Origin of the sequence: Pseudoflavonifractor gallinarum (genome assembly GCF_014982855.1) — a bacterium.
In the GTDB taxonomy this organism is placed as follows: domain Bacteria; phylum Bacillota; class Clostridia; order Oscillospirales; family Oscillospiraceae; genus Pseudoflavonifractor_A; species Pseudoflavonifractor_A gallinarum.
Genome location: NZ_JADCKF010000007.1, coordinates 113,803 through 169,588 on the forward strand (window position 1 = coordinate 113,803; position 55,786 = coordinate 169,588).

A 55,786-nucleotide genomic window follows, 5' to 3' on the forward strand; every position below is an offset into this window, starting at 1 on the left:
CCCGGGAGGCCTCGGTCTATACCGGCATGACCATTGCCGAGTACTACCGGGATATGGGCTACCACGTGGCCCTCATGGCCGACTCCACCTCCCGCTGGGCTGAGGCCCTGCGGGAGATCTCCGGCCGGCTGGAGGAGATGCCCGCGGAGGAGGGCTTCCCCGCCTATCTCGCCTCCCGCCTGGCCGAATTTTATGAGCGGGCGGGCTATGTCCGCACGCTGGAGGGCAAGGAGGGCAGCGTCACGGTCATCGGCGCTGTCTCCCCTCAGGGCGGCGACTTCTCCGAGCCCGTCACCCAGAATACCAAGCGGTATGTGCGCACCTTCTGGGGATTGGACCGGGCCCTGGCCTACGGGCGGCACTTCCCCTCCATCAACTGGCTCACCTCCTACTCCGAGTACATCGCCGATCTGAAGCCCTGGTATGACCAGCAGGTCAGTCCCCGCTTCATGGCCGACCGGCAGCGGATCTTCACCCTGCTCCAGGAGGAGGACCAGCTTCTGGAGATCGTCAAGCTCATCGGCGCCGACGTCCTCCCGGAGGAGCAGAAGCTGACCCTGGAGACCGCCCGGCTCATCCGGGTGGGCTTCCTGCAGCAAAACGCCTACAACCAGATCGACACTTACGTGCCGCTGGAAAAGCAGTTTCAGATGATGGAGGTCATTTTGGCCCTCTACGACGGGGCAAAGCCCCTGCTGGAGCGGGCCATCCCCCTCTCTCAGATCAAGGCCACCGGGATCTTTGCATCCCTGAGCAAGATCAAATACGAGGTCCCCAACGACACGCCCCAGCGCTTTGAGGGCTATCATGAGGCCATCCGCGCCGCCCTGCGCCAGGTGGATGAGGCCAACCGGTGACCCACCGAATCATGTCAGGAGCTGATACACCATGAGACTGGAATATATGGGGCTCTCGGAGCTCTCCGGTTCCCTCATCGCACTGGAGGGCGTGTCAGGCGTGGCCTACGACGAGACCGCCGAGATCACCCTGCCCGACGGGAAGCGCCGGGCGGGCCGTGTCATCCGCCTGGAGGGGGATAAGGCCATCCTCCAGGTCTTCGAGGGCACCCGTGGGCTCTCCCTGGACAATGCCCGCACCCACTTCACCGGGGAGCCTGTAAAGCTCCCCCTCTCCACCGAGATGCTGGGCCGGATCTTTGACGGCGCGGGCCGGCCCATCGACGGCCTGGGGGAGCTCTACCCGGAAGAGCGCCGGGACATCAACGGCTCGGCTATCAACCCGGTCTCCCGGCACTATCCCCGGGACTGCATCGAGACCGGCATCTCGGCCATCGACTGCAACATGACCCTGATCCGGGGGCAGAAGCTGCCCATCTTCTCCGGCTCAGGCATGAAGCACAACGAGCTGGCCGCCCAGATCGTGCGCCAGGCCCGAGTGGGCGAGGAGCGCAACTTCGCCATCGTCTTTGCCGCCATGGGCGTGAAGAACGATACCGCCGAATTTTTCCGCCGCAGCTTTGAGGAGGCCGGCGCCCTCCAGCGGGTGGTCATGTTCCGCAACCTGGCCTCCGACCCCATTATCGAGCGGATCCTCACCCCCCGCTGTGCCCTCACGGCGGCGGAATATCTGGCCTTCGACAAGGGATACCATGTGCTGGTCATCCTCACGGACATGACCTCCTACTGCGAGGCGGTGCGCGAGTTCTCCTCCTCCAAGGGAGAGATCCCCTCCCGAAAGGGCTTTCCCGCCTACCTCTACTCGGATCTGGCCTCCCTCTATGAGCGGGCCGGCATGATCCGGGGCCGTCCCGGCTCGGTGACCCAGGTCCCCATCCTCACCATGCCCAACGACGACATCACCCACCCCATCCCCGATCTGACCGGATACATCACCGAGGGGCAGATCGTGCTGGACCGGGATCTGGACCAGAAGGGCCTCTATCCGCCGGTCTCCATCCTCCCCTCCCTCTCCCGCCTGATGAAGGACGGCATCGGCGAGGGCTTTACCCGGGCCGACCACCCCGCCCTCTCCAACCAGCTCTTCGCCTCCTATTCCAAGGTGCAGGACGCCCGGAGTCTGGCCAGCGTCATTGGCGAGGACGAGCTCTCCGAGACCGACCGGCAGTACCTGACCTTCGGCCGGGCGCTCGAGCAGCTCTTCATCCGGCAGGACCCCCTCCAGCGCCGCACCATCCCGGAGACCCTGGATCTGGGCTGGAAGCTCCTCACCATTCTGCCCCGGAGCGAGCTGGACCGGGTGGACGACGCCACCCTCCAGGCCCACTATGTGGAGGGGGCCTATCAGAGCCTCCTCTCCGATCTCCCACAGTAATTCTCTCTGGAACGGAAGTGACCTCCTATGTCCGCCATTCTCCCCACCAAGGGTGCCCTGATGGCCGCCAAGCGCTCCCGGGCGCTGGCCGCCACCGGGTATGAGCTCATGGACCGCAAGCGCAACATCCTGATCCGGGAGATGATGTCTCTCATGGATACCGCCAAAGAGGTCCAGACCCAGATTGACACGGTCTTTGCCGGAGCCTATGCCGCCTTACAGCACGCCAATGTAAAGCTGGGCATCTGTGATAAGATCGCCGAGGCCGTGGAGGTGGACCAGACACTGGAGATCCAGTACCGCTCCATCATGGGGGTGGAACTTCCCCACCTGCCCGACCGCTCCCCGCCCCCCAAGCCGGACTACGGCTTCGCCTCCACCAGCTCGGCGCTGGACAACGCCTTTATCCAGTTTCACCAGGTCAAGGACCTCATCCGGCAGCTGGCCGAGGTGGAGACCTCCATCTACCGTCTGGCGGTGGCCATCCGCAAGACCCAGAAGCGGGCCAACGCTCTGGAGCACATCGTGATCCCGGACTTTGACCGCACCATCCGCACCATCACCGACGCCCTGGAAGAAAAGGAGCGGGAGGAGTTTGTCCGCCTGAAGGTCATCAAGCGAAACAAAACGTCTCCAAAATAACAAGAGCGGACCTGTTGCAAAAAGCCCTCGGCAGAGTTTTGCCGCCCGCAGACGGCAAAAGAAAGTCCAAATCTGTTTTTTCCGAGGACATGCGCCTCGGAAAAAACACTGCTCAGCCCACAAGCGTGCGCGCTTTGCGCGTGCGACGCCGGGGGCTGCATCCCCTCTCAAAAATGCCTGCATTTTTGAGAAGCGTGTCGAAGTGGTTCGACACGCGAAATGCCGCCCGGTCCCGCATGGGACCGGGCGGCATTTTTTTAATAGGTATGGTCACAGATCTCACGGATCTTGGCCTGAAGGGCTTTGAGATCGGCAAAGGTCTCGGGCCGCTTGCGGGGGTCCCGCAGCAGCGCCGCCGGGTGGTACAGGGCGGTCATCTGCACGCCCGCCTTCTCAAACCACTGCCCATGCTCCCGGGTGATCTTGAAATCCTCCTTGATGAGCTTCATGGCCGCAATCCGCCCCAGACAGACGATGATCTTGGGCCGAATCAAGGCCACCTGGTTGCGGAGATAGCCGATACAGGCCTCCTGCTCCGCTGCCAGCGGGTCCCGGTTTCCCGGGGGACGGCATTTTACCATATTGCCAATGAAGATCTTGGAGCGGTCCAGCTCGATCATGGCCAGCATCTCGTCCAGAAATTTTCCGCCACGCCCCACAAAGGGACGGCCGGTGAGGTCCTCCTGTTCGCCGGGCCCCTCGCCGATGAACATGACTTCCGCATTCTGAGCGCCCTCGCCAAACACCACATTGTGCCGGGTCTCGCACAGGGGGCAGTTCCGGCAGGACATACAGGCCTCATACAGTTCATTCCACGACTTCATTTTTTCCCTCCTCTCGGTATTCTTCCGGGAAGGAAAACGCAGCTTCTCCTTCCGTTGACGGCTTTCATTGTACCATATCTCCCCGCGCTTGCATACATCCCAGATGCAGAAAGGTCCGCACCCGTGGATGGGTACGGACCTTCCCGCAAGAAGAAAGAGGAATGGGGATGTTCTCACTGGTTTCAACACTCTGCCGCGGCGTTTCCGCAGGCTTTTGTTCCAAATTCATTGTAGAAGCTTTCAAGGAGGAAGTCAAGCCTCCCCCGACGCTTGCCATACAAAACCGTCCGGATGGTTTTCTGTATTTCATTTTTCCCATTTTGGTGCTAATCGTTTGGTTCCTTCTCTTTCTCTGCCATGGTCTGCACGTCTTGTTTTGCATCTAGGTTTCGATTGGACCCATCGCAATTATAAATGCCGAAATCTCCTCATATCTCCCGTGTCAGGGCAATTTTCCCGCCCTAACCTTAAACTTTTATCTGTTCTAAGCGCTTCGTCACCCTGCTGAATCTGATTTCCGCTCCCTGCCGGAAAGGTGCTTTCCTCCGTCACCCGCCCGGCAGATTCCAGCTACCACATGTCCCAGCAGCAGCAAAGCGATCAGGTTGGGCAGAGCCATCAGCCCGTTGAACAGGTCCGCCAGGTTCCAGACCAGGTCTACCCGCAGCCCGGAACCTGCCACCAGGGCGGCCAGCACCACCCAGGTATAAATCAGCACGCCGCGCCGTCCAAAGAGGGATTCCACATTCTGCTCCCCAAAGAAATACCACCCCACCACCGTGGAAAATCCAAAGAGCAGCATACAGATGGCTACAAATCCTTTTCCGGCCTGGCCAAAGGCCCGCTGGAAGGCCAACTGGGCCAGTGCAGTCCCCTCCAGTCCGCTCCCCAGGACGCCGGTCGTGAGCAGGACCAGTGCGGTCAAGGTCAAAATCACAAAGGTGGATACGAATACGCCCAGCATGGCCACGATTCCCTGTTCCTCCGGGCGCTTTACTTTTGCCTGCGCGTGGGCGTGGGGTGTGGAACCGAGTCCCGCCTCATTGGAAAAGAGTCCCCGCGCCACGCCATAGCGGATGGTCTCCCGCAGGGTCAGTCCCGCCGCGCCCCCTGCCACCGCCTGGGGCCGGAAGGCCCCCACAAAGATCGAGCGCACGGCCTCCGGGAGTTCTGTACGGTTGAGCACCAGAATGGCCGCACACCCGGCCACATAGATCCCTGCCATCAGAGGCACCAGTTTTTCGGTCACAGAGGCCACCCGGCCTACTCCGCCCAGAAAGACAAAGGCAGAGACCGCCGCCACACCAATCCCCACCGCCAGTGTTGGAATGTGGAAGGCATGCTGAAAGGCGCCCGCAATGGAGTTGGACTGCACCATATTTCCCATAATTCCCAGTGCCAAAATCAGGAGGACAGAGAAGATCCCCGCCAGGATACGCCCCACCCTGCCCCGCACGGCTGCGCGAATGTAGTAGGCCGGTCCCCCCAATACCGATCCGTCCGGACGGACAGAGCGGTAGGTCTGCGCCAGTACGGCTTCGGCATAGATGGTCGCCATGCCAAAAAAGCCGGAGACCCACATCCAGAAGATTGCCCCTGGTCCTCCGGCCGCCAGAGCCGTAGCACAGCCGGTGATGTTCCCCGTCCCCACCTGGGCCGCAATGGCAGTGGTCAGCGCCTGAAAGGGACTCATGCCTCGGGAACGTTCTGTCCCGCTTTTCCGGCGCAGTCCGGCCGTCAGTGTTCGAACCCCCATGCCCAGTTTCCGCACCTGTACCAGACGCAGCCGCAGGGTAAAATAGATTCCCACGGCCAACAACACATACAACAGCACATGATTCCAGAGCCACTGGCTCACTGTCCCCAGTATGGTCGCTACATCCACACCCATCCGCTCCTTTATCCGTCGACTCGTATGGACCAGTTTCCCCGTTTGTCCACGGGTTTATCCACCCGGAAAAGGAGCTCTGTGGAAAAACATACGGCGCGGGATAATTCCCGCGCCGTACAAAAGAGCGATGCATCAGCAATTACTTTTTCAGAACATGCTCCTCTTCCATGCCCTTGGTGATCCGTACCACAACGCCGGACAGGCAGATCAGAGCAATCAGGTTGGGCAGAGCCATCACCGCGTTGAAGAAGTCGGCCAGGTTCCACACCAGGTCCACCTTCAGCAGAGAGCCAACAAAGACACACAGGATCACGATGATGGAGTAGACATTGACCGCCTTCTGACCAAAGAGGTACTTGATGTTCTGCTCGCCGAAGAAGTACCAACCAATGATGGTGGAGAAGGCAAAGAACAGCAGGCAGATGGCCACAAATATGTTGCCGAAGCTGCCAAAGACCGTGGAGAACGCGGACTGAGCCAGAGAGGCCGCAGTGCTGTCGTCGCCGATCATGTTGGGGGTAACCACACCGCTGGTGAGGATAACCAGCGCGGTGAGGGTCAGAACGATAAAGGTATCGATGAAGACACAGACGATCGCGATATGGCCCTGATCGCGGGGATCCTTCACCTTGGCCATCGCATGGGCATGGGGAGTGGAGCCGAGGCCGGCCTCATTGGAGAACAGACCGCGGGCTACGCCGTAGCGCATAGCAGTCATCATACCAACGCCGACGCCGCCGCCCAGAACTGCCTGGGGATCAAAGGCGCCCACAAAGATCTGACGGAACACCTCGGGCACAGCCGTGATATGAGCACCGATCACGATCAGGCTGCCCACCAGGTAGAAGATAGCCATAATGGGGACCAGCTTCTCGGTCACAGAGGCGATGCGCTTCACGCCGCCCATAAAGATAAAGCCAGCCAGCACGGCCACGACGACGCCAACCACAGGCTTGGGAACGCCGAAAGCAGTCTCAAAGGAGCTGCTGATGGAGTTGGACTGCACCATGTTGCCCATCAGGCCAAGGGCCAGGATGATGGCAATCGCGAAGAAGCCAGCCAGGAACTTTCCAAAGCCGCCCTGGAAACGGGCGCGGATGTAATACACAGGACCGCCGATGACCTGTCCGTCGGGGCCACGGGTCTTATACTTCTGGGCCAGCACAGCCTCTGCATAGATCGTGGACATACCGAGGAAAGCCGCGACCCAAACCCAGAACACTGCGCCGGGACCGCCCAGCAGGATGGCCGTAGCACAGCCCACCACGTTACCGGTGCCGACCTGAGCCGCCACGGAAGTAGCTGCCGCCTGGAAGGAGCTCATGCCGTCCTTATCGGCCTTTTTACCGGAAAGACTGAATCCTCCGAACATCTCGCGCCAGCCGGCGCCGAATTTGCGGATCTGAATAAAACCGAGCCGAACGGTGAACAGGATGCCGGTAAATACCAGTACATAGAGCAGTACGCTGTTCCAGACAAAATTACTGGCCGCACTTACGATAGCCGCTAATTGATCCATAGATATTCATCCTTTCTCTCCACACGGAATCGTTCCTGATGTCCCCCGGCCACACACCTGCCGGGGTGCCTTGCATCGCGCGCCCTTTCACCCCCTGTTTTTATGGGTTCTCGTCAACATATGCACAGCCGGAACCATGCATACCGCACTCCGAACCATGCTGTCATCAAAAAAGCCGGCCCCTGTGACGGGTCCGGCTTTGCAGAGCGCATTCCAACCAATGACATACTGCCGATGCACTCTACTCTGTCCTTTTGCCTGAGAGATCAGTGCTTACGCACCTTACACCTTCGGCCCCCGTCGCTGAGATTCTCCAGAGTTTGTGCCGCCACTTTGTCCATACACCACGAACACTTCCATTTTTCTGTCTTGTGAAAAATTGAATAAAAGGCGGACAAAAGAAGCGGCCATCTCTATGCACTTTTTTGATGTGCCCCTATCATAGCCCTTTTTTTCGCTTTCGTCAAGCCATAATCTGGAATAGCTAGGATGAAATTCTCATTTCTATGGCTTTTTCCCAAAAAAATACTTGGCAGTTTAGTCATTTCCAACACTCTTCATATGTCTTCGATGTAAAAACATATATAGAATTTCTTCTCCCGGAACAACACAGCAGGGGCGCCGTCTCCAATAGACGGCGCCCCTGCCTTCCGGTTGTGATATTCTTATGCGTTTACCTTGGCCAACGCCGCTTCCAGATCGGCCAGGATATCGTTGATATCCTCAATGCCCACCGAGAAGCGGACCAGATCCGGGGACACCCCGGCCGCATAGAGCTCCTGATCGTTCATCTGCCGGTGGGTGGTGGAGGCCGGATGCAGTACGCAGGTCTTGGCATCGGCCACATGGGTGGCGATGGAGGCCAGATTCAGCCTTGCCATAAAGGTCTCGGCCGCCTCGCGTCCGCCCTTGACGCCAAAGGAGACCACGCCGCACACCCCGTTGGGGAGATACTTCTGGGCCAGCCCGTGATACGGATCGCCCTCCAGGCCGGGATAGCGGACCCACGCCACCTTTTCGTGCTTCTGCAGATACTGGGCCACGGCCAGGGCATTGGCGCAGTGGCGGGGAACCCGCAGGTGGAGCGTCTCCAGTCCCACATTCAGGAGATAGGAGTTCATGGGCGCCGGAACGGAGCCGAAGTCGCGCATGAGCTGAACGGTGGCCTTCGTGATATAGGCCCCTGCCACTCCAAACCGCTCCGTGTAGGTCACGCCGTGGTAGCTCTCGTCCGGCGTGCACAGTCCGGGGAATTTGTCGGGATACCGGGTCCAGTCAAAGGCGCCGGAGTCCACGATGGCTCCGCCCACCGCGTTGGCATGGCCGTCCATATACTTGGTGGTGGAGTGGGTGACAATATCGGCCCCATATTCGAAAGGCCGGCAGTTGATAGGCGTGGCAAAGGTGTTGTCCACGATGAGGGGCACGCCGTGGGCGTGTGCTGCCGCGGCAAACTTCTCAAAATCCAGCACGGCCAGGGCGGGGTTGGCAATCGTCTCGCCGAATACCGCCTTGGTGTTGGGCCGGAAAGCGGCCTCCAGCTCCTCGGGCGTGCAGTCTGGCTCCACAAAGGTAAACTCAATGCCCATGCGCTTCATGGTCACTGCAAACAGATTGTATGTTCCGCCATAGATGGCCGTAGAGGAGACCACATGGTCTCCGCAGGAACAGATGTTGAAGATCGCGTAGAAGTTGGCGGCCTGTCCCGAAGAAGTGAGCATCGCGGCGCTCCCCCCTTCCAGTGCACAGATCTTTGCTGCCACACTGTCATTGGTGGGATTTTGAAGCCGGGTATAGAAGTACCCGCTGGCCTCCAGATCAAACAGCTTTCCCATAGCCTCGCCCGTCTCATATCGGAAGGTAGTGGACTGAATGATGGGAATATTGCGGGGTTCTCCGTTTCCGGGGCGGTATCCCGCATGGATGCACTGGGTATTGGGACGCTGCTGGCTCATATTGGGTCTTCCTTTCTATGGCGCGGTTGGCTGGCGCAAAGTTGTTTTATATAGTACGCTAGCGTATTGAATTTGTCAACTATTTTTCCAGAGACAGATCCGGCTTAAGAGCCTGATTAAGTCCGTTGGGCAACTGGGCCGGCTGTCCGTCTGCCCGCAGCTGGACGGTACGCACCGTATCCACATTGCCCGCCATGGTGTTCACAATGGCGTATACCGTCAGGCGCAGCTGCTCCTCATCCTGTGCCAGCGCCTCCAGCACATCGGCGGGGAGGTTCACATAGCAGACCCCATCCTCTACGATCACGCCCAGCAGCTCTGTCTCAGCCGGAAGTACGGGGGTCATCGTGTCATAGCTGGGGCCCTGGATCAGCGCCTCCATCACCACCGCGCTCAGCGTGTCCTCCTCGGTGAGCAGCAGCCGCCGGTATTCCACGCCCAATCCGGTCCCATCGGCCCGGGGGAACCAGAGGGTGGCCGTCATTTCCATGGGCTCTCCCTCCGTCCCCAGAAGGATGACATCCTCAGGGCGCAGATTCTCCCCGGTGGTCAGCGGATTCTGCTCTCCCTCAATGGTCACATGGATGGAATCCACCCCCTCCACCTGACAGAGGGTCAGCGCCAGGCAGTAATTGGCCAGGGTCAGATCAATGCCGGAGAGCCCCTCATAGGCCTCGGAGAAATCCAGATCCAGCTTCCCATCGTTCAGCTCCCAGCTCCGTACCTCCAGTCCCTTGGGGAAGGGGGAGGTCAGCTCCATGGTCTCAGGTCCCGCCAGAAGACGGGCCAGCAATTCCTGGATCAGCGGCTCCTTGCCCTGGGCGTGCCAAAACTCGCCCCCTACTGCCGCCCCGCTCTCGTCATTCTCGGCCACAAAATAGATCTCATATGGATGCTCTGTGTCTTTGCCCTGGCTCTTGCCCATGCCGCAGCCGGCCAGAGTCAGAAGTGCCAGCACGAGAGGCAGCATTCGTTTTCTCATTCCGCTCCCTCCTCTTCTCCGTGCCAGCGAGGAAAGCACACCTCAAAGCAGGTGCCCTCCGGCTCCCGCCGGCGGGCCTCCACCGTGCCGCCGTTCTGAAGCACGGTATCCCGCACGATGGACAGCCCCAGACCGGTTCCGCCGGCCGCCCGGGAGCGCGCCTTATCCACTCGGTAAAAGCGATCAAAAATCTTGGGCAGGTCTTCCTCTGGGATGCCCACTCCCGTGTCCTCCACCCGCAGGACCACCCAGTCACCGTCCCCCGGGCGCTTTCCCCGGCGCAGCTGCAAACAGACAAAGACGCTTCCGCCCGGCAGGTTATACTTGACGGCGTTTTCCATGAGGTTAAAGGCGATCTGATAGAGGTCGTCCTCTGTGGCCAGGACGGTACAGCCCTCGATCAGATCCATATGCAGCGATACATTCACCGCCCCGGCCAGGGGCAGGAGCATATGCTCCACCCGGAGCAGCACCTGTTTCACATCCACCGGCCCCACCGCTCTGGGGGGCGCGGTATCCATTCGGGTCAGCGTGAGCAGCTTTTCCGTGATACGGGTCAGCCGCTCGGCCTCATTTCCAATGTCGGTGACAAATTCCCGCACTGTCTCCTCATCCATCCCATCGTTCTGAAGGATGGAGTCGGTCAGCAGACGGATGGAGGCCAGGGGGGTCTTGAGCTCGTGGGAGGCATCCGAGACAAAGCGCCGGCGGACCTCCTCCGTGGTCTGAAGCCGCCCGGTCAGCTCATTGAATTCATCGGCCAGCCGCGTGAGCTCATCCCCACCGCCAATGGTGACCCGATGGCTGTACTCGCCCTCCCGCACGGTGTGGATACCGCTCAGAAGCGCGGCGATCCGCCGGGTCACCGCAGTGGAGAACAGAATGCTGAATCCCAGGCCGGCGGCGCATACCACCAGGGAGATATTGCGCAGATTGCTCTGAAAGTCCAGCAGCATCTCGGCCTGCTCTTTATCGTACTCGTAGAGATAGACGGCCCCCTGGGTCATCCCCCGGTAGAGGATGGGGGCGGCCGCCCGGGTGCGGAAAGCCCCGTCCCGATATTCCGACCGGAACACATCGTTTCCCTTTAAGGCGCTGACCACTTCCCATAAAAGGGCATAGTGGTCCATGGCATTGTCCACCTCACTGGTGTCGTAGAGCACCTTGCCCGCCGGGTCAGTCACCATCACCCGGTCTACGCCGGTGACGCCCAGCTTCGTGAGGTTGGCCTCCACGCCCTCAGCGGTCAGTCCCTCGCCGCCCGCCAGCGTGGAGGTGATGATATCCGCCTGCCGCCAGAGGGAGTCCTGCTTGGACTGAAAAACCAGATTTTGCGAGATCAAAATGGGATAAATATTCAAAAAGATCAGCAGCGCGGCAATGATGGCCCCGTAGCTGAGAATAAATTTACTTTGGAGGGAGCGCCAGAAGGGCACTCGTCTTCCGCTCTGCCAGGACCGCTCCATCTGCGCCTGCCTCCTTTCCCAAACGCCGCATTCTCTCTGCCGGGCCGGATCAGCTGTTCTTCAGGTAGTAGCCCACGCCCCACTTGGTGAGGATATAGGCCGGGTGCGCCGGGTCCATCTCCAGCTTTTCCCGCAAGCGCCGGACATGGACATCCACGGTACGGTAGTCCCCGGCATACTCATAGCCCCAGACCACATTGAGCAGACTCTCCCGGCTGTATACCCGGCCCGGGTTGCGCATCAGCAGCTCCATCAGATCAAACTCTTTCGCCGTGAGCTCCACAGACTCTTTTCCCTTCCAGACCGAACGCTCGTCGGGGTCCAGGGTGATGTGCCCGACAAAGAGACGGCTTCCCCGCTCCTTCTGGGCCGTCATGCCCGCCCGGCGCAGCAGGGCCCGCACCCGGGCCTTCAGCTCCAGGATATTGAAGGGCTTGGTGATGTAGTCGTCCGCTCCGCACTCAAACCCCATGATCTTGTCGGCATCCTCGCTGCGGGCTGTCAGCATAATGATGGGGACATTGGAAAACTCCCGAATCCGCATACAGGCCTGAAGCCCGTCAATCTTGGGCATCATCAGGTCCAAAATAATCAGGTCAAAGGCCCCTCCCCGGGCCAGCTCTACCGCACTCTCGCCGTCATAGGCGGTCTCAACCTGATAACCCTCGCTCTGGAGGTTGAATTTCATTCCTTTGACCAGTACCTTTTCGTCATCGACTACCAGTATTTTCAAGTCGTTTCCCTCCTTCATACCGTAATCCCATCGATCAGCCCCGCCAGAATCCCCTCGCCGATCCCCTTGACCCGGGTCAGCTCCTCAACGGTGCGAAAGGGTCCGTTGTTCTGGCGGTCCTCCACAATGGCCTGGGCCCGTTTCTCCCCAATGCCCGGAAGGGTCTCCAGTTCCTCTGCGGTGGCGGTATTGATGTTGATCTTCCCGGACGCCGCTTCCGGCCCCTCTTCTTCCGGCTCCGCCGTTGGAGCGGCACTTGGCGCCTCTGTCCCGACTGTCGGAGCCGTGCTGGGCACTTCCTGCTCCTGCGCAGCGGTTGGAATGGTTACCACCGCCGCGCTGCTCCGTTCCACCTCGACCCGTACCGGCGGCGCGTCGAGCGCGCCCCTTGCCAGCCACCCCGCAGAAAAGGCCAGAAAGGCGGCGGTCAGAAACAGCGCCGCCCCCTCCAGACGCGAAATCCGCATGGTTCTTTTGGCTCCTTTCCGTTGCGTGTGCGACACTTTTTTGCTATAATGATGGTTACATAATCTCATTTCGTTCGGCCCCATCTCTGGTGCCGGATGTTCTTATATACATTTATTGAGTATATCACAATTGCAAGGAGTTTCCTATGAAAAAAAATCGTCTCGCATCCTTCCTCCTGCTGGCCGGTCTGTTAGCCGGTCTGGTATTTCCGCTCTCCGCCGGGGCCACGGAGACCCAGCCGGTCCAGACACCCGCCCCTTCCGCCGCCCCATCCTCCGTTCCCCAGCAGCAGAGTGCACTCCTCGCCTCCATGCACATCGAAGGCACCGCCGCACTGCTGGTGGACGATGACACAGGTGAGGTGCTCTATGAGCAGAACGCCCACGGCAAGGTTTACCCCGCTTCCATCACCAAAGTGATGACCTGTCTGCTCACCCTGGAGTCCATCGCTCGGGGCGAACATCAGCTGGATGAGGTGGTCACTGTCGGTGACCAGGTCAATTACGGCATTGGCGCCGACGGCTCCACCGCCGGCATCAAGGCGGGAGAGCAGCTCACCATCCACGATCTGCTGGGCGCCGCCCTCATCCCCTCCGCCAATGAGGCCTGCAATGCCATGGCACAGCTGGTGGCCGGGGATGTGGAGAAGTTTGTGGATCTGATGAACCAGCGCGCACAGGAACTGGGCATGAACGACACCCATTTTGCCAACCCCCACGGCTATCATGATCCCGACCATTACACCTCTGCCTACGACATCTACCTCATGGCCCATGAGGCCATGAAGGACCCCACCTTCCGGGAACTGGTCAGCTCGGTAGACTACAAGATCCCCGCCACCAACCTCAGCGAAGCCCGTACCCTCCACTCCACCAACGGCCTGGTCTCCACCTGGCGGGTGCGGGATTACTGGTATGAGTATGCCACCGGCATCAAGACCGGCTCTACCCCGGAGGCTGGACACTGTCTGGTCTCCTCCGCCACTAAAAATGACCGCAACCTCATCGCTGTGGTGATGGGTGCGGCCAACTATACCGAGAACAAGGACGTCAACTATTTTACCGAGAGCAAGCGTCTGCTGGAGTTCGGTTTCAACAACTTCTCCCGCCAGACCATTCTGGATGGCAGCAGTCTGGACTTTCCCGAGGTGTCGGTCACTCTCTCCAAGACTGATTATGTGACCGTCCGGCCTGCCGGTTCCCTGTCGGCCACTCTGCCCAACGACATTGATCCCGCCGCCTTCCAGCGTGAGCTGGACCTGCCCGAGAGTGTGGAAGCCCCCGTTGAGGAAGGTCAGGTCCTGGGTACCGTGACCCTCACCTACAACGGTCAGGAGTACGGTAAAGTGGATCTGGTGGCCAACAGCTCTGTGGAGCGCTCCGAGCTCCTCTACCGGCTGGATCGGATCCAGAAATTCTTTGACCAGCTCTGGGTCCGCATCGTCCTGGTCGTGCTGGCTGTACTGCTGGTCTTCCTCTTCCTCCGTCATCTGATTACCGGCCGCAAGCGTTCCCGTTACGGCGGAAGCCGTGCCCGGGGCGGCCGTGGTTCTTCCCGTTATTCCGGCCGCAGACGGCGCTGAGCAAAGGCCCGTCCCCACTTAAATCCGTGGGGACGGGCCTTTTTATTTTGATATCCGTCCTCTGCTAGACAGGGGACGTCCTCTCTTTTGCGTGCGTGGTCCGCAACTCGTTGACGATGAGCGCAATTGCCTCGATCTGTGTATCCGTCAATCCATCCACATTGATCGTGCGCTTTCCGGATGCCCCCAAAAGGTAATCCGTGCTGACTCCGAAGATCCGCGCCATGCGGATCAACACGTCATACGGAGGTAAATGCACACTGTTTTCATAAGAACTCACGACAGATTTGGAAACACCCAGCTGTTTTGCCAGTGCAATCTGTGACATTCCACGCTGTCCGCGCAGATGTTTGATCTTGGCTCCTATTTCAGGCAGGTACACATCCATCCCCCCTTATTCCTGTTATCTTTGACCATTGTATCGAATTCATGGACACGATAGCTGGAATAAATCCTGAAATACTTGACTCCACTTTTCAGACTGGGTATAATGGCTTCATCCTGCACCACTCTGGACTGTCCGCCGTCCACAGACGGACTTCATTTCAGCTCTGGCCGTCTGTCATCGCCCGCCGCAGCTGTTCCACCGCTCTCTTTTCGATCCGGGAGACCTGGACCTGGGACACCCCGAGCACCTGGGCGGTACGGTCCTGGGTGAAGGAGCGAAAATAGCGCAGAAGGATCACCTTCCGTTCCCGCTCGGGCAGGCAGCGGATGGCTTCCCGCAGCGTCTCGCGCTCCACCACCTCCTCTTCAAATCCCGCGCCCCCCACCAGGCTCTCCAGCGTCAGGCCGTCTCCCGTCTCCATCTGGAGGGAGGCCACCGGCTGATTGGCCTCTTCTGCGGCGGCGATCTCTTCCGGCTCCAGTCCGGTCTCCTCCGCCAGCTCAGAGAGGGTGGGCTCCCGCCCCAGGGCAGCCGAGAGCCTGTCCCGGGCCTGGCGGACGCTTCCTCCCCGCTCCTTGAGGCCACGGCTGACCTTGAGGGTGCCGTCATCCCGGAGAAAACGCCGGATCTCTCCGGTAATCTTTGGTACGGCATAGGTGGAGAACTGGCAGCCAAAGGCCGGGTCAAATCCCCGCACCGCCTTTAAAAATCCCAGGCACCCCAGTTGGTACAGGTCCTCCGGGTCCACGCCCCGCCCGCAATAGCGGCGCACGATTCCCCAGATCAATCCCGCATTTCCCTCCAGGATGCGGGTACAGGCGTCGTTATCCCCCCTCCTTGCCTCCTCCAGCAGTTCAGGGGTATCGGCCACACTCATACCGGCAGGCCCACGCGGCGCGCAATCTGCTTTGAGAGCACCACCATTGTTCCTTTCCCCGGGGTGGAGCGCACCCGTACCCGGTCCATAAAGCTCTCCATAATGGTAAAGCCCATGCCGGAGCGCTCTTCATTTCCGGTGGTATAGAGGGGCTCTCTGGCCCGGTCCACATCCTCAATGCCGACGCCGTTGTCCTTCACCAGGATCTCCACCGTCTGATCTCCAAACAGGCGCAGGCGCAGTGTGATCTTTCCCAGTGTCTGCGGGTAGGCATGCACAATGGCGTTGGTGACCGCCTCGCTGACAGCGGTCTTGACATCATTCACCTCATCCAGCGTGGGATCCAGCTGGGCCACAAAACAGGCCGCAGCCGTACGGGCAAAGCCCTCGTTGGCCGAGCGGCTGAGGAAGGTCATTACGACCTCATTTACCGGTTTTTGTCTCATATGTATCCCTCCCGGGGCGGGGATTTTTCCCGCCCGTCTCTGATTCAAAGGTCATCAGGCGCTCCAGTCCGGCGGTTTTGAGTACCTTCCACGCCTGCTCCGGCACCCCTGTCACCCGCACCGCCGCGCCGATCTCCGACGCCCGGCGATAGGCGCGCAGCAAAACCGCAATGCCGGAGCTATCCATAAAGGTCACTCCGGACAGATCCAGGATCAGTTGACGGGGCAGGGCGGCTCCCACCGCCTGCTCCATCTCGGTCATGATGGTCCTGGCATGGTGGTGGTCCACCTCCCCGGTCACGTTCACCGTCAGTACGCGGCCTTCGCCCGTACAGATTACTGCCATAGCTTGTCCCTCCCCGGGAGGCCCGCGCCTCCTTGCCATAAAAAATGCTGTATACCAATTTTTGGTATACAGCGATTATATCTCATTCCGCCGCCGGAATTCGTCGAAGAGAGCACGAAAAGTCAATTCTGGCGATAGACCAACAGTTCTTCCACCCCGCAGTCCAGCACGAAGCACAGTCTTGCCAGAATATCCGCGTCGATCTTCTCCACTTCATTTTTATACCATTTGTCGATGACTTCATAGCGGGTATTGACCAGACGGGCCAGATGATTGCGGGTCAGCCCCCGCTCCTCCATCCGCTCCCGCAAACACAGTTCCACCCGCCCATATGCTCTGACCCACGTTACACTTCGCTCCTCCATAGCATCCCCCCAAACTATACTACAGGCATCCCCCTCTTTCTAACATATCCATATCTCTCGTTACTATGTATATCGTTACTATTCACATCCGCAATTTTGTGGTATGATAGGTTCAAATCATCCGCACTTATCCCCTTCCGCCGCATCCATTCCCTTTGGCAGGTTCCGGCCCTGCCTCTCTTTGTCATGCCTCCCCGGAAGAAAGGGTATCCATATGAAGCTTCTGATCTGTCTTCTTGTGCTCTTATCCCTCCTCTTTTTCCTGATCCTTCTGCTGGTCCTGAGGCGGCTGTACCATCTGCATCTGGAATGCCTGCGCTTGCAGATGGTGCTGGCCCAGCAGGATGATTACCGGACCCAGGCGCTGACCGATGTGCTCACCGGTCTTCCCAACCGCCGTTCTCTGCGCAACCTGCTCTCCGCGCTGTCCGGGTCCGGGCGGCCGGTCTGCGCCGTCACGCTGGATCTCAACGGGCTCAAGGAAATCAATGACTTACAGGGTCATGTGGCGGGGGACCATCTGCTCCGTCAGATGGCACAGTGCCTGCGCCACGCCTGCCCCTCCAATGTGCATGCCTTCCGGGTGGGGGGCGACGAATTTGTCCTGATCGGAGCCGATCTCTCGCAGGATCAGTCCAAGCGGTTTGTGGAGCATCTGCGCAGCCAGCTCTCCCACGCTGGCTTGGATGCCGCTCTGGGTTGGACATGGGGCACTGCGGACGCACTGGAAAACCTTCACGGCCTGCTGACCGAGAGTGACCGGCAGATGTATTTCCAGAAGCGCCGGATCCACAGGCGGTTTTCCTGGGCTTCCGGGCAATCGGCCGACCAGGCCCGTTCGGTCTGAATCCAGATTCTCTCTTCTGAAACAACAAGCCCCGCCGCGGATAACCGCGGCGGGGCTTGTTCTCTTTTCTTACATGCTCTGGAGCTGTTCCTCCAGCTTCTCGATCAGGGCGCGCAGCTTTTCGGCCCGCTCCCGCTCGGCCTCCACCACGTTGGCGGGGGCCTTGCTCACAAAGCCGGGATTCTGGAGCTTGCCCTCCAGACCGGAGAGCATCTTGCGATTCTTGTCCAGCTCCTTCTGGACCCGGGCCTTCTCCTTCTCCAGATCCACCAGCTCACCCAGGGGGATGGAGATCTGAGCCACATGGGTGGCGATGACCACCTGTCCGGCCTCCTGCCGGGCCTCGGCGGCGGGCACCACTTCCACCTCGCTGGCGGAGGCCAGGCGCTTGAGGAAGGGGATTCCCGCCTCAAAGACAGCCTGCTCCTGGGTGGCCACGGTCAGATGAGCCTTCTTGGAGGGGGGCACGTTCATCTCGGCGCGGCGGGTACGCACGGCGCGGATGGCGTCCATGATGAGCTCCATGGCCTTCTCCTCCTGGGGGAAGGAGAGCTCGGCATGGTACTCCGGCCACTGCTGGAGCATCAGATAGTCTCCCTGGTGGGGCAGCGCCTGCCAGATCTCCTCGGTGATATAGGGCATGAAGGGATGCAGGAGCTTGAGGGTCTCGGTGAGCACATAGCACAGCACCTGCTGGGCGTTGCGCTTGGCCTCCTCGTCCTCGCCCTGGAGGCGGGCCTTGGTCAGCTCGATATACCAGTCGCAGTAGGAGTCCCAGATAAAGTCATAGACCTTCTGGGCTGCCACGCCCAGCTCGAACTTTTCCATGTTCTCGGTGACCTCGGGGATGACGCTGTTGAGCTTGGAGAGGATCCACTTGTCCTCCATCTCCAGGTGCTCGGGCAGGCGGCACTCCTCAATGGTCAGGTTCATCATCAGGAAGCGGCTGGCGTTCCAGATCTTGTTGGCAAAGTTGCGCATGGCCTCACACCGCTCGGTGTAGAAGCGCATGTCGTTTCCGGGGGAGTTGCCGGTGACCAGGTTGAAGCGCAGGGCATCGGCGCCGTACTGGTTGGCCATCTCCAGGGGATCGATACCGTTGCCCAGAGACTTGGACATCTTGCGACCCTTGTCGTCCCGGACCAGGCCGTGGATGAATACGGTGTGGAAGGGGGGCTTCCCGGTATGCTCGCAGGCCGAGAAGATCATCCGGGCCACCCAGAAGAAGATGATGTCGTAGCCGGTGACCAGCACGTCAGTGGGGAAGAAATACTTAAAGTCCTCGCTGTTCTCGTCGGGCCAGCCCAGGGTGGAGAAGGGCCACAGGGCGGAGGAGAACCAGGTGTCCAGCACGTCCTCCTCCTGCTTGATGTTCTTAGAGTGGCAGTGCTCGCACTCGGTGGGGTCCTCCTCGGACACGGTGATGTGGCCGCACTCCTGGCAGGTCCAGGCGGGGATCTGGTGGCCCCACCACAGCTGGCGGGAGATGCACCAGTCATGGACGTTCTCCATCCAGTTGGTATAGGTCTTGGAGAAGCGGTCGGGGACAAACTTGACCTCTCCGTCGTTGACCACCCGCAGGGCCTCCTTGGCCAGAGGCTCCATCTTCACGAACCACTGGGCGGAGATCAGGGGCTCCACGTCGCTGTGGCAGCGGTAGCAGGTGCCCACGTTGTGCTGGTGGGGCTCCACCTTCACCAGCCAGCCGCCCTCCTCCAGGTCATGGACGATGGCCTTGCGGGCCTCATAGCGGTCCATGCCGGAGTAACGGCCGTAGCCCTCCACCACCTTGCCGTTGTCGTCCAGCACCCGGATGGTCTCCAGGTTCTGCCGCAGGCCGACCTCGAAGTCGTTGGGGTCATGGGCGGGGGTCATCTTCACGCAGCCGGTGCCGAACTCCATGTCCACATACTCGTCGGCCACAATGGGCATCTCCCGGCCCACCAGGGGCAGGATGCACTTCTTGCCCACGATGTCCTTGTAGCGCTCGTCGTTGGGGTTGACGGCCACGCCGGTGTCGCCCAGCATGGTCTCGGGCCGGGTGGTGGCCACGATGACATAGCGGCCCTCCTCCCCCTGGATGGGGTAGCGGATGTGCCAGAAGGAGCCCGGCTTATCCTGGTACTCTACCTCGGCGTCGGAGAGAGCAGTGACGCAGTTGGGGCACCAGTTGATGATGCGGGAGCCCTTGTAGATGAGGCCCTTCTTGTAGAGGGAGACAAACACATGGCGGACGGCCTTGGACAGGCCCTCATCCATGGTGAAGCGGGCCCGGTCCCAGTCGCAGGAGGCGCCCAGCTTCTTCTGCTGCTCCACGATGCGGTTGCCGTACTTGTTCTTCCAGTCCCACACCCGCTCCAGGAACTTCTCCCGGCCCAGGTCATAACGGCTCAGGCCCTCGTTCTTGCGCAGCTCCTCCTCCACCTTGATCTGGGTGGCGATGCCGGCGTGGTCGGTGCCGGGGACCCACAGAGCGGCATAGCCCTGCATCCGCTTGAAGCGGATCAGGATATCCTGGAGGGTGGAGTCCATGGCGTGACCCATGTGGAGCTGGCCGGTGACGTTGGGGGGCGGCATGACAATGGTGAAGGGCTTCTTGTCGGGATCCCGATGGCCCTTGAAGCAGCCGTTTTTCTCCCACATCTCATAGACGCGGCTCTCCACCTCCTGGGGTTCATAGACCTTGGGAAGTTCTTTCTTCATACTGAAAACACTCCTGTTCTTGTGTGAACTTACATTTTGGTGACGGGAAGGCCCGTCTTGTCCCGCAGAAGGGTGCGCAGCTCCTCCGGCGTGCCGGCGGTGATGCCCCTCTTGTCAAAGACCTGGGCGTGGCGGTCGCTGAGGGCCAGAACAATAAAATTCTCCCCCTCGGCGATGGCCCGGATGCTCTCATAGCTCCAGCGGGTCTCGGCATTTTGGATGGTGGTCGTATAGTCCTGCTCGGTAAAGACAGTCTCGGTATCCCGTGCGCCAGGCAGAACCTTACGTCCGGCCAAAAAGCCATTGACTCGGTCCTCTGTAAGGAGGATGAGCAGCAGCACCACGGCCACCCCCAGGTCCAGCCATGCCTTCCATCCGGGATTGAGGATCAGATCTCCTACCCCAAACAGAAAGGCCAGGACCATCAGCACCACACCCACAATCCGGCTGCGGCGGCTCTTCTTGCGGCGCACCGTCTTACGCAGGCCCCGGGCCATCGCGGTCAGCGCATCCCTATCATAGTGTGTTCGGATCTTGATTTCCATACCGCGTCTCTCCTTTTACAAGAAAAAACGCCCTGAGCCAATGGCTCAGGGCGAACGAAGTCCGTGGTACCACCTGAATTTCCCGTATGGGACACTCATTTCCTCGATAACGGGAGGGACCGCCGCCGCTTACTCCATTCTGCGGCAGACTCCGGGACGACCTTCCCCGCGCTCCTCGGAAGCCTCGCACCAAAACGGCTTCTCTCTGCATCCGGAACAACGGGTACTCCTTCCCATCGTCGCTTTTGTCTTGATAACGCCTTTTAGTATATGAAATCCCCCGCAAAATGTCAAGAGAAAGTCCCGGTTTTCTCCCCTTGACCCACTTTTGCCGGCGTAGTACACTGGTGTTAATCACCGGAAAGGAGGAGCCGCTATGGAAGAGCATCCCATCGGCACAGTCCGTGCCGTCTATTTCAGCGCCACCGGCACCACCCGGACCGTTGCCCTCACCCTGGCCCGTACCCTGGCGGAGGAGCTCTCCGCCCCTCTGGAGGAGTATAATTTCACCCTCCCCGCCGCCCGCACCGCACCGCCGCCCGTCCAGGCAGGGGATCTCGTAGTGGCGGGCCTCCCGGTCTATGCCGGACGGCTGCCCAACGTCCTGCTCCCCTATCTGGAGACCTGGGAGGGGGCGGGCGCCCTGGCCCTGCCTCTGGTTCTCTTCGGCAACCGGAATTTTGACGACGCTCTCATCGAGCTGCGGGACCTGCTCATCCGGCGAGGCTTCCTCCCCTTTGCGGCGGCCGCTTTCGTCGGGGAGCACGCCTTTTCCACCACCCTGGCGGCCGGCCGACCAGACCGGGCTGACCTGGACACCGCCCGCGCCTTTGCCCGCCGGGCGGCCGACAAGCTCCGTGCAGGCCCGGTGGAGGAGCCGGTAGCCGTGGCGGGCCGGACCCCCATCGGCCCCTACTACCAGCCCCGGGACCGCTCCGGTGCACCCATCGACATCCGTAAGGTGCGCTCCAAGGTGGGCGCGCAGTGTGACCAGTGCGGGCTGTGCGCCAAATTCTGTCCCATGGGCTCCATCGATCCCCGGGATGTGCGCTCCTATACCGGCATCTGCATCAAATGCGGCGCCTGCATCAAGGGCTGTCCCCGGCAGGCCCGCTATTATGACGATCCGGGGTACCTCTACCATAAGGAGGAGCTGGAGCTGGGATATGCCCGTCCCGCCTCCATCTCGCTCTTTCTCTGAGACAAAAAAACGCACCCTCTAGGGTGCGTTTTTTGTCTTCCGATTACGCCTTTGCCGTGGCCTGGCGCAGGGCACGGGCCAGCTGATCCGGGCAGGATGTGGGTTTCCCGCCGCACCGGATGCCGGAGAGGCGGTCGATGACCTCCTCCACCTTCATCCCAGCCACCAGGCTGGAAATCCCCTGCAGATTGCCGTTGCAGCCTCCCAGCACCTGAAGGGAACGGACCACGCCGTCCTCCACATCAATGAGCATCCGCTGAGAGCAGACGCCCTGGGTCTGATAGTCGATTACCATGCGTTTCTCTTCCTCCTTGGGGTACGGAATCGTTCGCAGGGTATCATATCACATCCCACAGCAAAAGGCAATGTGCCGCCCCCCTCATGGCGCAGACGAGACCTGGGACACTGCGGTGGCTCCATTCTTCTGCTCCTGCACCGCGCCCTGCCGTTCTTCTCTCGCTGTCCAGTAGGCGGTATTCTGGAACCGGTCCGGTTCAAATCGGAAGTACACCATATGTCCCACGCCTCCGTCCGCCCGCTCCTCCGGCGGGTCATTGTCCCCCACGAACACAAGATCGGCGACTTCCAGCGGATCGATGGGACTCTCCCAAAAGACACGGGTGGGATGGACGGCCAGGAGCGTGTTCTTTTCCTGGCTGTTCTCGTCCCGATAAATTTGAATGCTATAGTTCGGGTCAAAATGACCGGCGACTCGGGTCCCGTCCCACAGTCTGGCATAGATCCCCCAGTCGGTCTCCTTCTCTCTCTGGGCATCCAGCTGTGCCAAATACCCCTCATCGTCCGGCAGGATCAGGTCCATGGTCATGGATAGGGGCGACAGCGTCAGGTTTTCCAGCAGGACCGGACACACGCCCCCCAGGTTGACCATGGAGCGCCCGGTAAAAACATGGCTCTCGATCCGGCTTCCCTCCAGCGGGATGGTGAGATCAAAGTGGAACCCGGACAGTACCTCATCTGTCCACCCGCCCTCGGACGCGTTGTATCCCCTCAGGCTGTCTTCGACGCTGTCTCCATTTCCTCCGGTCGTCAGGCGAAGATAGTTTGCCTCCGCCGTAAACGTCCCTCCGGACCGTGTGATGGTGCACACCAATGGAAGGCAGTTGTCCAGGGGATCCGCATCTGGGAGGGAGCGGCATCCTCCGCTCACCGCGCTCCACTGGTCGGCATATTGGGTGTGGGCCTCATCCGCATAGAACCCCCACTCCACCGGCAGCCAGTAGTCTGCCCTTTGCCCCTGCTCCGGGAGCGCAGGCAGGCCTATTCCCTCCGGCGCGGCCAGCTCCAGAAAGACATACAGGGTCTGCTCATCCATGAGCACCTCTTCCACGGTCAGCGTAACGCCGGTACCGTTGGGGTCCTCATAGACCTGATGGATGGTCCGCGGGGCGACCTGTTCGGCCTGCTCCGCGGTCTCGGTTCCAAAAAAGGCCCGGAACTGCGGCGATACATGGACCAGCGAGACCGCCCCCGCCGCTCCCACCAACAGAGAGCAGACCGCCACAAGGGCTACGATCCCACGCTGGATATTCCGGGGGCGCCCCTTTTTCCGGTTTTCCATACCGGTCCCCAGCCGCTCCTTGAGCTGCTCTTTTTCTTCTTCCGAAAAGGCATATCGCTCCAATTCACTGCGCAGATGGTTCATAGCCGTCCTCCTCCAGTTTCTGCTTCAGCCGCCTCGCCCGGGAAAGGCGCATCCGCACCGCATCCGTTCCGATCCCCAGCAGCGCGGCGATCTCCTGTGCATCATAGCCCATGTAATAGCGCAGCAGCAGTACCTCCCGGTCCCGGTCCGGTAAATGCCGCAGTTCCTCCAGGAGCCCATCCGGCTCCGGCTCGGGTGCAACGGGGTCGGCTACGCACTCCATCCCCACCACATTTCTTCTCCAAAAGCTGCGGCGCAGATTTTTGCAGGTGTTGATGGTCACACGCACGATCCAGGCCCGTTCCGCCTCCGGAGCCGGAAAGGTGCCGGTGTACTCCAGCCGCTTGAGGAGGACCGTCTGGCAGACGTCCTGCGCGTCGTGGCTGGAGCGCACCCAGCTCAAGGAGAGCCGCAGGATCAGATCGGAATAGGTCTCCACCAGCCGCTCCGCCTCGTCGGGACACGCTTTCATTCACTCACTTCCCTTCCCTCGGTTCTGAACGCGTTCACCTATAAAACACATCACCCCATGCTTTTGTAACCGCTTTGGGAAAAAAGAAAAGCACGTGCCCGGATGGATGGTCCGGAACACGTGCTCTTATCCTATCACATCAAAAACATGGAGAACAGTACGGTCAAAATACCGCATGCGCCGATGGCAAGGCCGCTCATGGCTCCCTCGGTCTCCCCCAGCTCCAGGGCTTTGGAGGTCCCCACCGCATGGGAGCAGGCGCCGATGGCAAGGCCCGCCGTCAGGGGGTCCCGCACCCGGAAGACCCGGATCAGGGTGGGGGCCAGGATGCTTCCCAGGATTCCGGTCAGAATCACTGCCACCACCGTGATGGAGGTGATACCCCCATGACTGCCCGCGATGCTCACCGCGATGGGCGTAGTCACCGACTTGGGCATCAGCGCGGCCGTCAAACTCTCGTCCAGCCGAAAGAGACGGCACAGGGCATATACGCTCCCCATGGAGGTCAGAGACCCCACCGCACATCCCACCAGAATGGGAAGCCAATTCTGCTTCAGCAGCTCCACCTTTGTGTAGATGGAGACGGCCAGGCAGGCCGTGGCAGGTGCCAGGAAGAGATTGATGAGGGCTCCCCCCTGGTTGTAGGCCTCATAGGGGATGCGGAACACCAGCAGCACACCCACAATGAGCACAATCGCGATGATGAGGGGATTGCAGGCCACCAGCCCGGTCTTTTTCTGGATCCGGATGCCGATCCAAAAGGCGATCACACTCAGGGCAATGCCAAAAAACGGGGATTCAAATAGCTCAGCCATGATTACGTTTCCTCCGATTCATCAGATAGACCGTCAGCTTGATGCTGTATGCCGTGGCGGCAAAGGTGATGACTGTGGTCACAAGGCAGATCAGGACCAGCGGAATCAAGCTGCTTTTGAGCACATCAAAATAGTTCATGACGCTCACTCCGGCCGGGATAAAGAAAAAGGCCATGTTGGAGAGCAGAAAGTCCGACTTTTCCCGGATATGCTCCATGCGCAGCACTCCCGTTGCCAGCAGGAGAAACAACAAAATCATTCCGATCACACTGGCCGGGAAGGCAAAGGGCAAAAGTGCCTCTACCACCTGACTGACCCAGCAGATGGAAAAAATGATGGCGATCTGATAGATAATTTTCAATGGATCTGCACCCCCAGATGTAGGATTTCCAGGTGTTAAGTGTACGTCGCTCCCCTCCCGTTGTCAAACCAAGATTGCAGCCTCTCTTTTCCCCTCTCTTTATGCAATTTTTCATATACCGCTATCTTTCCCATGTTCATGGCGATAAAAAGCCTGTACGGGAGTCCAAATGGACTCCCGTACAGGCTAGAAGGTTTATCGCAACAGCTCCAGTTATGGAAAGGGAATCTATCCTGGAACTATGTACGCATAGGAATTACCGGTTGAAATAGGTCCGGTCGGTCACTGCCATCTTGGCGCACAGCTTGTATGCGGTCTCAAAGGCAGAGGTGGTGCACTTGCCGGTGCCGGCAATGTCGTAAGCGGTGCCATGGGCGGGGGTGGTGATGGCAAAGGGCTGGCCGGCCGCCACGGTGACGCCGCGCTCAAAGCCCTTGAGCTTCAGCGCGATCTGGCCCTGGTCATGGTACATGGTCACCACGGCATTGAAGTCGCCCTTGAACGCGCGGATGAACAGGGTGTCGGAGGGGAAGGGGCCGACGATGTTCTTGCCCTCGGCGTTGGCCTTGGCCACGGCGGGCTCCAGCACGTCGATCTCCTCGCGGCCGCAGGTGCCGCTGTCACCGCCGTGGGGGTTGACGGCAGCGATGGCCACCTTGGGATCCTCATAGCCGGCGCGCTTCAGGGTCTCGTAGGCCAGGTTGATGGCGTCGCCCACGGTCTTAGCGGTCAGATGGGCGCTGACATCCTTCAGGGGGATGTGGCTGGTGGCGCGGGAGGTCCACAGGCCGTCCAGCACGTTCATCTCGCCGTGGGGCTTGTCCATCACGCCCAGGCGCTCGGCGAAGAGCTCATGCTCGCTCTCGAAGTGATAGCCGCCGTTCTTCATGGCCGCCTTGTTCAGAGGACCGAAGCAGAAGCCCTCCAGCAGGCCCTTCTTGCAGTACTCCATGATCATGCAGAGGTTGTCGGCCTCCTCCTTGCCGTTGACCGCGGAGACCACGGCGATCTCCACCTTGGAGGCGTCCAGGCTCTTGGTGTTGAGGAGCACCAGACCAGTCTCCTTCTTGGCCTCCTCCACGGCGGCCTCCATGGTCTCGGTCACGGTGTAGGCAAACTCAGTGCCGGTATCCTTCATGCCGCGGCGCAGAACGCTCTCATCACCCACCAGGATGGGCTTGGCGTGCTCCATCAGGAAGCCGTTGGCGCACAGCTTGGCAATGATCTCAGGGCCGATGCCCGCAGCATCTCCCAGAGGGACTGCCAGCAGGGGCTTTCCGGAAAACTGACTCATATTCTATTTCCTCCTGTCTCTTACAGTGCTTTCTGAAAGGAATGGCAGTTGGAGTTGGCCACTCCGTTTTCCTTATAAATGACGCCCTTTTTCATGACAAAGGACACGTGCTCCAGCACGGCGGGATCCTCCAGGGGGTTGCCCTGGACCGCGATCACGTCGGCGTCCGCACCGGCGCTCAGCTCGCCCTTCTTGCCCGCCACGCGGGAAATATAGGCCGCGTTGGAGGTGACACCCTTGAGGGCAGTGCGCTTGTCCGCGCCCAGCTCCACCGCGTAGACCACTTCCTTCCACAGCAGGCCGTGGTTGGCGTCGGTACCCAGCGCAAAGTGGATGCCGGCCTTGACCAGATCGCCCACGCACTTGCGCACGATCTCACGGCCCTCCCGGGCCTTGGCCACATTGGCGGGAGAGAGGTAGGCCTCCCGGTCGGGGTCCAGGTAAATGCCGGTGGTCAGATCCACCCAGCACTCGGGATGCGCCTTGAGCAGTTCGATATCCTCCTGGGAGGCACAGTAGGCGTGCTCGATGACCGCCACACCCTGCTCCACGCAGTCGTGGAGGGCCTTGCCGCCGATGCAGTGAGCGGCCACAGGCAGATGCAGGCGCTCGCCCTCTTCCACCACCGTGCGGATCTCCTCCGCAGACAGGAAGGAGGGGACAAAGCCCTGGTTCACCGAGAACAGACCGGGCGTCGTAAAGATCTTGAGCACGTTCACGCCCTTGGACACGTTGGCCCGGGCGGTACGGCGGAACTCCTCCACGCCGGAGTGGGGCGCGCCGATGTAGCCGCTGCCGTTGGAGCCCTTCATGCCCACACCGGCGGTCAGCAGATCGGGACCGGTCACATTGCCCGCCTCGATCTCCTTCTTCAGCTTGAGATCCAGATCATACTTGTCACCCATGCAGCGGGCAGTGGTGACGCCGGAGATCAGGTCATCGTGCAGGCCCTCCAGAGCCAGCAGAGTCAGCTTGCACTCGGAAGCAGTGCCCAGGATCTCCAGATGCTCGCTCTTGCGGGCATCGATGGAGAGGTGGTTATGGCACTCGATCATGCCGGGCATCACGGTCTCCTCCGCAAAGGAAATGACCTGAGCGTCCGCCTTATCTTCCGCAGTCAGGGCGCTCTCAGCGACCACCTTGAGAATCTTGCCGTCCTCGATGACCACAGCGCCGTTGTGGATCTCCTCCAGCTCCGCGCCGGAGAGCACCGTTTTTGCCGTAATAATCTGTTTCATCGTTTCCTCCGTCCTTATCGTTCCGTAAGTATTCAACGCTCCGGGATGGCCCCGGAAAGGGTCGGCCGCCGGCTCTTACTGAGCCAGCTCGTCCGCGCCGGGCACATGGGCGCGGCGCTTTTTGCCCCGCTTCTCAAACCATTTGTCGCTCCACTTGGCCAGGAAGGAGACCATCAGAGGACAGAGGATAGCGGTGATGACCACGCTGGCCGCGATCTGAGCGGTCGCGCCCTCCACCTGGGGCTCAAAGGAGGGGTCAGCCGCCGCAATGGACGCAGGTGTGGTCGCGGCCACGCCGGCGGTGGTGCCGATGGCGGCGCCCATGGGATCGGGCTGACGGCGCAGCAGGCTGTAAATGATAAAGGACAGCAGGCCGGTGGTCAGCAGAGTCAGCAGGCCCAGAACAATGCCGGAAGCGCCGGCGGCGGCAATGTTGAAGAGGTTCATGCCCGCGCCTAGGGTAAAGCCGTTGAAGGGGGGCAGAAGGACCATGCCGGGGGCCAGGATCTTACGCCACTCGTGGTCCAGGTTGCCCACGATAAAGCCCAGGATCATGGGCACCATGCAGGCGATCATGTCCTTGGCGGGGAAGGTGCCCATACCGGCGGCGCCCAGGGCGATCATGGTGAAGAAGGGGCCGTCGTTCAGCGCCAGGATGGAGGTGGCGCCCACGTCGCTCTCCTCACCGTACTCGCTGGCCAGGGTGGCGTAGATGACGCCGTTGGAGTTGGTCACAGCGCCGATCACAGCCAGGGAGCTCAGGCCCAGCAGACCGGCCTCGCCGAACATGGCGTTGAGCAGCAGGCCCAGGCCAAAGCCAATAAAGAACTTGAGGGCGGTCAGCACCACGCCCACATAAATGGTGCGTCCGGCCATCTTCACGTCAATGGTGGCGCCGCTGCAGAACAGGAACAGACCGATCAGAGTCTGGATCCCGCCCTTGAACAGGCCGGTGGTGAAGCCGCCGATGGTCAGAATATCGGGGAAAAAGGTGTTGACCAGGCATCCCAGCAGCAGGGGGATCACCATGATGCCGGCGGGGAACTTTTTCATCGTCCCCAAAATTCGTACGTTACCCAAGATGTTCATACTCTCGCTCTCCTTTGTTGTCTGAATGCGTTTGGCAACTCAGAGCTTCTCTTTATCGCATGCTTTCGCAATGCGTTTGCCCTTTGTTTACAGCAAGCAGTATGCCATTCTTGTCTTGTACCGCAATTCTCCCGGATATTTTGTTTTTATTAAACAAAATATACCTCACTTTGCAAGCATTGTTTTGTGCCATACGTCATATTTCTTTCAACTTTTTTCCGGACAGACATATATTCTCCCACGTCTCTCGCTTCCATTGCACTTGTATTGCATTGCATTTTGCAATATATGCAATTTGAGGTAGTATCGCAACCTCATTTATGATATACTTTTTCCAAGGAGTGTGCAAGTTTCCTATGTATCATATTACCTTTCTAGCCCCCTATCCGGGCTGTATTCCCCTCATTGAACAGGTCTTTCAGGAGCGTCCGGACCGGGATCAGATCCAATACGAGATCCTTCCCGACTATTACAACAACCAATTGGAGCATGTGACCGGGGAGGCCATCATCTCCCGCGGTTTTACGGCCCACACCATGAAGCGTCTGAATATCCCCGGCGCGGAGCTCACCGCCAGCGGATACGATGTGGTCCGTGCGGTGGACCACTGCGTCAAAAGCTATCCTGGCACCCGAATCGCTGTGATCGGTGCCCTCAACCTGATCTATGGCTCGGAAATGCTCTCCCGCCTCTACGAGGACCGGGATATCCGCACCTATCCCATCCAGGATGAGACCCACCTGGAGGACACCATCCTCACTGCCATCCGGGAGGGTGCGCAGACGGTGGTAGGCGGCTCCTCCACCTGTGACATCGCCCGCCTGTACGGCATTCCCTCCGTCCTGATCGAATCGGGCCGCGAGAGTATCGATACCGCCATCAGCAACGCCATCAACATCATCAATGTCTCCCGCTATGAAAAGGAGAAGCGGAAAACCACCGACAATATCATCAATTACTCCTTCCAGGGCATCCTCCTGGTGGATCGGACGGGACATATCGAGGTGGCAAACCGCTATTGCCTGGAGCATCTCAATCAGCAGAAGGGCCCCATGAAGGGGCGGCACATTGCGGAATTTTTTCCGGAACTGCCCTACGAGGCTCTGATCCGCGGGGAAAAAAAGATCCTGTCCGAGATCTACCGCTGTGGGGACAAGCAGTTTCTCATGAACTGCGCCCCGGTGGAGGTAGAAGGACAGGTCACCAGCTGTGTCATTACCCTTCAGACCATTGAAAAGATCATGGAAGAGGAGCGGGCCATCCGCAAGCGGATGCACAAACAGGGTTTTGTGGCCAAATACTCCTTTTCCGACATCCTGCATGTGGGAAAGACTCTGGATGAGACCATTCACAACGCGGAGGACTTCAGCGCGGTGGAGTCCAACATCCTGATCCGCGGGGAGACTGGGACCGGCAAAGAGCTCTTTGCCCAGTCCATCCACAATGCCAGCCGGCGCAAAAACAAGCCCTTTGTGGCCATCAACTGCGCCGCCCTTCCGGACAATATCCTGGAAAGCGAGCTGTTCGGCTATGTAGAGGGTGCTTTTACCGGCGCAGCCAAGGGCGGCAAGGTGGGATTCTTTGAGATCGCCCACAAGGGCACGCTCTTTCTGGATGAGATCGGGGATATCTCACCCAAGCTGCAAAGCCGCCTCCTCCGCGTCCTACAGGAGCGGGAGATCATCCGTCTGGGCAGCGACACCGTCATTCCCATCGACGTGCGCATCATTGCCGCCACCAACAAGGACCTCTATGCGGAGGTCCAGGCCGGCGCATTCCGGGAGGACCTCTACTACCGCCTGGATGTGCTGGAGCTCAAGCTCCCGCCGGTGCGCCAGCGCAAACAGGACATTCCCTGTCTGGCCGAGCATTTTTTGAATTTTGAGCGTGAGAAGCATGCCTGTGTCCTCAAAGGGTTTACCAAGGGAGCGATGGAGCTGCTCACCTCCTACGACTGGCCCGGCAACGTGCGGGAATTGCGCAATTTCTGTGAGCGCATCTCCATTCTCTGCAAGCGGGAGTATGCCGAGGCCGCCGATGTCCTGCGCGCTCTGCCCAATCTGTCGGCGCCTCCCTCCTCCGCCCCGCTCCCCACTTCCGTCCCAAACAACGAGCGGGAAGAGCTTCAGCGTATCCTCCTGCTCCACCAGGGAAACCGCAAGGAAACCGCCCGTTATCTCGGCATCCATCCCAGTACGCTCTGGCGAAAAATGAAACGTCTGGGGCTGGAATAATCCCCTCCAAAATATCACACACGCCCGATCAGGTGAAACGAGTCCCCGCTGATCCGGCGTGTGTGATATATCTATGGTGCTCCTTCTCCGTCCATCGGAGCAGAAGCTGTGTGTCTGTCTGCATATGCTCTGCCCTTGCGCCTTGTAACTGTGCTCCCATTCTCGCCTCAGACCGGTCTTTACCGCTCCTTTCTCTGGAGCTGAAGCCGGTCGGCAATCATTGCGATAAACTCGCTGTTAGTCGGTTTTCCCTTCGCGTTGGAGACGGTATAACCAAAATATTTTTGCAGTGTCTCCAGGTCGCCCCGATCCCAGGCCACCTCGATGGCGTGGCGGATGGCCCGTTCCACCCGGCTGGCCGTGGTATTGAAGCGCTTGGCCACTTCCGGATAGAGGATCTTGGTCACAGCGTTGATGACCTCCATATCCTCCACCGCAATGATGATGGCTTCCCGCAGATACTGGTACCCCTTGATGTGGGCCGGTACCCCGATCTCATGGATGATGGCGGTGACCACGCTCTCCAGGCTCTGCTCCCGCTCGCCCCGCCGTCCGTCTCCCTCATTTCCGGCACAGGGGGCCGACATCTGACGCAGCCGCTCCAGCAGCGTCGTCATCTTGCAGGGCTTCATGAGATAATAGTCCGCCCCCTCAGCCGCCGCCAGCTCTGCCACATTGCTGCGGACAAAGCCGGACAGAATCAGAATTTTGGGCCGGATCTCCAGATCCCGCAGGCTGCGCAATACTTCCAGCCCATCCTCATTTTGCAGCACCATGTCCATGACCAGAAACTCCGGGATCTTCTCCCGGACCAGCCGCACCGTCTCCTGCCCGTCCCCTGTGGCTCCTACCACCTCCAGGTCCGGCTCCCCTCCAATGGTATCGCACAGCAGTTTGCGGAACTCATTGCTCGCATCTGCAATCAGAATACGTTTCTTGTTCTCCATGTCGACTCCTTCTTCCAGCAGCATCCGTGCTTTCTTTCTGCCTGGCCAGGGCATTTTACCGGTTGATTAGTAATTTACCATAATCAGACAGCAAACGCAAGCTATTTTTACCAGTTTTTGGATTTTATATATTCGACACCACACGACCCTCTTTGCGACAATTCGATGGTTTCCGTATGGAAACTATCCCATGTTTCCCTTTTCTCGCTTTAAAGAAACGGCTGGGCCGAGCATTTGCTCGGCCCAGCCGTTTCCAATTCTGTTTCACATGGGAGCCCTGTTTGCGGCGGCAAACCGCCCGCTCTCTGCTCAGCGCCAGAACATCAGGCGGCGAAGCAGCCCCTTTCCTTTCCCAGTACCTTTGGTCGGCGGAGCTGGTGCCTGTGCGCTCTCCCGCACCGCCTCTTCCATGAGATAGGCCTGCACATCCAGCTCCGCCCCTGTATCGGGGACGGGTACCGCCTCATAGCTCCCGTCCTGCCGGAGATTGCGGGCCTTACGGGTATCCCCGCAATAGAGGGACACATAGTGCTGGATCTGTTCCCGGATGGCGGGGTCCCAGACCGGACAGGCGATCTCCACACGCCGCTCCGTGTTGCGGGTCATCAGATCGGCCGAGCCGATATACAGCTTGATCTCTTTTCCTACACCGAAGGCGTAGATACGGGGATGCTCCAAAAAGCGCCCCACCACCGAGAATACCCGGATATGGTCGGTCAGCCCGGGCACACCCGGCCGCAGGCAGCAGATGCCCCGCACATTCATCGTGACCTGCACCCCCGCCTGACTGGCCTGGGCCAGCTTGTCGATCAGATCCCGGTCGGTCACAGAATTGACTTTGATGAAGATTCGGGCCTCCTTGCCCCGACGGGCCTTCTCAATCTCCTCATCCATCATTTCCAGCAGGCGGTTTTTCAGCCCGTAGGGAGCCACCAGCAGGTGCTCATATTCTCCCCGGAGATTGGAGGTGGACATGTTCTGGAAAAAGGCCGCTGCATCCGCTCCAATGGCCGGACTGGCGGTCAGCAGGCAGAAGTCCGTATAGAGCTTGGCGGTCTTTTCGTTGTAATTGCCCGTTCCCACCTGGGTAATATACTGGATGCGGCCCTTCTCCCGCCGGGTGATCAGGCAAATCTTGGAGTGGACCTTAAAGCGCTCAAAACCGTAGAGCACCGTACACCCGGCCTCCTCCAGGCGCTCGGCCCAGGCGATGTTGTTCTGCTCATCAAATCGGGCCCGCAGCTCCATGAGCACGGTGACATCCTTGCCGTTTTCCGCCGCGGCCGCCAGATATTCGACCAATTTCGCGGTGGAGGCCAGACGGTAGATGGTGATCTTGATGGACAATACCGCCGGATCCGATGCGGCCTCCTTGACCACCTTGAGGAAGGGCTCCATGGTGTGATAGGGGTAGAAGAGCAGTGCATCCCGCCGCAGGATCTGCGGGATCAGGGGGGTATTTTTCACCAGTCCCGCCGGCCACTGGGGCGTATACTTGGGATAGCACAGGGCCGCCGCGCTCTCCGGCGGCAGCTTTCCTTCCAGTCCAAAGACATACCCCATGGCCAGCGGACTATGGGCACAGAAGACATAGGCCCGCGGCAGGTCCAGACGCTGGCACAGATAGGTCAGCAGCTCCTCCGACGGCTCTCCCTGGACCTCCAGACGCACCGGGGCCAGACGCCCCCGGCGTTTGAGGACCTTCTGCATGTGGTCCCGGAAATCCTCTCCCACATCGTAGTCCTCATCTTCGGGGCTGATGTCGGCGTTGCGGGTGACCGAGATCACATGCTTCTCTTCCACCTGATAGGTCTCAAACAGCTGGTCCGCACAGGCCAGTACCACCTGCTCGGTGAGCAGATAGCGCAGACCGTTCTCCTCCAGCTGGAAGAAGGCAGGCAGCGTCTTGGGAATGGGTACCAGGCCAAAGCAGCGCTTCCCCTCCCGCCGGAGGGAGAGCACCACATTCAGGCTCTTGGAGGGCAAGTGCGGGAAGGGATGGTGGATATTGATCACCATGGGCGAGAGGACCGGCTGCACATAGTTCCGGAACCAGCGCTCCACCTGTTTGCGCTCCTTCCCGTCCAGCTCCTCCATGGACAGATTGCAGATATTGCAGCTGCGCAGCCGGGACTCCAGCTGGCTCATGATCTTGTCCCGCTGTTTATACATGCCGGGCACCGTCTTGCAGATGGCCTGGAGCTGCTCCGCGGGGGTGAGCCCGCTCTTGCTGTCCACATGGGTCTGCCGGGAGAGGCTCATATCGTAGATCGATCCCACGCGGATCATAAAGAACTCGTCCAGATTGCTGGTAAAAATGGCGGCAAATTTCAGCCGCTCAAAGAGAGGCACGCTCTCATCCCGCGCCTCGTCCAGCACCCGGCTGTCGAAGCGCAGCCAGGAGAGCTCCCGCTCCTGCGTGTATCGGGTATCCACGGTCTTATGCATGTTCATTCACTCCCATCACTCGTTTCAGCAGATATCCCTCCCGTACGCCGCACGTGCTCACCGAGACGGTCTCTACCTCATAGCTGTTCAGCACACAGTTGAGGATCACAAGGCCGGGCAGAATAGTATGTACCCGGTCGGGCACCGAGCGCAGGATCTGCCGCAGGGTCTTCTGGTCCCCCTTTTTCAGCTGCTGATAGAGCTCCTGCAGCTCCCAGGCCGGAAGGACCGGATTGTCGGGATCGGCGTTGCTCCGGTCGTTGCACAGCTTTGCCGCTGCACGGATGGTCCCGCCCACACCGGTCATATGGCTGCACCGCACCCCTGCGGTTTTGGCCCGCTCCAGCTCGGTCTTTACCTGGGCGCGGATGGCACGCCGCTCCTCTTTTGTGGGGAAGAGACCGGATACATATTTGGTATACAGGGAAAGGGAGCCCATGGGAAGACTGCACCCGGAGGTGATCCTCCCGCCCTCGTAGGAGACCAGCTCGGTGGAGCCTCCGCCGATGTCCGCCAGCAATCCGGCCGCCGGCGCTCCGCCCCCCACGGTGGCCCCCAGGAAGGAATAGGCCGCCTCCTCCGCGCCGCTGAGGACCGAAACCTCGATCCCGGTCACCAGGCGGATGGTATCCAGCACCTCTTCCGTATTGACGATATTACGCAGGGATGCCGTGCCAAATACATGCATTTCCTGAATATCAAAATTCTCCAGTATAGCCTTAAAGCTGGCCAACACCCGGCAGGCCACCAGAATTCCGCTGTCGGAAAGTGTACCGTTCTGGATGTACCCGGCCAGGCCCGCCATCTCTTTTTTATTCATCAAAAGCTTGAATCGACGCCCCTCATAGTGGTAAATGGAGAGTCGAATGGTATTGGAACCCACATCTATGATCCCGCATTTCACGCTTTTCCACCTCTCTTATTGTGTTCAGTGTACGTGATTTTGGTGCGATCCGCAAGAAAATTTACAAAAGTTTTACGGTCAGAATGTCCAAAAAAAGCCCTGTTTTCTGCCCTCTTTCCGAAAACAACCGGGATATATGCCTCTCCTGCACAGAAAAAACGCGTCCGTCCATCCCTTTGGATGTACACGGACGCGTTTTCTGTCATTGGAATCAGCTGTTGGCCTCCAGCCAGCCGGGCAGCTCCTCCAGCCGGTTGAGTACTCCGTGGGCACCGGCCTCCTCAAAGGTCCTGCGGGCCTTCTCCGCCGCCGCAGCCTGCTCCTGGGCGGAGAGGGCCTTCCACTCCGCCTCGGTCAGACCCAGAACACTGCTTCCCTCAATGACGCCCAGAGAGCAGATCCCGGCGTTGAGACCTTCCTGAATGTCGGAAACCGTGTCGCCGATCTTGACTACCTGGTGCACCGACTGGATGCGGAACTTCTTCATATTGGCATAGATCATATACGGATAGGGACGGCCCAGTCCGTCCACCGCATCGGGGCTGAACCAGGCGTCCGGGGCATACCCCGCCCGGGCCGCGCCCGCGGTGACCACTTCCATCATGGCATCGGTGTATCCGGTGGTAGAGCCAATGCGCAGCCCCATGGCCCGCAGGCGCTCCACCGTCTCCAGCACGCCGGGCTTGGGCATGGCATACTGCTCCAGGCTCTCCATCAGCTTGGTCTCAAAGACACCGTAAATGGCATGGGCATCCTTGTCCTCCGGGGCACGGCCGTGGACCTGGGCCCAGCACGCGCCAATGCGCTCCATAGCCAGCATGGTGCGGATATGGTCGATCTTGAGCATGCCCATGGGCCGGCGGATCTCCTCCATGGTGGCCTCCACCCCAAAGGCGCGGAAGGCCTGGTCAAAGGCATTGACCGGCGCAAAGCAGCCGTAGTCCACTGCGGTTCCAGCCCAGTCCAGAATCAAAAGCTTGGTGTTCATCCCTGCACCTCCCGCAGAAAATCAGCCATAATGGCGGCCAGCTTCTCAATATCCTCGGGATAGATCTCTCCGATATTGCCTACACGGAAGGTCTCCGCCTCCATCACCTTTCCGGGATAGAGTACGTATCCCCGCTCCTTGATGTACTGATACATCTCGCGGAAGGTGAACTTGGCCCCCTCAGGGTAGAAGAAGGTGGTAATGATGGGACCCTGAACCTCTGCCTCCAGATAGGTGCGGAAGCCCAGCGCCTCCATCCGCTGCACCAGGAGCTGGTGGTTCACGGCATAGCGGGCATAGCGGGCGGGGATGCCGCCTTCCGCCTTGAGCTCCTCCAGGGCCTTGGCAAAGGCCAGCACCACATGGGTGGGAGAGGTAAAGCGCCACTTGCCGTCAATGTCCATGGTACGCCACTGGGCGTACAGGTCCAGCGAGAGGGAGCGGGCCTTTCCGGCACTCTCTTCCAGTTTCTTGCGCCGGGCCAGAATAAAGGAGAAGCCGGGCACGCCCTGAATACACTTGTTGGCGCTGCTGATGAGGAAGTCGATCCCCCAGTCGGCCACGGGAATGTCCACGCCGGCAAAGGAAGACATGGCGTCCACGATGAAGGTCTTGCCCGCCCGGCGGACCACCTCACCTACCGCCTGGATATCGTTGAGGATGCCGCTGGTGGTCTCGCTGTGTACCATGGATACATGGGTGATCCCGGGATCTGCCTCCAGCATCCGGGCAATCTTCTCCGGATCGGGGCGGCGGGTGTTCTCCTCCTCATAGAGGACATAGTTTACCCCCGCGTGCTGGGCGATCTCGGTCATGCGCAGGCCATAAGCGCCGTTGGCCGCAATGAGCAGCTTATCCCCCGTCCCCACCACACTGGTGATGACCGACTCCACACCGAAGGTACCGCTGCCCTGCATGAGCACCGCGGTATACTCGGGCTCAGACACATGGCCCAGCTCCAGCAGCGCGGCGCGGATGCGCTGGGTGATCTGCTTGTAATCGTCGTCCCAGGTGCAGTGGTCAAAGAGCATCTCCGCCTTCACGGTGTCCGTGGTGGTCAGCGGTCCGGGGGTGAGCAGCTTATAGCGATTCATGGGTCTCATTCTTCCTTTCTTCTCTAATAAATATCCCCCGGCAAAGCCGGGGGTTTTTCACAGACGGGCGAAGCCCTGGAATACTAGCGCACGCGTCACGTCGCGTTGGTACGGTCTGCCAGCCGCGAGAGTTTGTTACTTACCGCCCGTAAACGGGCTCATTAGAAGTTTCCCATTGTCAGTTGTTCTCCTGCCTGGTCCTCTTCAAGCTGGCGTCGGATGTATTCTTCGATTTTCTTTGCATTTTTACCCGCTGTATCTACGTATGGGCAATATATATTAGGAAAACCAGCAAACGGATTAGGTAATAGGGCTATATATCAGCCCGCGGCCCCTTGAACCATAGGGGCGTTGAGCTCGATATATTCAGCCATGCGGCGGAACTCGTCAGCGTATTTGAATTTCACGCTAATATTGCCGCCCTCGTAAACTTTGATATAATCAATGAGCTCGGCCAGAATTTCCCGTGTCAGTTTGTCGATGTTCTGATATTTGAGAAATGCTGCCAGGAAAGGACTTTCTGCATCCACGCCGTTTTCCAGTTGTTCCTGCTCGTCTGTCAGCGTCCGCAGGACATTATTTAGGGCCTCGGCTTGCCGTTCATAGTCCTCGCTCATGTGGCGGTAGTCGTTGCGGGTGATTTCCCCGTCTTTCCAGTCTTGATAAAGGGCTTGCTTATATCGCATAATTTTAGCAAGCTCTTTTTCTTTTGCGGCGATGGCATCCTCCAGCCGCTTTGACTTGCTTTTTTTGAGGGGCGCGGAATTGATACGGGATACCAGCTCCGAATAGGCAACAGCTAAATGTACCTGTTGTTGAATTGCAAACAGGACGCCCGCCTCCAGGCGGTCACTCTTGATGGAGTGCATGGTGCAAGCCTTTTTTGAAAGGCTTTTATATGTTCCGCACTGGTAATAGACATAAATGCCTTTTGAAGCGATCCGGGACATCGCCCTGCCGCAGTCGGCGCATTTCAGAAAGCCGCTGAACAGATAAAGCTGCTTTTCCTTTGGGGCTGTGCGTGTGTCGCGCTTGAGCAGGCCCTGCACCTTATCAAAGGTTTCCCGGTCAATGATGGCCTCGTGGGTATTTTCTACGATAAACCATTCTTCCTCCGGCACCCGCTCCTGGATATGGATTTTATAGCTTTTCACCCGTTGACGGCCCTGCACCATATCCCCCACATAAACACGGTTTTTCAAGATCGTGTCTATGGTAATCGTGCTCCACATAGGATTGCTTTGGGCGTTGGGAGCATTGTATTTGAGCCCCTGCTGTTTCTTGTAGGCCGTGGGGCAAAGGACACCATGATCGTTCAGATAATAGGTAATCCCGCGTTTATTCATGCCAGACAGAAACATGGAAAAAATGCTTTTGACTACTTCGGCGGCCTCCGGGTCAACCAGCAGAGCGTGTTTATCGCCGGGGTCTTTCACATATCCATACGGAGCATACGAGCCGATAAACTCACCGTTGCGGCGCTTCATATCAAACACCTGACGGATTTTCTTTGAGGTCTGGTAGCAGTATTGATCGTTCATTACATTCGTAATGGGTACGATTATATTTGATACGCTGTCGGGATTGCGGTAGCTATCCACGCCCTCCGCCAAGCTGATAAAACGGACATTGAGCCGGACGAAAAGATTTTCAATCAGGTTTCCGGCATCGGTATAGTTTCGGGAAAGCCGGGACAGGTCTTTTACAATCACGCAGTTAATTCTGCCGCTGGATATATCGGACAGGAGCCGCTGAAAGTCCTCGCGGTTGGTGTCCGTACCTGTTTTTCCGTCATCCACATATACGTCCGCTTCCGCGCCCTCATAGAACTCATCTAGGTGGGCCTGGTGGTATTGTTCCAGGAGCCGCCGCTGGTTTACCACGCTGTTGCTTTCATCGCGGCCACGGAGCAAATCTTCTTTAGAAAGGCGAATGTATTTCCCTAATCTCCAGCGCATCACATTGTATGAAGTTGGGGAACTGGCGCTCATTGTCCCCCGGTTTGCTGTTCTTGCCATGTGTCCTCCTTCCTATCACATTACATCTATATTATACCTCTGCACCGGGGGTACAACAAGGATGACTCCACCTCTGGACAAAGTGTCTGGAAGTAGCGGATCGTTACAGTCCGCTTTTCTGCCGCAGGAAAAAGCCCGTCAGCAGTTCCTGGAGAGAGGGGCCGTCCTCGGCAAATTCCAGCTTGATGGCCATATCGCCATAGCGGAAACAATAGGGGTTTTTCAACTGTTCCAGCATACGGGCAGCTCGCTTTTCCAGCGGCAACGAATTATCAAAAACAAAACCGCTTGCGTCAACAAGCGTTTCCTTATCCACCGCGTCAAGATTGACGCTCTGCATCTTTTCAATCACTTGTGCGTTTAGCTTCACAGAAAACCTCCTTTGCAATTATTCGCCAGTATTTCCAATGATGAGCAGAAACGGCCAGCACCACGAAAGTGCTGGCCGTCCGGCTAAATGGCTACCTCTGGACACTTTGTCCAGAAGTCAGTAAGGGCTTTCCTCAAAGTGCTGCTGGGCCTCTTCCAGACTGCGGATGTCGAAAACCTCATAGAGCTCCGCCACCACGCGCCGGATGTCGTTGGGAGAAAACCCGCAGTTCTCCATCGCGTAGATGACGTAGCCACGGCAGGCATTGTTGCTCCACGGCTGGGACAGCATAGCAGCCAACATAGGATCATAGTCCATTCTGTTATCCCTCACTTTCATAAATGGCGGGGAGCGCCGCGCTCATTTTCTTGCCCCGTCATAAGACAGCCATACTCGGCAGCGGCGCTCCCCCACAAAGGGGGCGGCGGCCTGTGGCCCCCGCGCCTCCTTTGCGGAGAGAAAACCTCCTCTCACATACCACCAGAAAAAGAGGGGTGAATGGAGATGGTAACTTAGAAATTTTCCTGCAAATATTTTTTCATGCGCTCAATCCCGCATTTCACGGAGCAGCGGACGGCGCTCTTGTCCACACCCTCCTCGCGGGCGATCTGACGGTAGCTCTTTCCAAGGATCAAATGAGCGTCCACCCGGCGGCCCTGGATCTCCGGCAGAGAGTTAAGGGCGTTCCACAGCCGGAAAAACAGCTCCTTGCGATCCATGAGCTCCTGGGGGCTGGGCTCGTGCAGGCAGGCGGAGTATTCGATCCCATCGTCACAGTCCAGGGAATAATAAGCCTTATTGTAGCGCACCCGTTCCGCATGGGCGGCCTCGCGCCGCTTGCTGGCCATGAGCTCCTCAGCTACCTCGTCAGGCACCTCCACCAGCTCGTCCGTTAAGTACCAATAATAAAAATCTTTCAGATTGATCGTTGTCATAGCTTGTCCTCCATTTTGTTTCGGTTGGTGGGTTGAGCGGAAACAAAATGGGGAGCTGGCGGGGAGCGGCACCCTGGGGAACCGCTCCGCACCTCTGGACAAAGTGTCCAGAAGTCGGACAAACAAAATGCGCCTGCGCGACACAAGGCCACGCAAGCGCATGAAATGACAAATTCATTTATGTACTGCCAAATTTCGTATCCGCCGCCGGACTGATCCCATCGGACAGGCAGACTTTTTTTGACAAGTTAGGGGGGTTAGAAAGTGAAAATAGCATGGCGGCACCTCCGATATGCCGCCATGCCGTCTGTTAATATGGCGGCAGATTTGATCTCAAATCAAACCTACCGCCGCAAAGTGTAAGTAAGATAAAGCCAATATGGAGCGTATATGAAATGGCCGGTTCTCGCTGAGAGAACCGGCCCAAGTGAGAAACTTATTATTCGGCGGAACCATTGTTGAGCAAATCGTCCGCTTCTTCCTGTGATATATTTCCCGATGAAACTTGCTGCTCCAAGTATTCCTGCACAGCTTTAGTAGCAGCGTCTGCAGTATCAAAATGGCCCAAATCAACTGTCGAACCGTCAGGTAAAGTAATGATTGTCGATCCGGGAGCAGACGCTGGTTCAGCGTTCCACGTTTCGGGGTCAAAAGCGCCAGAAATGATACCACCGTTGGATAATTCCATAGATTTAGTAAAATGATACCCCTCTTTCATAAGCGCAAGCTGATCCTGCCAGCTTTCATACAGACTATCTACATCTTCCTGTGTCCATTCGCGACACACATAGCTGCCGTTGTCATCTTTGTAATAGAAGGATTTGTCCTTATTGTCCGCCAGCTTTTGAATTTGGTCACGCTGCTGCTCCATCCAATCTTCAAATTCATCAATTTCCCAATACTCCAGTTGGGTATCGGATGGGCCTCCTGGCAAGCAGGTTTCATCAGCTATCACATCAGATGAAACCTGGGTGCTGGTGTTCATAGGAGCAGCTTGATCCTCTCCCGAATTACGCGGTATTTCTGGTGCGGAAGTGACGTTTGCAGTACACGCGGATAACATCAGGCAGGTAAGCAGAACAAGTGATATGGCTATAACCATACTTTTTTTCAGCGGTATTTTCATAGTATTACCTCCATAATTGGTGATTGCACATATTCTTCTGTGCAATGATAATCTACCATCTGTGTATGGAGCATATATGAAACCAATATGGAAGTATATTTTATTTTCGCATAGCAAAGGGATGGCATCAGGATCATCAAAAAGTAATGGTAAACCGCATTCCCAATGGTTTTTGCATGGGTTCCAATGAGTAGGAAAGTTTCAAAGTATCTAAAATCGAGGCCACTATGTATAACCCAAGACCATTACCACCATCATTCTGGTTGCGGGCATAGTCGGGGCGATAAAATGGTTCAAATATATGTTTTAGATGCTCTGCTGAAATTGGCTCACATTCATTTTCGACTATCAATTTACGGCCATCAATGCGGACAAAAATAGAGTGACCAGGCAAGGTATAAGCAACAGCATTGGAGAGAATATTTGAAAATGCTCTTGCAAATGTTTTTGGGGGCAAGGTAATTGTAAAGGTTTCAGGGAAAGCCTCTTGAAAGGAAATTCCATTTGCCTGAGCAATCAAGCGATATTGTTTACACAACTCTGATAAATAGCAGTCTACGGCTAATGCTTGCGGTTCCTCCGCCGCCGTTGTGCCAAGTTTGGATGCGTCCAATACCTCTGAAATCATTTTACTGAGTTGTTCTGTTCGTTCTTTGCACAGTGGCAGATATTCTTCATAATCGCTGTATTTACCAACCTTTAAGATCATATTTTCCAACATGGCATTCAATGCTGTAACCGGAGTTTTTAGCTCATGGGATGCCGAACGTAGAAAGTCAATTTTTTGCTTTTCGGCTTCACTAACCTTATCTTTTTCCTCTTGCAGATGTTCAATCGTGCTCAATAAATTTTGATATAGTTGGTTGATTTGATTGGCTAATATTCCAATCTCGTCATTGGTTGCAGTCTTACACGCTGCTTTGCGATCCAAAACAGCCATGTGATTAGTTGCATCTAAAATACCCTTGATGGGATTTGTTATTGCTTTTGAGAAAAAGTAGGCACATAAAAGTGAAACTACAATACAAATTACTACGGTATAGGGTAATGAGCGCAATATTGTGTGGGCTATTTCTGTATTTCTTGGAATGGCAGCAGTCTTAATTGCTGATGACATCCCATCGACATAAGTTCCCTCTGATAAGACCGAATTTTCTCCCATCATCGGGGCGAGAAGATAAATCGTTCCGCTGGCAAGCATTGTTATGAGTAATAATAGCGCCAAGGTATAAATAAATATTTTGGGAAAGAGCTTTAACTTTTTCATGTTTCTACCTCAAATTTATACCCGATCCCTTTCACCGTAACAATACAATCAAGGCGAAGTTTTTTGCGTAAGTTCTTAATGTATGTATCAATGGTACGATCAATAATAGGGTAATCGGCCCCCCATAGACTATCCAGCATTTGAGATCGAGTAAGCACTAAACCTTTGTGTTCAACCAGGAGCTTTAGCAAATCAATTTCTTTTGGGGTAATGTCAATTTTCCCCTCGGGGCCTTTAGCTGTGTATCCAGAGAAATCAACTGTTACATCCCCAAAAGTCATAATATCAGGTGAAACTGTTTGCCCGCTTCGCCGTAGGAGGGCAGTAACTCGCCGCCCAAGAAGAACCATTGAAAAAGGTTTTGTAATGTAGTCATCAGCCTGTTCATCGAAACTTGTAACTTGAGTATATTCATCACCGATTGCGGTGAGCATGAGGATTGGCACAGAGCTTTTTTGTCTAATCGTATGCAACACAGCAAGTCCCGTCTTTTGAGGAATCATAATATCCAAAATAATCAGATCAATACTACTGCACTCGAAAAGCTGTAATGCTTCATCACCGTCATAGGCCGAAAGCATTCGGTGCCCAAAAGATTTGAGATATTCGGAAACTGCGTCATTTGTTTGTCTATCATCTTCCACAATCATTATCGTTGCCATAAAAACACCTCCTTGTGTAGTCTACCCTTAACTTGTGGAGTGTATATGAAATTACCCAAAAACATTATATCTCCATTATCTGTGTCGATCAATGTTGCGTGGTGAAATTAAATACTACTACACATAAAATTGTATTTCGTTCTCATGCAAAAACCTGAAATGTAAAATAATATAGGGTGATATGAGAATGTACCAATACGACAAACATCTTGACTTTCACGCCCTGGGCCGTGAGATTAAACGCAAACGGGAGGAAAAGGGCTGGACGCAGGAATACCTGGCCCAGCTTGTGGATCGCACCCCGCGCTCCATCATGTATATGGAGAACCGGGGCCAGAAACCAAGCCTCAATGTTTTTTACCAGCTTGTCACCCTGCTGGAGATTTCCGTGGATCAATTCTTTTTCCCAGACAAGCGCAACGGAGAGAGCACCTGCCGCAAACAGATAGATGTCATGCTCAATTCGATGGACGAAAAAGAGTTAACCGTAATGAAATACACAGCAGAGGGACTGCAAAAAGCCCGTGAAACGGAGGATGCGTAAGAGAAGCACGCGCCTCCGTTTTTTCATGCCATGTTGCGGGGGTGCGCGTTTTGGCAAGCAATTCGGGTGTGGCCACACTCCGAAATTTTCACAGGCCGCAGGCCCGTGAAAATGCTTGTTGGGGAGCTCCCCAAACCCGCTGAACTTCTGGACACTTTGTCCAGAAGTCCCGGCGCAAGTGCCTGTTGTTGGCGGCCCGAAGCTAACGCTCCTGGGCCTTATTTTTTTGCTCGTCCGCGTGGCCGAGCAGGTGATCGATATTTGCCTTGACTGCCACGGCCTGCCGCATATCCGCCTGGGCCTTGCGGTATTCCGCATAGAGGGCCTTTTTCTTTTCAGAGAGCTCCCGGTGCTGCTTTTTCAGCGTGTCCATTTTGGGGAGCTTTGCCCCGCCCAAAAGCTCACTCATAGCCGTCTTTGCCGCCCGGTAGTCTGCCAGCTCCGCCTCATGCTGGGCCAGATATTTTCTGCTATACCGGGCCGCCTTGTAGCCGTCAAACACAGGCCGCGTCTTTGCATACTGCACCACCGCGCCCATGAGCTCGGAGGTTTTGGAAAGGGCGGCCTCCGTGTCCCGCAGCTCCCCGGCCAGCTTGTGAGCCAGATCCACCGCCGCCTCGGTGCTTGTCGCAAGAGCCTCGTAATCGGAAAGTCCATGCTCCCGGAGATACAGGAGCGCGGCGGCCATCTGCTTTATGTTATAGACTTTGGCCCACCGTTCATAGGCCGGGCCCTTGCCCTGGGCCATGCGCTCCCTAATGTCGATAATCAGATTGACCCGCCGGGGCGGAGCCGGGCCGTCTTTTGGGAGCTCCGGGATGGGACGCTCCCCGGCAATTACCGCCCGGATGTCATCCGGATCGAAACCGGGGCCCAGGGTGGATGCCCGCAGGCGGGTGTACTTATCCTGCCCAGGAGCCAGGAACGAGATCACGCCGCCCCGCCCATGCTTCACCGCAAAGCCGGACTCCTCCATGAGCCGCAGGAACACCGGGAAGTCGGCGGGCTTTTTCCCCAGGGCCTCCACGATGGCCAGCCGCACCCTCTGTTGTGCGGTGGGCGGCTTTTCTCCAATCCACTGGCCATAATGGAGAAAGCGGCCCTTGCTGTGCTGTTTCGGATTTTGGATAACAGACAGCTCATGCTCAATGCACACCCGGTCAGAGAGCCGCCGCACCGCAAAGCTGGAGCCGATGAAGTTATGAAACTTCCGGGAGCAGTCCTGGGCCGTGGAGTTGTAATAAATGTGATTATGAATGTGGCCCTTGTCGATGTGGGTACAAACGAAAAACTGGTACTTGCCCTTTGTCCAGCGCATGGCCGTTTCATAGCCGATTTTGTTGGCCTCCTCCGGCGTGACCTCACCGGGAGGAAACGCCTGCCGGATCTGAAAGAACAGGGCCCCGCGCTCTACGGCCCGGCCCGTTTCCGCCTGGTACTGGCTCTTTGTCAGGAGAAACTCAGCGGGGGCCGATGCCGGATCGCAGAGGTAGGCAGACACAGCTCCTATCTTTTTCGGATTGAGCCCGTAGGCAAACCGATCCTCCATTGTCTGGACAGCCGTTTTTCCCGCCGCTACCTTGTAGGGCCGGATGTAAGTTGTAGCGATAGCCGCACCTCCTTTCCCAGCAGAAAAAGCGGGCGGCGGTCTATGTCACCCGCCGCCCGGAACCTCTGGACACTTTGTCCAGAAGTATCAGCTTACCATAAAGTCCATCGCCGCATACTTCACACCATACAGGCGCTCCACCAGCCAGCCGCCCAGGGCCGGGAGCCCAAAGGGGGAAACCAGGAACGCCAGCACAAACATGGCGATGCAGCCTACTGTCTGCCCGGCCAGCAGGCAGAGGATCGCCAGTAAGGACAGGCCCACACAGGCCACAATGCACACCGCTCCCGCCACGCAGGACAGGAACGTAAGCACAGCCACAATGAGGATCAGGGCCAGGACAAAGGGAGCCGCGATGATTTTTAAGATTGTCCGCATCGTTCATACCTCCTACAAAAAGTTCGTTGTTTGCCTCTATATGTATATTATAACTCCGCAGGAGGGGGCCAACAAGGATGCCTCGGCTATCCCCACCTCTGGACAAAATGTCCAGAAGTCGAGATAGCCGGGGAACGGCAAAACCGCTCCCCGGCAGGTCAGAGCCGCACGATGGCGGAGAGCTTTTCCAGCAGATCGGAAAGGGGCCGCCACAGCTTTTCATAGTCCCGTTGCAGAGCTTTGATCTCCTCCGGGTAAATGCCGCCGTAGGTATTCGCCTGGATCGCCACCTGGTTTAGATTGTTGGAGCACCGCCGCTGGAGCGACACCAGCTCCTGGACAGGTGACAGGTCAACATGGAGCACATACCCATTGAGGGCCATTTTCCGCATATAGGCCCCCATGTTTCGGATGCCCGCCTCGGCCATACGCTCCCGGATCAGCGCCTGCTCCTCCTCGGACACCATCACATGGAGATGGATGGGGCGGCGGCGTTTCTTTGTCACCGCTCCTCCCGTTCCAGGCTCCGGCAGACGCGGGGCGGCTCCTTTACCTTGTCCAGCGCCTTTTCCCGTTCCGGGGGCTGGGCGGGGATCGGCGTATTGAATACCCCGGAGAGCCGCAGGGCCTCCTGGTTGGCAAAATCCTCTTCACGCTTCTTTTCCATAAACAGTCCTCCTATCTGTCGCCCCGGTCAGGGGCTTTCTTTTTTGGCCCGTCCAGGGCCCGGTGTTCCTGGGCCTCCTTTTGCGCCGCTTTCAGTTGTTCCGCAATCGGGGGCTGGTGTTTGGCCTCCTTGTGAGCCCGCGCCGCTTCCTGGCGTTCAATGCTGCGGACGCGAACGGCCAGTTGCTCCGGGGTGATGTATTCTTTCACCACATAACTGCCGAAGTCAGGGTAAAACCATGTCAGCCGCTTCTGATCCGGGACATGGTGGGCATCCTCCCATTTCCCCACCACCTGGGCCTGGGCATCTATCTGCCGCCGGATGTCCAGATTTTCACGGGAGGGCCGGAGCTCATAATTCTGCATTTCCTGCTCTGTCAGGGGATGGGCATAGATGATGGCTCCCCACGCCTGAAACGCCTCGCCCATCACTTGCTGGAGGGTAAAGTACAAATCCATGTGGACAGGGCGGTTAAAGTAGCTGTTCGGGTAAGTGCCGATGTCAATAGGCCGCTGGGTGGAGTAGTATTTGTAGGTTTCCTTGTCCGGGGCCTGCTCTACTTCAAACACATGATAGCGCCGCTGATAGTCCTCGGCCCGGTTGTGCAAATCCCGTTCCGCCATGTCCGGCTCGTTGTGGTAGTGGCCCCAAAAGAAGTCCCGGTGTCCGTCCTGCTCGTTGAATTGCCATGTCACATAGGGGTTAGGGGCCTTGGGGTTTTCGCCCAGCACAAAGCCGCATTTGTTATCAAACAGGATCGTGCGGCGGATCACATAGCCTTGATTTTCTTCCAGAATAACACCTCCTTGATGTTGACAGCATCGGGGCCAAACAGGGGCAGGCCGTAGAAACACTCGGCCCACCCCAAAAGCGGCCCCGGAAAGCCTTGTAATCAGCGGGTTTCGAGGGCCTAATTGTCAACGCCCCTGCCCCGTCTTTTCCGCATATATTCCCGCTGTTGTCGGCGGTGAGCTTTCTTTGCACAGGCCGCCGAGCAGTAAGCCTGCCGCCGATCCGGGGCAACGGGCCCGCCGCAGATAGGGCAAATCTTAAAATCCGGCCTGGGCCCCTCGGTCAAGAGGGCGGCCTCCAGCGCCGGATCAAGGGGCAGCACCGCCTCCCGAAAGTAGCGGCACAGCGCCCCCGTCCAGCATTTCCCCAGCATATAGCACTCACAGTCCAGGGGCAGGCAGCCGCACTCCCGGTCATAGTTGGCACACCATTTTGTCACCAGGGCGCGGATCGCCCGTTTTTCCTCGCGTGTCAGTTCACGGGCCAAGCCGTCACCTCCCGCCAGCCGGGGCCCGCATAAGCTCCCGGTAGCAGGACACGCAGCCGATCCCGCGCCAGTAGGGACACCCGGAGCACCGGGAGCCCCTGGGCGGCTTTGCCGGGGCCGGAGCCTGGGGGCGGGGCTTCTGCTGCATCATCTTTTCATAGGGGCTGTTGGTAAACCTCATTTGTCCGCCTCCTCTCTGTCATCGTCCTCCTCGTCCCAGGGCGGGCCGTCATCGTCCTCGTCCCCGTAGCCGTCCGGCCCGTCATAGTCCGTGAGCTCGTCGCCGTAGTCCTCCTGGGGCGCGGCGGCTTTCTGCTGTTTGGGACGCAGCACCTTGAAATAGAACGCCGCACCGCCGCCCATCAGGGCCACAGCCAGCACCGCCAGGAGCATTCCCATGTTGCCGCCCGTTTCCGGCTCGGCCTCCTCCGGGGCGGGCTCCTCGGTTTCCGTGGGCTCCGGCTCCGGCTCAACACCCACGCACTTGCTCATATTGACGGAGCAGACGGCACAATCCGTATTGACGGCCCCCGCCTCGCATTTTTCAGAGCAGGAGCACACCGCTTGTTCCACGCCAGCGGCCTCCGCCGCAGCAAGCAGATCGGCCTCATCCACAACGCTGAAAAAGTAGGTTTCGTACTGTTCGCCCTCTTCGTCCACGGGCTTGTCATAGTCGATGACGATATAGAACGTGTTGCCGCCGCTGGTCTGGACGGTAATAAACTGCTTGTTGGTGTGCTCGTCATAGAGCAGATCGCGGGTCACAAGGCTGCCATCTTCGGAAAAGCCCTCGCCGGGCTCAATGGTGGGCTCCGGGGCGGGAGCTTCCTCCGTCATGGTGGGATCTCCGTAGTCCGCGCCCTCGCCGCCGTCCGCATAGGCATACGCCGGGACACTAAAGCCGCATAAAAGAACGACGGCGCAGAGCGCCGCCGCCATCACCCGAAAGCGTTTCATCTTCAATTTTCCTCCTTTCCGCCATCCTCGGACTTCTGGACACTTTGTCCAGAGGTGCCGCCGTCCCGGAGCCGTTGGAGCACCAAGGGCAGCTCCTCCAGGGAAACGCTCATACCCCGCACGATGTCCACGATCTCCTCGTTTTCCGCCTCCCGGTGCTTTTGCTCCAGTTCTTTCAGCCGGGTCTGCTGTTCGCTGATTTTGGCCTTGACCTTATCAATCTCGGCCTGGATTTTTTGGCTTTTGCTTGCCGCCATAGAGTACCTCCTTGTCAGGGTAAACGCCCGTAGGCGTAGAAATGAGATTGCCAGTAGCTTGTATTCAGGTTTGCATATTGGATGGGATCGCCACAATGGATCATCATCCCGTCCCCCACATAGATGCCACAATGGGACACGCCCGCCGTGTCATAGGTGCCGACAAAGAACACCAGATCGCCTGGGCGGGGTGCGCTGGTGGGGGTGCAGATGTTATAGAGCCCCTGGGCTCCCAGGCGGCCCACATTCCAGCCGGAGTGATTGATCACCCAGGACACAAAGCCGGAGCAGTCAAAGGACGTGGCCGGAGAGCTGCCGCCCCACACATAGGGATAGCCCAGGTATTTCTCCGCCTCGCCCAAAATGGCCGCAAAGGTTTCATCGTCCAGATATTCCTCCGGTACGTCATAGTCAGCGGGCGGGTTTGTGATGTATTTCCCCACATAGGCTGACTCCGGGAACAGATCGGGCCTGTTCCCCAGGGTGGACATATAGAGGGAATAGCGGGCCATCTGTTCCTCGCCCATCATTTCCAGGGGCAGATGGGAAAGGTTTTTGTTTTCCAGCGTGACATAACAGATGTACCAGGAGTAGGGATCGCCGTCGCTGTCATACCGGGTTTCCCGCACCACGCGCTCCGTCAGGATATACTGGCGGTCAAAGAGGTTTTCCAGGGTGCCCTGCACCTCGTCCGCCGTCCATTCCCCCTCATGGAGCACACAGAGGATAGAGATCAGCACATAGGGATCGTGCTCGATCTGGTCCAGGTCAAAATGGTATTCGTCATAGCTGTGGGTGGCGGTATAGGTGTCCAGGTAATTTTGCAGTTCTGCTTCCATACCGGAATAGGCCGCCTCTGCCGCCAGGATCTCCCCGTCCTCCGATGGGTAGGTGGTAGCGCCCACGGCCCCCGCGCCGGAATTTCCCAGCATCACCAGGGAAGAAGAACAGGACTGCATCATAAAGAGCAGGAGCACACAGGCCAGGGCCAGCAGCACCCCCACGGGATGCCGCTTCACAAAGCCCGCGATCTTCGCCCCGGCCTTTTCCGTGGCGGCGGCGGTCTTTTTGGCCGCGCTTGCCGCGCCCGTCTTTGCCGCCTCCCGCGCCCTCTTTTGATACTGCTTTTTCAAGCGGTGCTTGCGCCACATCCGGGAAACAGGGTTGCCGGACATTTCCGGGTGCTCCTGGGCGGCCATGCGGAAATGATAGTCCGCCGTGGCCTTGACATATTTGGACTCGGCCCGCTGGACAGCCTTTGCCGGGTGCTGCCGGATTTTCTTTTGCACAAACCGCTTGCCATGCCGCAGGCCGGACTCGCCCACCAGCTCGGAGCGGTGGGCCCCCTCGATCCCCACGTTTTCCTGTTCATTCTCATAAATCTTGCCATGCACAAAACCGTGGGCGGCCCCGCCAGCGGCCCGGCCTATCCGCCGCACCGGGCCGGGCTTTTTGGGCGGCTTCTGTTTTGCCAGCTTATCCTTTGTCCGTTCCAGCTTTTCCCCGCGCTCCTCCATGCGGAGCTTGGACGCGGCGGCCTGCTCCTGTTTGCTTTTCTGCCGGAACTTTGACTTGTGGACACTTTGTCCAGAAGTGCCGTTGTCCGCAGCCCCGGCACCGCCTGGGGAGCCGCCAGGATCGGCGGCGCTCTCCCAGGAGCCGGGGCGCTCCCTGGGCTCCTGTTTGGGCTTATTCGGTTTTCGCTTCATTCTTCAAATCCTCCGGACGGGTAGTCAGCAGGTTATAGATTTCTCCACGGGGGAACCGATCCACAAAGGGAATCGTCACATCCCCATAGAACAGCAGGCCCTCGCCGGAATTGCTGTGGGTGATGTAGGAGAGCTGGTGCTCCGAAATGCCGAGCTGCTTTGCCAGAATAGCCCGGTCACTTTGGGCCTGGGACAGCAGGATCATAAAATCCGTGTTGTCCAGAATGGCCTCAATCTCCCGGCTGGCCAAAAGGTCTTTGACGTTCTGCGTCAGGGCCGAGGGGACACAGCCTTTCTTTCTCAGCATCTTCCACACGGCCACAAAGTAGCTGGCGGTAAGCGCGTCCCGGAGCAGGATATGAAACTCGTCAAAATAGCACCAGGTAGAAACGCCGTTGTGGAAATTCACATTGACCGCCGAAGTTACAAAGTCGTTGGTAACGTGCATGGCGATCTTGCGGAGGTTTTCTCCCAGCCCTTTGAGAACGATGCACACGATATGGGACGTGAGCTTTACGTTGGTCTGGTGGTTGAACAGGTTAAGGGAGCCGGTGCAGTAGAGCTCCAGGGCGGTTGCCACACGGCGGGCCTCCGGCTCCGGCTGCTTCAAAAGCTCCTCGTACAAGTCCTGGAGCAAGGGCGGCTTGCCGTCCCCGATCCCCAGGGCCATATCCCGGTAGATCAGCCGCACACAGCGGTCAATCACGGTTTTTTCGATGGGCTGCAAGCCGTCCTTGCCGCCCACCACCAGCTCACACAGGGACAACAAAAAATCCGCTTTCATGGAAAGCGGGCTTTCGTCATCGTCCAGGTCAAGCTGGATGTCCATAGGGTTGATATGGCTGGGAGAGCCGGGGGCGATCTCCACCACCTGGCCGCCCAGCCGCCGCACCAGCGGGGCATATTCGCCCATCGGATCGACAATGATAATGCGATCCTTTGGGATAGTGAGAAACACGTTGATGATCTCACGCTTTGCGGCAAAGGATTTTCCCGATCCGGTTGAGCCAAGATACAGGCCGTTGGCCGATTTCAGCTTTTTGCGGTCAGCCATGATGACGTTATGGGAAAGGGCGTTCATGCCGTAGTAGAGGGACGGCCCGACCATACGGAGCTCCCTGGTCATAAAGGGAATGAAGATGGCCGTGGAACTGGTTGTCATGCCCCGCTGGATTTCCACCTCGTTATAGCCCAGGGCCAGCGAGGACACAAACGCCTGCTCCTGCTGCCAGTCCAGCCGCTTCAAGGCGCAGTTATATTTCTGCGCGATGCCGCCCACGGTAAACACATCGTTTTCCAGCCGCTGCCGGGTGGGGGCAAGGTTTACCACCGTGAACGTGAGCAGGAACATCCGCTCGTTTCGGGACTGCAGGTCAGCCAGAAGCTCCGCCGCGTCCTTGCTGAACGTGATCAGGTCAGGGGGCAGAATGTCGGGATCGTACCCGGCCCGCACCGCCTTGCGCTGTTCCTCCACTTTCATTTTGCCAATGTCGGAGAGCTTTCCCTTGATGGTCTTAATGGCTTTGAGCTGATCCACTGTCTGAATGTGCATGGTAACGGTCATTTCCGCATCCAGATCCAGAATTTCCGCCAGGAGTTTGTCAGAGAGCTCGGACGCCAAAATCTGCAAGTAGGATGCAGCGCCCCAATACTGACCGATGCGGAATGTCCGGGATTGCCGGAAGTCGAAGCTGTCCGGGGCAATAAAGTCCTTTGTTCCCATGCCCGTCCGGGGAATGTCCTGCCAGGAGAAGCGGAACGGCTCCCGGCTGCCGGGGTGCATCTGACTGTGAAGCAGCGCCAGCCGTTCCTGCCCGTCCATCGGAGCAGAGGGAACGCCCAGCCGTTTCAGATTGCCAGTCACGTCGGCCTCCACCCGTTCCAGACGGGGACGGGCCTCCGCGATCCCCTCGGCGGGCAGGCCAAACGTGATGTATTTAGACCGCTCGATGCCGTTGTTGCTTTTGGCAATCTGATTTTTCAGCATACTGGTGAACTCGGCCCGGATGCTGTCATAGTCATCCTGTGCCGGGGGGATATTGACCTTGTACTTGCTCCGGGAACGGGAGCGGCGGTTGATAAAGGAGAGCTGGAACGGCAGGGAGCTGTCAAAGTAATTAAGGAACGAGCTCCACCCACCGAAAATCGCCGTCTGATCCTCGGTAGAAGCCACGGAATAATTGATGTCCTCATATTCCACGGTTTTCGTGTAGAGCCCACCGGGGAGCTGGCACACCCCGTCCGGGTGCATCACCAGGTAAGGGATCGTCTGCTGGGCAGACAACGCAGCTTTCCGGTTAGCGGCCTTTCCGGGGCCGCGCTTTGGGCTTTTTGCTTTTTGCAATCGCATCCTCCTTTCTCACAGCGCCCCGCTGGGTAAACGGGGCATAGATATTTTCCGTCTGGTAGGGCCTCACCCCAGGCCGCAGGAAACGGGCCCGCAGGACGTTCCGCACCACCTTTTCAAAGGGGAGCCCGTCTTTTTCGTACATCGCCAGCAGGAACGCCGGGAGCGCCACCGCCATCATCAGGAACATGGCTCCCGTGTTGCCGATGGCGCTCCGGGCCAGCAGATAGGACGGGATACCAACCGCCGCTGCGATCCCGAAACACACAAGCTGGCGTTTCGTCAGGTTAAAGGCCAGTTTGGTCTTGATTTTGGATAAGTCGTTGGGAACATTCACATAGGGCATGGATCAACCTCCTTTCGCGCCCACCTCTGGACACTTTGTCCAGAAGTCCGGGACGGTGCTTTCCACCTCGTTCCCCCATACATCCCAGCCGGGCGGGGACTGCCGGGCGAACAGCTCCACCCTGGGCACGTCGCCCATGAGGGCCACAATCTTATCACGGGCCTCGTCCGGCTTTCGGCTGTGCTCCTGGATCGGGGCAATAATGAATTGATGGACGTTTGCCGCCTGCCGTTTCGGGTGTCCCCGTGTCGCCAGCAGGCAAACCTCCGCGTTGCCTCTCGTCCAAAAGCCTAAGCCATAAAACCAGCTCTCGGACTTTCGGTTTTTCTTCAACCAGACGAAAGCAACGCTCTTGTAGGTGAAGCCCCACGCCTTGATTAGCCGCAGGGCCTCCGGGAGCTGGGGGAACGTAGCCCACAAAAAAAGCACGCTGTCCGGGGCCGCCAGATCAGCCACCGGGAGCGTGCATAACTCGTCAATCCCCATTGTGGGGTAATGCTTCTCCGCCGCACCCTGCAAGCCCTTTTGCGTGTAGCGCCAGGGGGGATCGGCATAGATCACAGAATACTGTCCGATAGTTACACTCCTTTCTCCCCGGCCTCCAACGCTGCCCGCGCCAGACGGATGCGCTCTGTGGCGGCGGCGTAGTAGGCGGGGACGGTTTCAAAACAGATGAAGCGGCGGCCCGTGTTGAGGGCGGCAACCGCTGTTGTGGCAGAGCCCGCGCAGATGTCCGCCACCACCTCGCCGGGCCGGGTATAGGTTTTGATGAAATACTCGCACAGGGCCACCGGCTTCTGCGTGGGGTGGACGGTGCGTTGGACGGCTGGAAAGGTCAGCACGTTTCCGGGAAAGCGCAGGCCGTCCTCCGATCCGCTGCCGGAACGGGTGAATTTTCCGTAGTTGGTGCTGTTCCCGTTATTACCCGCAATTTTTTTGTATGGCTTGCCCTGCTCAAACTGCGGATTGTAAAGCGGGAGCTTCTGATAGAACACCAAAATATTCTCCGTCTTTTTCAGCGGAGCGCGGCGGGCGTTGAGAAAGCCTGTGCAGCGGCTTTTGTACCATACCCACTCATAGCGAAGCATGGACAGGTTGGATGCCCCCAGCACCTTGTCATAGGGGCATTGTGCAAAGAACAGTACAGCGCCGTCCGGCTTAACTGCCCACTTGACCGCCTCCCACAGCTCCGGGAGCGGCAGGGGCACATCCCAAAAGTTCCGGGTGGTGCCGTAAGGCGGATCGGTCAAGAGCATATCCACAGAATGACGGGGCAGGGAGCGCAGGCCCTCGATGCCATCCATAAGGAACAGGCCCTCCGGGAGCTCCGGGGACTTCTGGACACTTTGTCCAGAGGTGCCCTTATCGGTCATCCCTGGCCTCCTTGCCCTTTGCCGGGGCGGGGCGGGCGGCGTTTTCACGGGCGGCCTGCGCCCGCCCCTCGGCTAACTGCTGGGCAATCGTCTTTGCGTCATCCCTGCCGCCCAGCAATTCCCGCTTTTGCAAAACAGCCTCCGTTTCCGCCATAAAGCGGTAAACATCGGCCTGGTTGAAGTCCTCCGGCGCTTTCCCGTTCCACAGGCGCGACCCATCAGGCCCATATCTTCTCGGCATATAACACCCCTTTCTCAATGTGCGCTAAAGATACTTCGCGCAATCGTCCCGGTTTTGAACAGCATGAAGCAGAGCAAAACCG

59 protein-coding genes, 1 pseudogene, 1 riboswitch and 1 other annotated feature (2 of these 62 running past the window's edge) are annotated in these 55,786 nt (G+C 58.2%); of the genes and pseudogenes, 8 read left to right on the top strand and 52 right to left on the bottom strand.

Annotated features, from left to right (window positions below; genetic code table 11):
• The 3 genes in view from INF37_RS09005 to INF37_RS09015 are tightly spaced (at most 31 nt apart) and all read left to right on the top strand, a layout consistent with a single transcriptional unit that may run on beyond the window.
• On the top strand, window positions 1–857 hold the 3' portion of the coding sequence (locus tag INF37_RS09005; protein ID WP_193537804.1) for a V-type ATP synthase subunit A. It extends 904 nt beyond the left edge of the window; only the last 857 of its 1,761 coding nucleotides appear in the window; its start codon lies off the left edge, out of view; it ends in the stop codon at window positions 855–857.
• 31 nt (window positions 858–888) lie between these two features.
• Window positions 889–2,292: a V-type ATP synthase subunit B gene (locus INF37_RS09010; RefSeq protein WP_101691397.1), complete on the top strand. Its 1,404-nt coding sequence runs from the start codon at window positions 889–891 to the stop codon at window positions 2,290–2,292.
• Window positions 2,293–2,319: 27 nt separating this feature from the next.
• The gene (locus tag INF37_RS09015; protein WP_101691398.1) at window positions 2,320–2,934 is read left to right on the top strand and encodes a V-type ATP synthase subunit D; all 615 of its coding nucleotides are present in this window, start codon (window positions 2,320–2,322) and stop codon (window positions 2,932–2,934) included.
• 257 nt (window positions 2,935–3,191) lie between these two features.
• Here the strand turns inward: INF37_RS09015 and INF37_RS09020 are convergent, their stop codons facing one another.
• The 8 genes from INF37_RS09020 to INF37_RS09055 form a co-directional block, all read right to left on the bottom strand.
• Window positions 3,192–3,758, bottom strand: a complete 567-nt coding sequence (locus INF37_RS09020; protein WP_101691399.1) for a uracil-DNA glycosylase — start codon at window positions 3,756–3,758, stop codon at window positions 3,192–3,194.
• Window positions 3,759–4,254: 496 nt separating this feature from the next.
• Window positions 4,255–5,643 carry an alanine/glycine:cation symporter family protein gene (locus tag INF37_RS09025; protein ID WP_408004147.1) on the bottom strand — a complete coding sequence of 463 codons (1,389 nt, stop codon included), beginning with the start codon at window positions 5,641–5,643 and terminating at the stop codon, window positions 4,255–4,257.
• A 145-nt stretch (window positions 5,644–5,788) separates the two neighbouring features.
• Entirely contained in the window at window positions 5,789–7,168 is a 1,380-nt protein-coding gene (locus INF37_RS09030; protein ID WP_186964136.1) for an alanine/glycine:cation symporter family protein, read from the bottom strand.
• A gap of 236 nt (window positions 7,169–7,404) precedes the next feature.
• Window positions 7,405–7,495, bottom strand: a riboswitch (glycine riboswitch).
• Window positions 7,496–7,833: 338 nt separating this feature from the next.
• Window positions 7,834–9,123 carry an O-acetylhomoserine aminocarboxypropyltransferase/cysteine synthase family protein gene (locus tag INF37_RS09035; RefSeq protein ID WP_193537808.1) on the bottom strand — a complete coding sequence of 430 codons (1,290 nt, stop codon included), beginning with the start codon at window positions 9,121–9,123 and terminating at the stop codon, window positions 7,834–7,836.
• A 79-nt stretch (window positions 9,124–9,202) separates the two neighbouring features.
• Window positions 9,203–10,105 (bottom strand): GerMN domain-containing protein, encoded by a 903-nt coding sequence (locus INF37_RS09040; protein WP_193537810.1) that lies wholly within the window; start codon window positions 10,103–10,105, stop codon window positions 9,203–9,205.
• Window positions 10,102–11,571, bottom strand: a complete 1,470-nt coding sequence (locus INF37_RS09045) for a sensor histidine kinase (RefSeq protein WP_193537812.1) — start codon at window positions 11,569–11,571, stop codon at window positions 10,102–10,104. Before INF37_RS09045 ends, INF37_RS09040 begins: the two co-directional genes overlap by 4 nt.
• A 49-nt stretch (window positions 11,572–11,620) precedes the next feature.
• Window positions 11,621–12,304 (bottom strand): response regulator transcription factor, encoded by a 684-nt coding sequence (locus INF37_RS09050; RefSeq protein WP_328821061.1) that lies wholly within the window; start codon window positions 12,302–12,304, stop codon window positions 11,621–11,623.
• Between the two features lie 14 nt (window positions 12,305–12,318).
• A complete protein-coding gene (locus tag INF37_RS09055; protein WP_193537816.1) occupies window positions 12,319–12,771 on the bottom strand; it encodes a ComEA family DNA-binding protein in 453 nt (150 codons plus the stop codon).
• A gap of 146 nt (window positions 12,772–12,917) precedes the next feature.
• Between INF37_RS09055 and INF37_RS09060 the strand changes: the two genes are divergently transcribed.
• Complete coding sequence (locus tag INF37_RS09060) at window positions 12,918–14,354, top strand: D-alanyl-D-alanine carboxypeptidase family protein (RefSeq protein WP_186964142.1); 1,437 nt, start codon at window positions 12,918–12,920, stop codon at window positions 14,352–14,354.
• Window positions 14,355–14,418: 64 nt separating this feature from the next.
• On the opposite strand, the gene INF37_RS09065 is transcribed toward INF37_RS09060, so the two are convergent.
• From INF37_RS09065 to INF37_RS09085, 5 genes are all read right to left on the bottom strand, one after another.
• Window positions 14,419–14,742 carry a helix-turn-helix domain-containing protein gene (locus tag INF37_RS09065; RefSeq protein WP_193537818.1) on the bottom strand — a complete coding sequence of 108 codons (324 nt, stop codon included), beginning with the start codon at window positions 14,740–14,742 and terminating at the stop codon, window positions 14,419–14,421.
• 157 nt (window positions 14,743–14,899) lie between these two features.
• Entirely contained in the window at window positions 14,900–15,619 is a 720-nt protein-coding gene (locus tag INF37_RS09070) for a sigma-70 family RNA polymerase sigma factor (RefSeq protein WP_193537821.1), read from the bottom strand.
• Window positions 15,616–16,065 (bottom strand): anti-sigma F factor, encoded by a 450-nt coding sequence (gene spoIIAB, locus INF37_RS09075; protein WP_193537823.1) that lies wholly within the window; start codon window positions 16,063–16,065, stop codon window positions 15,616–15,618. Before spoIIAB ends, INF37_RS09070 begins: the two co-directional genes overlap by 4 nt.
• The gene (locus INF37_RS09080; RefSeq protein ID WP_101691412.1) at window positions 16,043–16,411 is read right to left on the bottom strand and encodes an STAS domain-containing protein; all 369 of its coding nucleotides are present in this window, start codon (window positions 16,409–16,411) and stop codon (window positions 16,043–16,045) included. Before INF37_RS09080 ends, spoIIAB begins: the two co-directional genes overlap by 23 nt.
• A 122-nt stretch (window positions 16,412–16,533) precedes the next feature.
• A complete protein-coding gene (locus INF37_RS09085) occupies window positions 16,534–16,776 on the bottom strand; it encodes a helix-turn-helix domain-containing protein (protein WP_193537825.1) in 243 nt (80 codons plus the stop codon).
• Between the two features lie 214 nt (window positions 16,777–16,990).
• Here INF37_RS09085 and INF37_RS09090 point away from each other — a divergent pair, with 214 nt between their 5' ends.
• Window positions 16,991–17,623 carry a GGDEF domain-containing protein gene (locus INF37_RS09090; protein WP_193537827.1) on the top strand — a complete coding sequence of 211 codons (633 nt, stop codon included), beginning with the start codon at window positions 16,991–16,993 and terminating at the stop codon, window positions 17,621–17,623.
• Between the two features lie 69 nt (window positions 17,624–17,692).
• Here INF37_RS09090 and INF37_RS09095 read toward each other — a convergent pair whose 3' ends face one another.
• Together INF37_RS09095 and INF37_RS09100 are read right to left on the bottom strand one after the other, a co-directional pair.
• Window positions 17,693–20,326, bottom strand: coding sequence for a valine--tRNA ligase (locus tag INF37_RS09095; protein ID WP_186964146.1), 2,634 nt, complete (start codon window positions 20,324–20,326; stop codon window positions 17,693–17,695).
• Window positions 20,327–20,355: 29 nt separating this feature from the next.
• Window positions 20,356–20,871: a YcxB family protein gene (locus tag INF37_RS09100; protein WP_101691416.1), complete on the bottom strand. Its 516-nt coding sequence runs from the start codon at window positions 20,869–20,871 to the stop codon at window positions 20,356–20,358.
• A gap of 43 nt (window positions 20,872–20,914) precedes the next feature.
• Window positions 20,915–21,120, bottom strand: a binding site (T-box leader).
• Window positions 21,121–21,247: 127 nt separating this feature from the next.
• Here INF37_RS09100 and INF37_RS09105 point away from each other — a divergent pair.
• Window positions 21,248–22,072 carry a 4Fe-4S dicluster domain-containing protein gene (locus INF37_RS09105; RefSeq protein ID WP_193537829.1) on the top strand — a complete coding sequence of 275 codons (825 nt, stop codon included), beginning with the start codon at window positions 21,248–21,250 and terminating at the stop codon, window positions 22,070–22,072.
• 43 nt (window positions 22,073–22,115) lie between these two features.
• On the opposite strand, the gene INF37_RS09110 is transcribed toward INF37_RS09105, so the two are convergent.
• The 8 genes from INF37_RS09110 to INF37_RS09145 form a co-directional block, all read right to left on the bottom strand.
• Complete coding sequence (locus tag INF37_RS09110; RefSeq protein WP_101691418.1) at window positions 22,116–22,367, bottom strand: TIGR03905 family TSCPD domain-containing protein; 252 nt, start codon at window positions 22,365–22,367, stop codon at window positions 22,116–22,118.
• Between the two features lie 84 nt (window positions 22,368–22,451).
• Window positions 22,452–23,735: a DUF4179 domain-containing protein gene (locus tag INF37_RS09115; RefSeq protein WP_193537831.1), complete on the bottom strand. Its 1,284-nt coding sequence runs from the start codon at window positions 23,733–23,735 to the stop codon at window positions 22,452–22,454.
• Window positions 23,716–24,207 carry an RNA polymerase sigma factor gene (locus INF37_RS09120; protein WP_193537833.1) on the bottom strand — a complete coding sequence of 164 codons (492 nt, stop codon included), beginning with the start codon at window positions 24,205–24,207 and terminating at the stop codon, window positions 23,716–23,718. The genes INF37_RS09115 and INF37_RS09120 overlap by 20 nt, the downstream gene beginning before the upstream one ends.
• A 134-nt stretch (window positions 24,208–24,341) precedes the next feature.
• Window positions 24,342–25,022 carry an LrgB family protein gene (locus INF37_RS09125; protein ID WP_193537835.1) on the bottom strand — a complete coding sequence of 227 codons (681 nt, stop codon included), beginning with the start codon at window positions 25,020–25,022 and terminating at the stop codon, window positions 24,342–24,344.
• On the bottom strand, window positions 25,015–25,383 hold the full coding sequence (locus tag INF37_RS09130; RefSeq protein WP_193537837.1) for a CidA/LrgA family protein: 369 nt from the start codon (window positions 25,381–25,383) through the stop codon (window positions 25,015–25,017). The genes INF37_RS09125 and INF37_RS09130 overlap by 8 nt, the downstream gene beginning before the upstream one ends.
• Before the next feature lie 256 nt (window positions 25,384–25,639).
• The gene (locus INF37_RS09135; RefSeq protein ID WP_101691422.1) at window positions 25,640–26,677 is read right to left on the bottom strand and encodes a 4-hydroxythreonine-4-phosphate dehydrogenase PdxA; all 1,038 of its coding nucleotides are present in this window, start codon (window positions 26,675–26,677) and stop codon (window positions 25,640–25,642) included.
• Window positions 26,678–26,697: 20 nt separating this feature from the next.
• Window positions 26,698–27,915: an amidohydrolase family protein gene (locus INF37_RS09140; protein WP_101691423.1), complete on the bottom strand. Its 1,218-nt coding sequence runs from the start codon at window positions 27,913–27,915 to the stop codon at window positions 26,698–26,700.
• Between the two features lie 75 nt (window positions 27,916–27,990).
• Entirely contained in the window at window positions 27,991–29,004 is a 1,014-nt protein-coding gene (locus INF37_RS09145; RefSeq protein WP_101691424.1) for a 2-keto-3-deoxygluconate permease, read from the bottom strand.
• A gap of 356 nt (window positions 29,005–29,360) precedes the next feature.
• On the opposite strand from INF37_RS09145, the gene INF37_RS09150 reads away from it, so the two are divergent.
• On the top strand, window positions 29,361–31,238 hold the full coding sequence (locus INF37_RS09150; RefSeq protein WP_193537839.1) for a sigma 54-interacting transcriptional regulator: 1,878 nt from the start codon (window positions 29,361–29,363) through the stop codon (window positions 31,236–31,238).
• A 179-nt stretch (window positions 31,239–31,417) separates the two neighbouring features.
• Here INF37_RS09150 and spo0A read toward each other — a convergent pair whose 3' ends face one another.
• From spo0A to INF37_RS09210, 13 genes and pseudogenes are all read right to left on the bottom strand, one after another.
• Complete coding sequence (gene spo0A / locus INF37_RS09155) at window positions 31,418–32,185, bottom strand: sporulation transcription factor Spo0A (RefSeq protein ID WP_180956712.1); 768 nt, start codon at window positions 32,183–32,185, stop codon at window positions 31,418–31,420.
• 309 nt (window positions 32,186–32,494) lie between these two features.
• A complete protein-coding gene (ppk1, locus tag INF37_RS09160; RefSeq protein WP_193537841.1) occupies window positions 32,495–34,633 on the bottom strand; it encodes a polyphosphate kinase 1 in 2,139 nt (712 codons plus the stop codon).
• Window positions 34,626–35,537, bottom strand: a complete 912-nt coding sequence (locus INF37_RS09165; protein WP_145996808.1) for a Ppx/GppA phosphatase family protein — start codon at window positions 35,535–35,537, stop codon at window positions 34,626–34,628. The genes ppk1 and INF37_RS09165 overlap by 8 nt, the downstream gene beginning before the upstream one ends.
• 211 nt (window positions 35,538–35,748) lie before the next feature.
• A complete protein-coding gene (gene phnX / locus INF37_RS09170; protein ID WP_193537843.1) occupies window positions 35,749–36,525 on the bottom strand; it encodes a phosphonoacetaldehyde hydrolase in 777 nt (258 codons plus the stop codon).
• The gene (locus INF37_RS09175) at window positions 36,522–37,619 is read right to left on the bottom strand and encodes a 2-aminoethylphosphonate--pyruvate transaminase (protein WP_101691430.1); all 1,098 of its coding nucleotides are present in this window, start codon (window positions 37,617–37,619) and stop codon (window positions 36,522–36,524) included. Before INF37_RS09175 ends, phnX begins: the two co-directional genes overlap by 4 nt.
• Before the next feature lie 135 nt (window positions 37,620–37,754).
• Window positions 37,755–37,885, bottom strand: a pseudogene (locus INF37_RS15730) (IS200/IS605 family transposase); the annotation flags it as partial.
• 54 nt (window positions 37,886–37,939) lie between these two features.
• Complete coding sequence (locus tag INF37_RS09180) at window positions 37,940–39,637, bottom strand: recombinase family protein (protein ID WP_193537845.1); 1,698 nt, start codon at window positions 39,635–39,637, stop codon at window positions 37,940–37,942.
• 103 nt (window positions 39,638–39,740) lie between these two features.
• Window positions 39,741–40,007, bottom strand: a complete 267-nt coding sequence (locus INF37_RS09185; protein WP_006573369.1) for a DUF6870 family protein — start codon at window positions 40,005–40,007, stop codon at window positions 39,741–39,743.
• Between the two features lie 117 nt (window positions 40,008–40,124).
• Window positions 40,125–40,325, bottom strand: coding sequence for a hypothetical protein (locus INF37_RS09190; RefSeq protein WP_130871112.1), 201 nt, complete (start codon window positions 40,323–40,325; stop codon window positions 40,125–40,127).
• Window positions 40,326–40,519: 194 nt separating this feature from the next.
• The gene (locus INF37_RS09195) at window positions 40,520–40,942 is read right to left on the bottom strand and encodes a sigma-70 RNA polymerase sigma factor region 4 domain-containing protein (RefSeq protein WP_006573372.1); all 423 of its coding nucleotides are present in this window, start codon (window positions 40,940–40,942) and stop codon (window positions 40,520–40,522) included.
• A gap of 439 nt (window positions 40,943–41,381) precedes the next feature.
• Window positions 41,382–42,068 (bottom strand): hypothetical protein, encoded by a 687-nt coding sequence (locus INF37_RS09200; protein ID WP_193537847.1) that lies wholly within the window; start codon window positions 42,066–42,068, stop codon window positions 41,382–41,384.
• A 136-nt stretch (window positions 42,069–42,204) separates the two neighbouring features.
• A complete protein-coding gene (locus INF37_RS09205) occupies window positions 42,205–43,335 on the bottom strand; it encodes a sensor histidine kinase (RefSeq protein WP_193537849.1) in 1,131 nt (376 codons plus the stop codon).
• Window positions 43,332–43,997 carry a response regulator transcription factor gene (locus INF37_RS09210; protein ID WP_193537851.1) on the bottom strand — a complete coding sequence of 222 codons (666 nt, stop codon included), beginning with the start codon at window positions 43,995–43,997 and terminating at the stop codon, window positions 43,332–43,334. The genes INF37_RS09205 and INF37_RS09210 overlap by 4 nt, the downstream gene beginning before the upstream one ends.
• 181 nt (window positions 43,998–44,178) lie before the next feature.
• On the opposite strand from INF37_RS09210, the gene INF37_RS09215 reads away from it, so the two are divergent.
• Window positions 44,179–44,541: a helix-turn-helix domain-containing protein gene (locus tag INF37_RS09215; protein WP_456239155.1), complete on the top strand. Its 363-nt coding sequence runs from the start codon at window positions 44,179–44,181 to the stop codon at window positions 44,539–44,541.
• Between the two features lie 202 nt (window positions 44,542–44,743).
• On the opposite strand, the gene INF37_RS09220 is transcribed toward INF37_RS09215, so the two are convergent.
• The 16 genes from INF37_RS09220 to INF37_RS09295 form a co-directional block, all read right to left on the bottom strand.
• Window positions 44,744–46,090, bottom strand: coding sequence for a relaxase/mobilization nuclease domain-containing protein (locus INF37_RS09220; protein ID WP_193537855.1), 1,347 nt, complete (start codon window positions 46,088–46,090; stop codon window positions 44,744–44,746).
• A 147-nt stretch (window positions 46,091–46,237) separates the two neighbouring features.
• Window positions 46,238–46,528, bottom strand: a complete 291-nt coding sequence (locus INF37_RS09225) for a CD1845 family protein (RefSeq protein ID WP_193537857.1) — start codon at window positions 46,526–46,528, stop codon at window positions 46,238–46,240.
• A gap of 158 nt (window positions 46,529–46,686) precedes the next feature.
• On the bottom strand, window positions 46,687–47,034 hold the full coding sequence (locus INF37_RS09230; RefSeq protein ID WP_055152369.1) for a plasmid mobilization protein: 348 nt from the start codon (window positions 47,032–47,034) through the stop codon (window positions 46,687–46,689).
• Window positions 47,031–47,195, bottom strand: a complete 165-nt coding sequence (locus tag INF37_RS09235) for a hypothetical protein (protein ID WP_168125090.1) — start codon at window positions 47,193–47,195, stop codon at window positions 47,031–47,033. The genes INF37_RS09230 and INF37_RS09235 overlap by 4 nt, the downstream gene beginning before the upstream one ends.
• 11 nt (window positions 47,196–47,206) lie before the next feature.
• Entirely contained in the window at window positions 47,207–47,968 is a 762-nt protein-coding gene (locus INF37_RS09240; RefSeq protein ID WP_193537859.1) for a defense against restriction DarA-related protein, read from the bottom strand.
• 137 nt (window positions 47,969–48,105) lie between these two features.
• Entirely contained in the window at window positions 48,106–48,474 is a 369-nt protein-coding gene (locus tag INF37_RS09245; RefSeq protein ID WP_193537861.1) for a cysteine-rich VLP domain-containing protein, read from the bottom strand.
• A 4-nt stretch (window positions 48,475–48,478) separates the two neighbouring features.
• The gene (locus INF37_RS09250; RefSeq protein WP_007491259.1) at window positions 48,479–48,655 is read right to left on the bottom strand and encodes a hypothetical protein; all 177 of its coding nucleotides are present in this window, start codon (window positions 48,653–48,655) and stop codon (window positions 48,479–48,481) included.
• Window positions 48,652–49,431, bottom strand: a complete 780-nt coding sequence (locus INF37_RS09255) for a DUF4366 domain-containing protein (RefSeq protein WP_193537862.1) — start codon at window positions 49,429–49,431, stop codon at window positions 48,652–48,654. Before INF37_RS09255 ends, INF37_RS09250 begins: the two co-directional genes overlap by 4 nt.
• Before the next feature lie 2 nt (window positions 49,432–49,433).
• Complete coding sequence (locus INF37_RS09260; RefSeq protein WP_193537864.1) at window positions 49,434–49,688, bottom strand: DUF4315 family protein; 255 nt, start codon at window positions 49,686–49,688, stop codon at window positions 49,434–49,436.
• A 14-nt stretch (window positions 49,689–49,702) separates the two neighbouring features.
• Window positions 49,703–51,397, bottom strand: a complete 1,695-nt coding sequence (locus INF37_RS09265) for a C40 family peptidase (RefSeq protein ID WP_193537866.1) — start codon at window positions 51,395–51,397, stop codon at window positions 49,703–49,705.
• On the bottom strand, window positions 51,378–53,747 hold the full coding sequence (locus tag INF37_RS09270) for a VirB4-like conjugal transfer ATPase, CD1110 family (protein WP_408004148.1): 2,370 nt from the start codon (window positions 53,745–53,747) through the stop codon (window positions 51,378–51,380). The genes INF37_RS09265 and INF37_RS09270 overlap by 20 nt, the downstream gene beginning before the upstream one ends.
• Window positions 53,695–54,090, bottom strand: a complete 396-nt coding sequence (locus tag INF37_RS09275; RefSeq protein ID WP_006575047.1) for a PrgI family protein — start codon at window positions 54,088–54,090, stop codon at window positions 53,695–53,697. The genes INF37_RS09270 and INF37_RS09275 overlap by 53 nt, the downstream gene beginning before the upstream one ends.
• A gap of 3 nt (window positions 54,091–54,093) precedes the next feature.
• A complete protein-coding gene (locus tag INF37_RS09280; RefSeq protein WP_193537870.1) occupies window positions 54,094–54,651 on the bottom strand; it encodes an MT-A70 family methyltransferase in 558 nt (185 codons plus the stop codon).
• Window positions 54,652–54,668: 17 nt separating this feature from the next.
• On the bottom strand, window positions 54,669–55,463 hold the full coding sequence (locus INF37_RS09285) for a DNA-methyltransferase (protein ID WP_087271439.1): 795 nt from the start codon (window positions 55,461–55,463) through the stop codon (window positions 54,669–54,671).
• Window positions 55,453–55,704 carry a hypothetical protein gene (locus INF37_RS09290; RefSeq protein ID WP_193537872.1) on the bottom strand — a complete coding sequence of 84 codons (252 nt, stop codon included), beginning with the start codon at window positions 55,702–55,704 and terminating at the stop codon, window positions 55,453–55,455. The genes INF37_RS09285 and INF37_RS09290 overlap by 11 nt, the downstream gene beginning before the upstream one ends.
• Before the next feature lie 14 nt (window positions 55,705–55,718).
• A protein-coding gene (locus tag INF37_RS09295; protein ID WP_193537875.1) for a VirB6/TrbL-like conjugal transfer protein, CD1112 family crosses the window boundary here: on the bottom strand, window positions 55,719–55,786 show its 3' portion. It continues 799 nt past the right edge of the window; only the last 68 of its 867 coding nucleotides appear in the window; its start codon lies off the right edge, out of view; its stop codon occupies window positions 55,719–55,721.

Excerpts from the sequence above, each read along its gene's own strand:
- INF37_RS09265 (WP_193537866.1), bottom strand. The coding sequence starts at position 51,397 with ATGAAGCGAAAACCGAATAAGCCCAAACAGGAGCCCAGGGAGCGCCCC.
- INF37_RS09055 (WP_193537816.1), bottom strand. The coding sequence starts at position 12,771 with ATGCGGATTTCGCGTCTGGAGGGGGCGGCGCTGTTTCTGACCGCCGCC.
- INF37_RS09080 (WP_101691412.1), bottom strand. The coding sequence starts at position 16,411 with ATGGCAGTAATCTGTACGGGCGAAGGCCGCGTACTGACGGTGAACGTG.
- INF37_RS09220 (WP_193537855.1), bottom strand. The coding sequence starts at position 46,090 with ATGGAGGATCGGTTTGCCTACGGGCTCAATCCGAAAAAGATAGGAGCT.
- INF37_RS09235 (WP_168125090.1), bottom strand. The coding sequence starts at position 47,195 with ATGGAAAAGAAGCGTGAAGAGGATTTTGCCAACCAGGAGGCCCTGCGG.
- INF37_RS09100 (WP_101691416.1), bottom strand. The coding sequence starts at position 20,871 with ATGGAAATCAAGATCCGAACACACTATGATAGGGATGCGCTGACCGCG.
- INF37_RS09120 (WP_193537833.1), bottom strand. The coding sequence starts at position 24,207 with ATGAAAGCGTGTCCCGACGAGGCGGAGCGGCTGGTGGAGACCTATTCC.
- INF37_RS09060 (WP_186964142.1), top strand. The coding sequence starts at position 12,918 with ATGAAAAAAAATCGTCTCGCATCCTTCCTCCTGCTGGCCGGTCTGTTA.
- phnX (WP_193537843.1), bottom strand. The coding sequence starts at position 36,525 with ATGAACACCAAGCTTTTGATTCTGGACTGGGCTGGAACCGCAGTGGAC.
- spoIIAB (WP_193537823.1), bottom strand. The coding sequence starts at position 16,065 with ATGAGACAAAAACCGGTAAATGAGGTCGTAATGACCTTCCTCAGCCGC.
- INF37_RS09070 (WP_193537821.1), bottom strand. The coding sequence starts at position 15,619 with ATGAGTGTGGCCGATACCCCTGAACTGCTGGAGGAGGCAAGGAGGGGG.
- INF37_RS09270 (WP_408004148.1), bottom strand. The coding sequence starts at position 53,747 with ATGCGATTGCAAAAAGCAAAAAGCCCAAAGCGCGGCCCCGGAAAGGCC.
- INF37_RS09260 (WP_193537864.1), bottom strand. The coding sequence starts at position 49,688 with ATGGCGGCAAGCAAAAGCCAAAAAATCCAGGCCGAGATTGATAAGGTC.
- INF37_RS09030 (WP_186964136.1), bottom strand. The coding sequence starts at position 7,168 with ATGGATCAATTAGCGGCTATCGTAAGTGCGGCCAGTAATTTTGTCTGG.
- INF37_RS09010 (WP_101691397.1), top strand. The coding sequence starts at position 889 with ATGAGACTGGAATATATGGGGCTCTCGGAGCTCTCCGGTTCCCTCATC.
- INF37_RS09140 (WP_101691423.1), bottom strand. The coding sequence starts at position 27,915 with ATGAAACAGATTATTACGGCAAAAACGGTGCTCTCCGGCGCGGAGCTG.
- INF37_RS09040 (WP_193537810.1), bottom strand. The coding sequence starts at position 10,105 with ATGAGAAAACGAATGCTGCCTCTCGTGCTGGCACTTCTGACTCTGGCC.
- INF37_RS09125 (WP_193537835.1), bottom strand. The coding sequence starts at position 25,022 with ATGGCTGAGCTATTTGAATCCCCGTTTTTTGGCATTGCCCTGAGTGTG.
- ppk1 (WP_193537841.1), bottom strand. The coding sequence starts at position 34,633 with ATGCATAAGACCGTGGATACCCGATACACGCAGGAGCGGGAGCTCTCC.
- INF37_RS09150 (WP_193537839.1), top strand. The coding sequence starts at position 29,361 with ATGTATCATATTACCTTTCTAGCCCCCTATCCGGGCTGTATTCCCCTC.
- INF37_RS09215 (WP_456239155.1), top strand. The coding sequence starts at position 44,179 with ATGAGAATGTACCAATACGACAAACATCTTGACTTTCACGCCCTGGGC.
- INF37_RS09065 (WP_193537818.1), bottom strand. The coding sequence starts at position 14,742 with ATGGATGTGTACCTGCCTGAAATAGGAGCCAAGATCAAACATCTGCGC.
- INF37_RS09205 (WP_193537849.1), bottom strand. The coding sequence starts at position 43,335 with ATGAAAAAGTTAAAGCTCTTTCCCAAAATATTTATTTATACCTTGGCG.
- INF37_RS09285 (WP_087271439.1), bottom strand. The coding sequence starts at position 55,463 with ATGACCGATAAGGGCACCTCTGGACAAAGTGTCCAGAAGTCCCCGGAG.
- INF37_RS09045 (WP_193537812.1), bottom strand. The coding sequence starts at position 11,571 with ATGGAGCGGTCCTGGCAGAGCGGAAGACGAGTGCCCTTCTGGCGCTCC.
- INF37_RS09180 (WP_193537845.1), bottom strand. The coding sequence starts at position 39,637 with ATGGCAAGAACAGCAAACCGGGGGACAATGAGCGCCAGTTCCCCAACT.
- INF37_RS09225 (WP_193537857.1), bottom strand. The coding sequence starts at position 46,528 with ATGCGGACAATCTTAAAAATCATCGCGGCTCCCTTTGTCCTGGCCCTG.
- INF37_RS09110 (WP_101691418.1), bottom strand. The coding sequence starts at position 22,367 with ATGGTAATCGACTATCAGACCCAGGGCGTCTGCTCTCAGCGGATGCTC.
- INF37_RS09020 (WP_101691399.1), bottom strand. The coding sequence starts at position 3,758 with ATGAAGTCGTGGAATGAACTGTATGAGGCCTGTATGTCCTGCCGGAAC.
- INF37_RS09250 (WP_007491259.1), bottom strand. The coding sequence starts at position 48,655 with ATGAGGTTTACCAACAGCCCCTATGAAAAGATGATGCAGCAGAAGCCC.
- INF37_RS09105 (WP_193537829.1), top strand. The coding sequence starts at position 21,248 with ATGGAAGAGCATCCCATCGGCACAGTCCGTGCCGTCTATTTCAGCGCC.
- INF37_RS09190 (WP_130871112.1), bottom strand. The coding sequence starts at position 40,325 with ATGGACTATGATCCTATGTTGGCTGCTATGCTGTCCCAGCCGTGGAGC.
- INF37_RS09085 (WP_193537825.1), bottom strand. The coding sequence starts at position 16,776 with ATGGAGGAGCGAAGTGTAACGTGGGTCAGAGCATATGGGCGGGTGGAA.
- INF37_RS09255 (WP_193537862.1), bottom strand. The coding sequence starts at position 49,431 with ATGAAACGCTTTCGGGTGATGGCGGCGGCGCTCTGCGCCGTCGTTCTT.
- INF37_RS09090 (WP_193537827.1), top strand. The coding sequence starts at position 16,991 with ATGAAGCTTCTGATCTGTCTTCTTGTGCTCTTATCCCTCCTCTTTTTC.
- spo0A (WP_180956712.1), bottom strand. The coding sequence starts at position 32,185 with ATGGAGAACAAGAAACGTATTCTGATTGCAGATGCGAGCAATGAGTTC.
- INF37_RS09210 (WP_193537851.1), bottom strand. The coding sequence starts at position 43,997 with ATGGCAACGATAATGATTGTGGAAGATGATAGACAAACAAATGACGCA.
- INF37_RS09200 (WP_193537847.1), bottom strand. The coding sequence starts at position 42,068 with ATGAAAATACCGCTGAAAAAAAGTATGGTTATAGCCATATCACTTGTT.
- INF37_RS09275 (WP_006575047.1), bottom strand. The coding sequence starts at position 54,090 with ATGCCCTATGTGAATGTTCCCAACGACTTATCCAAAATCAAGACCAAA.
- INF37_RS09145 (WP_101691424.1), bottom strand. The coding sequence starts at position 29,004 with ATGAACATCTTGGGTAACGTACGAATTTTGGGGACGATGAAAAAGTTC.
- INF37_RS09115 (WP_193537831.1), bottom strand. The coding sequence starts at position 23,735 with ATGAACCATCTGCGCAGTGAATTGGAGCGATATGCCTTTTCGGAAGAA.
- INF37_RS09175 (WP_101691430.1), bottom strand. The coding sequence starts at position 37,619 with ATGAATCGCTATAAGCTGCTCACCCCCGGACCGCTGACCACCACGGAC.
- INF37_RS09290 (WP_193537872.1), bottom strand. The coding sequence starts at position 55,704 with ATGCCGAGAAGATATGGGCCTGATGGGTCGCGCCTGTGGAACGGGAAA.
- INF37_RS09195 (WP_006573372.1), bottom strand. The coding sequence starts at position 40,942 with ATGACAACGATCAATCTGAAAGATTTTTATTATTGGTACTTAACGGAC.
- INF37_RS09135 (WP_101691422.1), bottom strand. The coding sequence starts at position 26,677 with ATGAGTCAGTTTTCCGGAAAGCCCCTGCTGGCAGTCCCTCTGGGAGAT.
- INF37_RS09095 (WP_186964146.1), bottom strand. The coding sequence starts at position 20,326 with ATGAAGAAAGAACTTCCCAAGGTCTATGAACCCCAGGAGGTGGAGAGC.
- INF37_RS09035 (WP_193537808.1), bottom strand. The coding sequence starts at position 9,123 with ATGAGCCAGCAGCGTCCCAATACCCAGTGCATCCATGCGGGATACCGC.
- INF37_RS09015 (WP_101691398.1), top strand. The coding sequence starts at position 2,320 with ATGTCCGCCATTCTCCCCACCAAGGGTGCCCTGATGGCCGCCAAGCGC.